This window comes from Sphaerisporangium rhizosphaerae, from assembly GCF_042665155.1.
Lineage (GTDB): Bacteria > Actinomycetota > Actinomycetes > Streptosporangiales > Streptosporangiaceae > Sphaerisporangium > Sphaerisporangium rhizosphaerae.
Genome location: NZ_JBHTCG010000008.1, coordinates 284,643 through 341,366, shown reverse-complemented (window position 1 = coordinate 341,366; position 56,724 = coordinate 284,643). Strand labels below are relative to the sequence as shown.

Sequence of the window (56,724 nt, the reverse complement as noted above, 5' to 3'; positions counted from 1 at the left end):
TGCTTGAGCGTCATGCGCTCGGCCAGGTCGATGAGGGTCTGGACCTTCAGCCCCGGCTGGACGCGGAACCCGCCGGCGGCCAGACGGCAATCTTCCCGGTCATATACCAAATAGCCCGGGCAACCATGTACAGGGTCGGTGTATTCGATGACACGTGGCATGTGCAACCCCCCCAGGGATCTCCAGATCGGGGCGAATCTGTGAGTGTTCGTGATGGTGCACATCGGCCATATCGATCGTCAACGAACGCGGTATTCACTTGTACGGGGGGGTGGGGTGCCGCGCTTTCCGGGTGGCCGCCCAACACTGGGGTCGGTTTCGGGGGCGGGTAGGGGGTGGCTCGCGCGCCGGAATGCGGGGGAGATGTCGCGTGGCCGGGATCACCTGCGCGGGCGCGTGGGCGCGCGGCCGTTCGCCGGGCCGGCGACGGCGCGCGGGACGGGCTTACGGACTGTCCCGTCCCGCTTTTCGTGCCGCCGGATATCGCTGATCATCGCAAGGGCGTACAACTGCTCAAAGGCCTCACTTGTCCGCGGAACCTCCAGAAGCGACTCTGAGCAATTTGCCGTATATGTACGACGGCATCCTTATCTCGGGGGTGGGAGGCGGTGCCGCCGAAGGCATTTTATCGGTAATGAGAAAAGTTTGGCAGGTGCGAATCAATCGCATTTACCGCCTGCCGCCGCCCGGCGGCGCGGGGTCAGGCCACCTCCTCCTCCCACGCGAAGGCCTGGAGCGCCGGGTCCACGGGGGCGCCCGTGAGCCGGTTGGCGTAGGTGGAGATGGTGTAGGCGCCGACGCCGAGGACGACCTCCAGGGCGTTGCGCGGCGTGTGCCCGGCGGAAAGGAAGGCGCGCGTCTCCTGCTCGGGGACGGCGCCGAGGTGGTCCATCACGGCGAGGGTGAAGCGCCGCAGCGCCTCCAGGCGGGCATCCGGCAGCGGCGCCCGCGTCCGCAGCGCCTCGACCAGCTCGGGCGCGGCCTCCAGCCGGGACAGCGCCGCGGTGTGCATCGCCACGCAGACGTGGCAGGCGTTGCGGGTGACGACGGTCATGACGACGACCTCCCGGTCGAGCGGGGCCAGGGTGGTCCGCTCGAACAGGGCGTTCGCCCCCAGGAACCCCTTGAGCGCCTCGGGAGAGGCGGCCATCCGCGCCACCGCGGCCGGGAGGTGGCCGAGCTTCTCGCGCGCGCCCTCCATGGCGGCGCGGGCGCCGGCGGGCGCGGACTCGGGAGTCAGATCGGGGAAGACGTCGGCGGACGTACCGGTAGATGAGCCGGTAGATGTGCCGGGGGACGTGCCGAGGGACGTGCTGGGGGACGTGCTGGGGGACATGGGGCCCTCTTTCCGTACGCGGCGGCGTCGCCGCAAAAGGTCAACCTGGTTGCCCATATAGTAAACATGGTTGTCCGATTGCCGCAACGAGGAGTCCGCTGTGGAGCCAGGAGGAGGGCCCGACCGGTCCCGGTGGGACGCGCCGGCGCCGGGCTCAGCCGCGGCGGCCGGTGGTGGCGATGCCCTGGACGAAGTAGCGCTGGCCGAGGAAGAAGACCACCACCAGCGGCAGCGTGGTGACCACGCTCGCCGCGAGGACGATCTCCCACTTCGGGTCGCCGCCCTGGTAGAACTGGTCGACGATGGCCTTCAGCCCGCGCGGCAGCGTGAACAGCGCGGGGTCCTGCAGGTAGATGAGCGGCCGCATCAGGTCGAACCAGCTCGCCTTCAGCTCGAAGACGAAGGCGATGATCAGCGCCGGCCGCGACAGCGGCAGCGCGATGCGCCAGAACAGGTCGAAGTACGACGCCCCGTCCACCCGGGCGGCCTCGAAGACGTAGCGCGGCACGCCCAGCAGGAACTGGCGCAGCAGGAAGATGTAGAAGGCCGAGCCGAACACGTTGCCCGCCCACAGCGGCACCTGGGTCCCGGTCAGCCCGAGGCCGTTCCAGATCAGGTACGTCGGCACCAGCGTGACCACCGCCGGCAGCATCATGGTCGCCAGCACGCCGCCGAACAGCAGGTTGCGGCCGGGAAAGCGGAAGTAGGCGAACCCGAAGGCGACGAACGCGCTGGACAGCGTGACGGTCGCCGCGGCGGCGACCCCGACGACCAGCGAGTTGACCAGCCAGCTCAGCACCGGCGCCGCGTCCCACGCCGCCAGGTAGTTCTGCGGCGCGAACGGCCGCGGCCACGGCAGGAACGGGTCGGCGAACGTGCGGTCGCGCGGCTTGAGCGAGGCGACGACCAGCCAGACGAACGGGTACAGGAACACCGCGGAGGAGGCGGCCAGGATCGTGAAGAAGAAGACCTTCCGCGTGCCGCGGCCGGCGGGGTCGGCGGCGGGCCCTCCCGTCTCGGCGGGCGCCGCCACCGCGGCGGCCCGGTGGTCGACGGCGGTCATCCCGCGTGCCCCTCGGGCGCCGCCACCGTGGTGGCGGGGTGGTGGGCGGCGGTCATCCGGCGTGCTCCTCGGCCTCGTAGTACACCAGCCTGCGGCCCACCCTCACCTGGACCAGAGTGATCACCGCGATGACCGCGAACAGCAGCCACGCCAGCGCGGAGGCGTAGCCCATGTGGAGGAACTGGAACCCCTGCTGGAACAGGTAGACGACGTAGAACAGGGCGGCGTCGCCGGAGGACTGCTGGGCGATCTGGTTGCCGAAGAACATCGTGTACACCTGGTCGAACATCTGCAGCGAGGTGATGGTGTTGATGATCACCACGAAGAACAGCGCCGAGCTGATCATCGGCAGCGTGACCGCGCGCAGCCGCTGCCAGGGTCCCGCGCCGTCGATCATCGCGGCCTCGGTGAGCTCCTTCGGCACGTTGCGCAGCGCCGCGAACAGGATGATCGTGGTGGACCCGAGGTTCCACAGGGACATCAGGACGATGCCCGGCAGCACCCAGTCGGGATCGGTGGTCCACTGCGGCCCCTGGACCCCGAACAGTCCGAGGAACTGGTTCACCATGCCGGCCTGGCCGTTGAGCAGGAACAGGAACAGCACGCCGACCGCCACGTACGGCGTCATGGACGGCAGGTAGAAGATCGTGCGGAAGACCCCGGCGGCGCGGCCGGTGACCCGGTTCAACACCAGGGCGAGGGCCAGGGCCAGCACGATGGCCAGCGGCACGTGCGACAGCGTGTACAGCACGGTGTTGCCGACCGCGCGGGCGACCTTCGGGTCCTGCGCCATCTTCGCGTAGTTGCCGAGGCCGGCGAAGCGCGGGCTGTCGATCAGGTCGTAGTCGGTGAACGACAGCACGAGGCTGGCCACCATGGGCCCGGCCTGGAAGACCACCAGGCCGATGAGCCACGGCAGCAGGAAGACGTACGCCCACCGTGTCTCGGCGCGCGGCCTTCTCACCTTCGCGGCCCGCGCTCGCCGGCCGCCGGAGGGTGCTCTCCGGTCACTCCCACCCGATCCTGGACCACAGGGCGACCATGCCGTCGTGCTCCATGGTGTCGCCCTCACGGGTCGCGGGGAACGCGGGGATCGCGGGAATGTGGTGCGTCATGTTCTCCACCTTCCTTTCGTGTGGTTCCTCGTCGCCGGCCGCGACCGCCCGGGCCGCGGCGCCGTCGTCAGTGGTTCACGTCGTCGAGGGCGCGTTGCGCCTCCTGCTGGGCCTGCTTCAGCGCCGGCCCGGCCTTCTGCCTGCCAAGGAGCACGCGGGTCGCCGCGTCCTGCCACGCCTTGGTGAACTCGGCGGCGGCTCCGGACTGCGGCACCACGAACCCTGCCCGCTGGACCGAGCGGATGGTCGTGACGGCCTGGTCGTAGGGGCGGTGCCCGCTCGGCTTCACGACCTGCGAGAAGATCACCTCGTCGGCCTTCATGTTGCCGGTGTAGGTGCCGATGTTGACCTTGCCCTCGTCGGCCCGCTTCTTCGCGCGCGCCTTGGCGGCGGCGATCCAGGTGTCGGCCGAGGTCATGGTCTTCATCCACGCGCAGGCGGCGTCGGGGTTCCCGGCGCCCTTGGGCACCACCCACGCGTTGCCGCCGACGTTGTTCACCGGGTCGCCCTGGCGGTCCTTGAACGGCAGTTGTAGAACTCGGGGATGCCGTACCACCTGCCCGCGTACCGCACCTGCTGCTGGGCGGCCGGGTAGTAGTCGCCCGTCGGGATCTTCTGGGTGGAGACGCAGGTGTCCAGCGGCTGGATGGCGCCGCGGGCGGCGTAGCCGCCGATGCGCTCGCGCGGCATGTACACGACGTCCGGCGGGTCGCCCGCCGCGACGGCGGACAGGAACGCCTGCTCGTCGAACTGGCCCTGGTTGATCTGCACGGTGGTGTCCGGATGGGCCTTCTTGAAGGCGTCGACGCGCACGGTGGCGATCTCGTCGGGCAGGCCGAACCCCATCATGGTCAGCGTCCCGGATCCGCCGCCGCGCCCGCCGCCCGCCGCTCCGCCCGTCTTGGCGCCCACCCCGCCGCACGCGGCGAGGGCTGCGGCCATGACGGCCACCGCGGCCGTGCGGCTCACGCGCGAACCGTCCAACGACGCACCCCTTTCGCCCGGCACCCGGGCGTCTCACACTGAGCTCCAGGTGAAGTGCGGTCTTCCCGCACAACGGCGCCTAAACGTGAACGCCGTTCTTCCAGGGGTCGAGTCCGTGGAGAGGGCACACGCGCCGGAGCCGGCGGCCGCGCGGAGGCGGTCGCCGGCCGGGGAGCGGCGCCGTCAGCGGAGGCGGGGGAGGACCTCCTTGGCGTAGAAGTCGAAGAACGCCTCCTGGTCGGGGCCGATCTGGCTGATGTAGATCTCGTCGAAGCCCGCGTCGATGTACTTCTTGATCGCCTCGACGTGCTCGTCGGGGTCCGGGCCGCAGGGGGTGGAGGCGGTCGCGTCCTGCTCGCTCACCATCTCGGCGAGCTGCTCGAAGTGGCGGGGCAGCGGCAGCAGCTGGGACGCCTCGCCCTGGATGCCCTGCGTGGGCCACAGGCGGTGGACGGTCTTGCGGGCCTGCGCGGCGTCCTCGGCGTGGCAGACCTTCAGCCCGCCCTGCACCGGCTTGCCCCTGCCGCCGGCGGCGTGGAACTTCTCCACCAGCTCGGCGGCCGGACCGGTGCAGATGTAGCCGTCGCCGATGCGCCCGGCCAGCTCGACCGACTTGTCGCCGAAACCGGAGATGTAGACCGGCGGCGGCTGGTCGGGCAGCGTGTAGAGGCGGGCCGTGTCGACCTTGTAGTGGGTCCCGCGGTGGGTGACCAGCTCGCCGGTCCACAGCCTGCGCATCACCTCGACGGCCTCTTCCAGCATCTCCAGCCGCTCGGCGGCCGGGGGCCACCGGGTGTCGAGGATGTGCTCGTTGAGCGCCTCGCCGGTGCCGATGCCGAGCCGGAACCGCCCCTGGCTGATCGCCGCGCTGGTGGCGGCCGCCTGGGCGATGACCGCCGGGTGGATGCGGACCAGCGGGCAGGTGACCGCGGTCGTGACGGGCAGGGAGGTGGCCTGGGCGATGGCGCCGATCACCGACCAGACGAACGGGCTCTGGCCCTGCTCGTCCAGCCACGGGTGGTAGTGGTCGGAGATCCACAGGTTCTCGAACCCGGTCCGTTCGGCCAGCTCGGCCTGGCGGACGAGCTCTCTCGGCCCGTGCTCCTCGCTGGACAGAAAGTATCCGAAGGTGGTCATCGTCGCCTCCTCATCGCTTCTCGGTCTCGAGCCCAGCCCTACCCAGGTGGCCCGGGTCAAACGGCCCGCCGGCGCCCATGCTCGCCCGCCCAGGTGCGAGCCCGGCTCACATGACAGGAAAAGTCAGGAATATTGCGGGTGGCCGTCGCCATGTCTCCGGATCGCCGCTAATGTGACACGAGTTGTCCATGAGGTTTCTGTGGCTTTGTCAGGGGCAAAGCGTGGTGATGGCCGCGCCGGCTGTCGGCGGTCGGGACGGTGATGGGAGCATTGATGGGCCAACACGGGCCGTATGACGGCCTGGGGGACGAACACCTCCCCGGGTCGAGAGGCGAGCACGTCCTCCAGGGGTTGTTCTCCACCCGAGAGCGGGCGCTTCGCTTCTACAACCGGCAGGTGTCGGACCATCTCACTGCCGAGATGCGGGAGTTCGTCGCCCGTCAGGAGATGGTCTTCGTCGGCACCTCCGACTCCCGGGGCAACTGCGACACCTCCTTCCGCGCGGGCCCTCCCGGGTTCGTCCGGGTGCTCGAGCCGTCCCGGCTGATCTACCCGGAGTTCCGCGGCAACGGCGTGTTCGCCAGCATGGGCAACATCATGGAGAACCCCCACATCAGCCTGCTGTTCGTGGACTTCTTCGAAGACCGCGTGGGGCTGCACGTCAACGGCTCGGCCAGCATCACGACGGCCTACGACGCGGCGCGCCGCCACGGGCTCGTCGACGAGGACCAGACGGCGCCCGGCCGCCGTGCCGACCGCTGGGTCGTGGTCGAGGTCGAGGAGGCCTACATCCACTGCTCCAAGCACATCCCCCTGCTGGCCAGGCAGGATCGCAGGACCCTGGACGGGCAGGCCCGCAGGCCCGCGGGCGACGACCACTTCGGCGTCTCCCGCATGCGGTCGCTGGGGAAGGAGCGAGAAGGAGCGGGCCGGTCGGCTGAGTGACGCCATGAACATCGACATCGGACTGATCCGCCAGAGCTGGGCTCTGGTCGAGCCGGTGGCCGACAAGGTCACCATGCACTTCTACGCCAAGCTGTTCGCCGACTATCCGAGCGTGCGCGAGATGTTCCCGCCCGCCATGGACGTCCAGCGTGACCGGCTCCTTCAGGCGCTCACCCGCGTCGTGCTGAACCTCGATGACGCGGACGGGGTGGTGGACTACCTCGGCCAGCTCGCCCGCGACCACCGCAAGTACGGGGTGCAGCCCGAGCACTATCCGGCCGTCGGCCGCTGCCTGGTCATCGCGATGCGGGCCAACGCGGGCGGCGCCTGGCGCTCGGTGTACGACACGGCGTGGATCGACGCCTACCAGTTCATCGCCGACGTGATGATCAAGGCGGCCGAGCAGGAGGCCGCCTACGTTCCCCCGGCGTGGAACGGCGTCGTGGTCGGGCACGAGATGCGCACGCGCGAGATCGCGGTGATCACCGTCGAGCCCACGCAGCCGTACGCGTTCAAGGCCGGCCAGTACGCGACCGTGCAGACGCCCCACTGGCCCAAGGTGTGGCGGCCGTACTCCATCGCCAACGCGCCGCGCCGCGACAACCGGCTGACCTTCCACGTGCGGGTGGTCTCGGGCGGCTGGGTCAGCACCGCGCTCGCCCACCACACCAGGGTCGGCGACACCGTGCTCCTCGGGCCGCCGCGCGGGTCGCTGCTGCTCGAACGGGCCAGCACCCCGCACCTCATCTTCATCGCGGGCGGCACGGGGCTCGCCCCGCTCAAGGCGCTCATCGAGGAGTCGATGTGGCTGCCCGAGCGGCCGAGCATCGACCTGTTCCACGGCGTCCGCCACCACGGGGACGCCTACGACCTGCGTGATCTGCGTGACCTGCGCACCCATCACCGGCGCCTGCGGGTGGTGCAGGCGGTCTCCGACGAGCCCGACGAGTGGCGGCGGGAGAACGCGGTGGACGCGCTGCTCAACCACCGCGTCTCGCTGGACGGCGACGTCTTCGTCTGCGGGTCGCCGGACATGGTGCAGGTGACGGCGGCCCGGCTGCTGCACATCGGCGTGCCCGCGCACTACATCCACACCGAGTTCACTCCCGGGGCGCCGACCCTGGTGTACTCCTGACCGGCGCCGTCAGGCCGTGACGGGCGGCAGGGCGGCGGTGGCGGTCTCGCGGTCGGTGCCGGTGGCCATCAGCAGGTCCACGGTGATCGAGCGGAGCTGCGCGGTGACCACCCGGGTGGAGAACCCGGCCGCCTCCTCGCCGGAGGCGCGCACGCCGTCGGCCACGGCCAGGGCCGCGCGCCGGGCCCGCACCGGCTCGACCCCCTCGGCCAGTTCGTCCCTCAGCAGCCGGACGACCTCCGCCAGGCTGTGCAGGCGCTCCGGGAGGGCGCCGGGCATGGGCTCGCGGTCGCGGAGGGCGGCCAGGGTGCGGCGCAGCATCACCCTGGTGTTGCGCAGCGCGAGGTCGATGGGGGCCGCCGCGGCCTGGTAGCGGGCGAGCCGGGAGCGCGAGCGCCAGCGCAGCGGGCTGAGCAGGGCGATCTCCCGGCCGGTCTGCAGGGCGGAGGCCAGTTGCTCCACGGCCCTGTGCGAGCCGCGGGCCTTCTCCAGCGAGTCGGCGGCCAGCGGCAGGTCGGCGGCGGCGATCGCCTCCGCGGCGCCCTCCAGTGCCTCGGCCAGCTCGTTCAGGACCACCCGCCCGTGCCGGTGGGCCAGCGCGAGCGGGTCGATGGGGAACAGGCCGACGGCGGCGATGCCCACGACGCCGCCGACGAGCGCGTCCAGCATGCGCGCGGTCCCGCCGGAGCCGCTGGGCGGCAGCAGGGTGGCGACCAGGACGGCCGACGAGCCGGCCTGCAGGGCGATGACCGGGCCGCTGTCGAGCAGCACGGCGCAGGCCATGGCGAGCGCCACCACCAGGGCGATCTGCCAGGGTCCCGAGCCGATCCAGGCGACCAGCAGGTCGCCGACGCCCACGCCGAGGCTGACCCCGACCACCATCTCGAGCATGCGGCGCACCCGGCGGCCCATGGAGACGCCGATGCAGACGACGACCGCGACGGGGGCGAAGAACGGCGCGGGATGGCCGAGCAGGTCCTTGGCGACGATCCACGCCACGGCGGCGGCGACCGAGCACTGCAGGATGGAGGGAGTTCGCGCGGCCAGCCGCCGCAGCCTGCGGCGCACGGTCGGTCCTACTGTCATGGTCCGCATCCTGAGTAGGTTACGGTCACCCGGCATCATATCGGTCAAATCCCTGGCTGGAGCTGCGGTGATCTGGCCCTTCGCAGATTTGAGCGCTCAACCGAACGGTAGGCTGGTGCGGTGGGCGACACGCGGTGGCTGGACGACGACGAGCAGCGGACCTGGCGCACCTACCTCTGGGCCTCCCGCTTGCTGTACGAGTCGCTCGACCGGCAGTTGCAGCGCGAGGCCGGCATGCCGCACACCTATTACATGATCCTGGCCATGCTGTCCGAGGCGCCCGAACGCACCATGACGATGACCGAGCTGGCCCAACTGGTGCGCTCGTCGCCGAGCAGGCTCTCGCACGCCGTGGCCAAGCTGGAGGACCAGGGCTGGGTGAGCCGGTGCAAGCGCCCCGGCGATGCCCGCACGACCCTGGCCACGCTCACCGGCGAGGGGTTCGCGGCCCTGGTGGAGGCGGCCCCCGGCCACGTCGAGCACGTGCGGCGGGTGCTGTTCGACCGCCTCACCCCCGAGCAGACGCGCCAGCTCCACGAGATCTCCGGCGCCCTGCTGGGCGGCCTCAACGCCCCGGCCGTCGCCGACCTCGGCATGCCCGGCGGCCGCTGACCATCCACGCCGCGCAGCGCCCGCTGACCATCCACGCCGCGCAGCGCCCGCTGACCATCCACGCCGCGCGGCGCCCGCCCGCGATCAGGGGAGCACCCGGCCGACCATGCGCGCGTACATGCGCCCCGGGCTCGGGACCGACGGCGGGGCCAGGAAGCCGGGCAGCATGGGCAGGTCGACCGCGAAGGGCTGCAGGCGGTCGTACAGCGCGACGGCGTCGGCCGGACGGTCCTCGGGCCTCTTCTCCAGCAGGCCGGCGATCAGCCGGTCGAGCTCCCCGGGCACGCCCGGCACGCCGGGCGGCCGCTCGTTCACCTGCTTCTCGAACACGGCGTACTCCGTGGGACCGACGAACAACTGCCGGCCGGTCAGCATCTCGTGCAGGACGCAGCCGAGGGAGTACAGGTCGCTGCGCGGGCTCGCCACCCCGCTCTGGATCTGCTCGGGCGACATGTACGCCGGGGTGCCGAGGATCTGGCCGATGCGGGTGAACTGCGCGACGTCGGCCTCGCGCAGCATCGCCAGGCCGAAGTCCAGCACCTTGACGCTCCCGTCCGGGCAGAGCATGAGGTTGGTCGGCTTGAGATCGCGGTGGCAGATGGACAGGGCGTGGGCGGCCGACAGCACGGCGCACGCCTGGGCGGCGATGGCGGCGGCCCAGGGCACCGGCAGCGGGCCGTGCTCGCTCACCAGGTCGGCCACGGTGACGCCCTCGATGAACTGCATGACCTGGAACAGGCGGTGCTCGAAGGTGCCGAAGTCGTAGAGGATCGGCGCGCCCGCGTGCTCCAGCCGGGCCAGGATGCGGGCCTCGCGCATGAACCGCTGCTCAAGCTCGTCGTCGTGCCCGCCGGGGAAGCGCAGGAGCTTGACGGCGACCTTGCGGTCCAGGCGCCGGTCGTGGCCGCCGTAGACCGCCCCCATGCCGCCCTGGCCGAGAGGCAGGTCGTCAAGCACGTACCGGTCGCCGATGACCATTCGCCCCTCCTGATGATCTATCGGGGAAAAATACACCCTCAGCCCTCGGGGCGCAGATGACCGCCGGCCAGCCCGTCAAAGCCTAGCCGGACGAGCCTCTCGCCAAGGGCGGCCGTCGCCCGCAGACGGTCCTCCAGGGCGAGCAGCTCGCGAAAGGCCCTGCCGTACGCGCGCTGCTCGGCCAGGGAGAGCAGCGGGACGCGCACCCGGCGCGCGTCGACCCTGCTCACGCCGGAGTAGGGCCGGGCGGCCGAGGCGCCGGCATGGCGCAGGTGCCCGGCCAGGAAGTCGGGGTCGAGCCGGTCGCGGTCGAGGCGGTAGAGGTGGAGCTGGGGCCCGAGCACGGCGCCCGGCTCGGCGACCACGCGGGCGGCGCCGTCCCCGGTCGCGACCGTCGCCACCACGTCCCCCGCCGCGAGGACGACGTGGCCGGCGCCGGCCGGGGCGCGCCCGGACGGCGGGCCGCCGGCGACCACGTCGGCGGCGGTGAGCACCGGCACCTCGCCGGCGTCGGTCGTCATCTTCGGCGGGCCCGGATGGATCGTGACGATGCCCGCCCTGACCAGCTCGCCGATGGTCGTCGTGGGCAGCTCCCGCGCCTGTCCCGGCGGCGCGACGCCCGGCAGCGCGCCGGTCAGCGAGGCCGCCGCGTCCGCGAAGCGCTCGCGCACCCGCCCGAACTCCGCCACCGCGTCCGGCTCGTCCGGCGGCCGGCGGTGGCGCGCCGGGCTGAGGTCCACCTCGTCGTCCAGCAGGTCGATGATGCGCACCGCGCGGCCGGGGGCCGGCGGCTCGCCCTCGGGGTCGGCGGCGAAGGCGCGCCAGGCGGCCTCCACGCCGGTCAGGCCGTCCGAGGCGTCCAGCATGAGCACCTGCGAGGGCGGACGCTCGCCGGGCTCGGGGCGGCGCAGCAGCCACAGGTCGGGGCCGCCGGCGGCGAGCGTCAGCACCGCGCGCAGCGCCCCGCCGCGCAGCAGGTTGCCCCGGATGCGCTTACCCGGACGGCGGCTCGCCGCGGCGGCCGGCATCAGGATGGCGACCAGGCCCCCGGGGCGGACGCGGGCCAGGCAGTGCTGCACCCAGGCGAGCTCGGACTCGCCGCGCGGCGGCAGGCCGTACTCCCAGCGGGGGTCGCCGGTGAGCTCCTCGTGACCCCAGGCGCGCTCGTTGAACGGCGGATCGCAGACCACGACGTCGGCGCGCAGGTCGGGGAAGCCGTCCTGCCGCAGGGAGTCGCCGGCGACCAGGTCGGCGCGCAGGCCGCGCAGCAGCAGCCGCACGGCCGCCAGCAGCGCCGCCGTCTCGCCGCTCTCCTGGCCGAGCACGCGCGCCCCGGTGAAGGGAAGCAGCAGGGCGCCCACTCCGCAGGCCGGGTCGAACACGGTCGCGGGGCCGCCGGCCGGGTCTCCCGCGACCTCGGCGGACCCTTCCGCGGGCTCGGCGGAGCCTTCCGCGGGCTCGGCGCGGGAGCGTGGGGACGGGTGGGCGCCGGCGAGCCGGGCCATCAGCTCGGCGTGGTCGGCCCGCGTGACCGACAGGCGGCGCGAGTGGGCCTCGACGTAACGCTCGCAGAGCAGTTCGAAGGCGTCCGCCGGCCCCTGTTCGGCGGCCAGGTCGGCGAGCAGGCGGTACAGCCGGATGTCGACCAGGCTCCAGTCGACCGGCACGGGCAGGTCGGCCGTGGCCGCGGCGGCGGCCTGGTGCAGCCGCTTGGCGGGCTCCTGGCTGCGGGTGACGGCCTTCCAGCCGCCCGGGTCGCGCCGCAGGTACAGCAGGAACGCGCCCGCGCAGGCCACCAGGTCGCCCAGGCGCAGGTCGTCACCGGCGGCTCGTAACCGCTGCCACGCGCGGTCGCCGAGCGACATCTCATACGATTTGCCGTTACGGCGCAGCCAGTCCTCGACTTCGGGAAGGGAGAAGAGCGGGCTCGCGGCCGTGCCGCCCACAGGCTGGGGGAAGTCGTCGTAGCGACGCCGCCAGTTGCTCACCGCCGCGCGGCCGACATCGGCGAGCCGGGCGATGTCGCCCGCGTTCAACGTGGCGTCGTGTCCCATAAGCGTCGCCCCTTCCTGCTCGCCTACCGGTACCTTGGCGGCTCAGGGTCAGATTAGTCCACCTTGCCGCTCCAATCCACAGAATATGTGCTTGTGAAGTGTTTCAACCAATGATTTACTGAGGACATGTCAAACAACGCGTCGTTCACGTTGCGCTACGCGGCCCGCACCGACGTCGGTCTGCGCCGGGAGCAGAACGAGGACTCGGTGTACGCCGGCCCCCGCCTGCTCGCCGTCGCCGACGGCATGGGCGGGCACAGTCATGGCGAGGTCGCCAGCGCCACCGTCATCGCCGCGCTGTCCGTCCTGGACGGCGATCCGCCGAGCGGCGACCTGCTCGGGGCGATGGAGTCCGCCATCACCGAGGCCGTCCGGCGCCTGAAGGACATGGCCGACCGCGACCCCAAGCTCACCGGCATGGGCACCACGCTCACCGCCATGCTCTGGGACGGCGGCCGCTTCGCCCTGGCCCACATCGGCGACTCCCGCGCGTACATGCTGCGCGAGGGCATGCTGTACCAGATCACGCGCGACCACACCCTCGTGCAGTCGCTCGTGGACGACGGTCAGATGACCCCCGAGCAGGCCGCCGCGCATCCGCGCAGGTCGCTGCTCATGCGGGCGCTCGGCGGCAGCGGCTCGGTCGAGCCCGACCTGTCCCTGCGCGAGGCGCGCCCGGGCGACCGCTACCTGCTGTGCTCGGACGGGCTGAGCGGCGTCGTGGGCCCGCAGGCGCTGCACGAGACGCTGACCTCCCTTGCGGACCTGGGCGAGGCGGCCGACCGGCTGATCGCCCTGGCCAGGGACGGCGGCGGTCCCGACAACATCAGTTGCGTGGTGTGCGAGATCGGCGGCGGCGCCTGAGCGAGGTGCGCGCCAGGCGATCGGACGGGCGACGGTAAAGGACCGCAACCGCGTCTATCTGCCGAAACAGGACGTACGCCGCTGATGTCGCCGCACCCCTGTTCAAAGCGGGATTATCGGGGTAGCACGCACTGCCGTGCCTCGAGCTGCCGTGATTATGAACCCGCTCCGGGTGGCCGACCCGGACCGCCACCGTGCCGACGTGACCGCCGAACTGGCGCGGCACGGCTGGGACGAGCCGTTGTGGTACGAGACCACCGCCGAGGACCCCGGCGCGGGCGTGACCGCCAAGGCCCTGGCCGAGGGCGTCGACGTGGTCTTCGCCTCCGGAGGGGACGGCACCGTCCGCGGATGCGCCGAGGGCCTGATGGGCACCGGCGTGCCGCTGGCCATCCTGCCCGCCGGCACGGGAAACCTGCTGGCCCGCAACCTCGGCATGCCCACCGCGCTGCCCGAGGCCGTCCGCGTAGGAGTCGCCGGGCGCACCAGGGCCATCGACCTCGGCGTCCTGGACGGGCGTCCCTTCGTCGTCATGGCCGGCATCGGGCTGGACGCCGCCATGGCCGACAGCACCAGCGAGGACGCCAAGAACCGCATCGGCTGGCTCGCCTACGTGAGCGGCGTGGTCAAGCACATCACCGACCGCCCCTTCCGCGTCACGCTGCGCCTGGACGGGCGCACCACCATCCGCCGGCGGGCGGTCATGGTGCTCGTCGGGAACGTCGGCCGCCTCCAGGGCGGGCTGGAGCTCCTGCCCGAGGCGCGCCCGGACGACGGGCTGCTCGACATCCTCATCCTGGCTCCCCGCACCCCGACGGACTGGCTCCACGTGGCCTGGCACGTGCTCACCCGCTCGCGGCGCCACGACCGGCGCGCCGAGCGGTACACCGCCTCCCGTGCCCTCATCACGGTGGACCCGCCCGTGCTGCACGAATGCGACGGCGACCCGATCGGCCACGCCACCACCATGTCCGTCGAGACACGCCCGAAGGCGCTGCTGCTACGCACGCCCCGCGGAACGGAGAGCTGACCCATGGGAACGGCGACCGCGGTACCGCAGACCAGGTCCATGAGCGGCGAGGAGCTCGGCGCCGACGACGCCTGGGCGACGCTGCGCCACTACGGCGGATGGCACCTGGTCCGCGACTCCTTCGTCCGGTTCCGCTACGCGGACGGCTTCAGTCACTCCCGCGCCCTGGCCTTCCAGATCTGCCTGGCGGTGATCCCCGGCGCCATCGCCGTCGTCGGGCTCAGCACCGTGCTGCACCAGGAGCGGATCGGCCAGGTCGTGCAGCTCGCCATCCGCCGGTTCGTCCCCGGCGACGGGGCCGAGGTGGTCAACGACGCTCTCGCGGTCAGCCGCCACCACGCCGGCGCCGGCGGCGCCATCGCGCTCTGGCTCGGCCTGGTCACCGCTCTGGTCGGCCTGACCACCGCCATGGCCCAGGTCGAACGGGGCGCCAACCGCATCTACGGCGTGGAGCGGGACAGCCCCTTCCGCCGCAAGTACACCAAGGCCGTGCTGATGGCGGTCAGCGCCGGCTCCTTCATGACCCTCGGCTTCGCGACCATGGTGGGCGGCCAGGCCATCGGCCGCTCGCTCGCCCAGGTGTACCACTGGAGCGACACGGCCCTCACGGCCTGGACGCTGCTGCGCTGGCCGGTCGGGTTCCTGCTGGCGCTGCTGTCGGCCTCGGTGCTGTTCCGCGCCGCGCCGCGCCGCAAGCAGCCCGGCCACACCTGGCTCGCCGCCGGAGGCGTCGTCGCGCTGACGCTGTGGCTGCTGTTCACCTGGGGGCTGACGTTCTACATCGAGCACACCGGTTCGTTCGGCACGACCTACGGCCCGCTGACCGCCGTGATGGCGCTGCTGCTGTGGTCGCTGCTCAGCTCCGTCGCGCTGTTCCTCGGACTGTCGTTCGCGGCGCAGCTCGAAGCGTGCCGGGGCGGGGTCGGGGACCCCATCGTCCCTGACCCCGGGCCGAGCGGGACCGGACACCGCACGGGAGGCGACAAGGTGGGAGAAAGACGGTCATGAGCATCTTCACAACCGGGCGCCGGCTCGGGCACGCGATCGCCGATCAGGCCCGGCCGAAGGGACGCCGGCACGGCTGGGCCCGCAGGCGGATGGACAAGGACGCAAGGCTCGGGCTCCGCCTGAGCCTGGTCTCGGGAGCGCTGTTCCTGGTCCTGGTCCCGTTCACGCTCCTGCTGGTGCTGGTGAAGACCTCCTTCGGCCCGCTCAACCGGCTGGACGAGGGCGCGGCCAACTCCCTGCACGCCTACGCCGTCGACCACCCCGCGTGGGTGAGCTTCCTGCGGCTGTGGACCGACGTCTTCGGCCCCGGGCCGTGGCGGATCGTGGTCGGGGCCGCCGCGGTCTGGCTGGTCTACAAGCGCGCCCCCCGCCTGGCCGCCTGGGCGGTCACCACGATCACCGTCGGCGGGCTGCTCGGGCTGGCGCTCAAGGTGGTCGTCGCCCGCGCCCGGCCCCACCTGCCCAACCCCGTGGACCTGGCGCCCGGCTCGTCCTTCCCCTCCGGGCACGCCGTCAACGCGACGCTCGGCGTCGGCATCGTCCTGCTGCTGGTGATGCCGCTGCTCTCCCGCCGGCAGCGAGTGGCCGCCTGGATCGCGGGCGCGATCATCGTGCTCGGCGTGGCCTACACGCGCGTCGCGCTCGGCGTCCACTGGGTGAGCGACGTGGTGGCGGGCGTCGTGTTCGGCGCCGCCGTCGTCGCGGCGACCGCCGCGGCCTTCGAGACCTGGCGCCGCGACATCGGGCGCCGACCGGCCGAACCACACCGCGAAGGCGTGGAGCCGGAGGCTATGCAGGACATCTCAACGAAGGGAACTGCGCATGGTCACCGACACTAGAGTGGTGGCGAACCGGGACACGGGCTGGTCACAGACCGCCGCGTGGACGCTCCGCCTCCTCCTCGCGCCTCTCGCGGTGCTGGCGGTGGTGACCCTCGGCGTCGGATGGCTCATCATCAAGCCGTTCCACAGCGAAGTCGCCGGCGAGATCGCGGTCAACCAGGGCTTCGCGGCCGACCGCACCCCGCTGTTCAACACGCTCACGCACTTCGGGTCGATGCTGTCGGACACCCCGGTGATCGTCGTGCTCACCGCGATCGCCGCCCTGACCTTCCGCTTCGCCTTCGGGCGCTGGCGCGAGTCGGTCTTCATCATCCTGGCCGTCTGGTCGCAGTCGATCGTCTTCCTGCTGGCCACGGTGTTCATCCAGCGTCCGAGGCCGACCGTCCAGCACCTGGACCCGGCGCCGCCCACCTCCAGCTTCCCCTCCGGGCACACCAGCGCCGCCGTCGGCTTCTACTGCGGGATGGCCCTGGTGCTCACCCTGCACGCTCATCGCCACACCGTGCTGAAGGTCCTGTTGTGGGCGGTCGGCCTGGCCGCCCCGCTGATCGTCGCGGTCTCCCGGCTCTACCGCGGCATGCACCATCTGACCGACGTGAGCTGGGGTCTGGTCCTCGGCTTCGTCTGCCTCGCCGTCGTCGCCCACGCCATCCTCGGCACCCCCCTGCTCCCCGGCAGGAAATCCACCACCCGCCCGATCCCGGCCCCGCACGGCGGCTGACCCGCACCGCCGCGTAGCGAAGAAGACCCCCTGCCGTGTCCGTGGACGCGGGAGGGGGTCTTCTTCGCGAGGCGACGAGAAAGGTTCAGGGGACGGGGACGAGGAGGTTCTCGCGTTCGACGGCTTCGAGGGAGAGGGTCTTGTAGCCGACCTCCTCGAACAGGACCGTGACGCGGTCGGGTTCGCGGCTCATGACGACGCCCGGGCCCCACTCGCTGTGCCGGACCTTGGCGTGCATCGCGAAGGGCGTCTCGCCGGCGTGCTCCTCGGGGATGTTCCCGGTGGCCGTGCCGGCGCGGCAGGTGTCGCAGTTCCCGCAGGCCCGCTCGTACGGCTCGCCGAAGTACTCCAGCAGCGTCCGCCGCCGGCATCCGGTGGTCTCGGCGTACGCGCGCATCATGTCGATGCGGGACTCGTCCACCCGGCGCCGGGTCGCGTCGAGCTCGGCCGCCCGCGCCGCCGCGTCCTCGGGCGAGGGACCGTCCTCCACGGCGCGCAGGTCGCCCCGCTCGGTCACCGTGACCGCGCCCGTCCGCTCCAGCAGGTTCACCACGCCGGTCAGCTTGGAGGAGCCGACGTCGAGCAGGTCGCGCAGCTCCCGTGCCGGGACCACCCCGCCGTGCTCGCCGACCAGCGTCGCCACCCGCACCAGCATCTCCTCGTCGACCCGGCCGCCGGCGAAGAACCTGCGCAGGCCGAGGTCCTCGGGCCGGTAGAACAGCACGGCCGAGGCCGGCTCCTGGTCGCGTCCCGCCCGGCCGATCTCCTGGTAGTAGGAGTCGAGCGAGTCCGGCGGGTCGGCGTGCAGGACGTACCTGACGTCCGGCTTGTCGATGCCCATGCCGAAGGCCGAGGTGGCGACCACCACGTCCAGATCGCCGTCACGGAACAGCTCGTGGACCCGGTGCCGGTCGGCGGCCTTCATCCCCGCGTGGTAGGACTCGGCCCGCCGCCCGGCCTCGCGCAGCGCGGTGGCGTACTCCTCGGCGGACCGGCGGGTCGCGACGTAGATCAGGCCGAGGCCCGGGCGGGCGGCGGCGTCCTCGATCAGGGCGCGGCGCTTGTCCTCCTTGCCGACGAACCTGCGCACCTGGAGGTCGATGTTCGGCCGGTCGAAGCCGCGCACGACCAGTTCGGCGTCCGGCAGGCCGAGAGAGGTGAGGATGTCGTCGCGCACCAGCGGCGCGGCGGTGGCGGTCAGCGCGACCACCGGCGGGTGGCCGAGCCGCTCGATCGCCTTGCCGAGCCGCAGGTAGTCGGGGCGGAAGTCGTGCCCCCACGCCGAGACGCAGTGCGCCTCGTCGATCGCGATCAGGGACGGCCGCGCCTCGCGCAGCCGGTCGATCACCTCGGGCTTGGCGAGCTGCTCGGGGGACAGGAACACGAACTCGGCGGTGCCCGCGTGCACCTGGTCGAGCGAGGCGTCGCTGGTGCCGCCGGACTGCGCCGAGTTCACCGCGACCGCGCCGCCCGCGTCGGCCTCGGCCAGCCCGGCGACCTGGTCGCGCTGCAGGGCGATCAGCGGGGAGACCACCACGGTCGGCCCGTCCAGCAGCAGGGCGGGGATCTGGTAGACGGCCGACTTGCCGCTGCCGGTCGGCATGACGACCAGGACGTCCCGCCCGGCGAGCAGGTGCTCCATCGCCTCGCGCTGGCCCGGCCGCAGGTCCTTCCACCCGTACGCCTCGCGGGCCACCGTCCGCAAGCGCCTGCCGTCACGGCCGGAGGCCCTGCGCAGCGCCGTCCGCAGCCGCTCGCTCACCGTGATCCGGGTCTTGCCGCTCCCCGCCTTCGGCTCCACTTTCTCGGAGGCCGCCGCGCGGGTGCGCCCGCCCTTCCCGCCGGACCCGCGGTCGCTACCGGGCTGTCTGCTCATGAAGGCTCGCTCCCCCCTCATCGTTCACCGGCCGCGACCCGGCGTTCACCGGGCGCGGCGGGCGCGGCGCCGTCGGCGGGCCGCACCCTTCAGTGCCCCCGAAGGGGCCTCTTAAGCCGGTGACCGGCGGGTTCCGCGGGGCGGACGGGGCGGGTGCCGCCCCTAGGGGCCGGCGGCTACCGCCGTGCCGGAGGGGACGCCGCCTCGGCGCCGCCCGGCGCGGTCGCGGCCTTCTGCAAGAACGGGGTCAGCAGACCGGGAATTCCCTGGTCGGCGAGGCGCAGGGCTTCACCGATCTCGACGTCCCACACGCCGTACCCCTGGCGGCCGGCCGCCGTGGTCGCGGTGAGGGTGGCCAGGCCGGCGCGCCGCTGGAAGAACGACCTGCGGATGTTCCAGCCGATGACGCCGTCCAGGTCCAGGGCCACACGGCGGCGCACCAGCGTGCCCCACCGGGTGACCAGGTGGCCCGGCGTCAGCGCGTGGCCGAGGGCGCGGTAGCGGTCGGCCGCGAGAGGCACGGTGGCGACCGTGCCGAGCAGGGCGAGCTGCCAGGCCCAGGCGGGCCACCCCTCCCACTCCCACAGCGCCGCGAGCGCCGCCGTCACCGGCAGGCACACGGCGAGCGCCCGCGTGAAGCGGCGGCGGAGCGCGGCCGGGCCGTGCGGGGTGAGCTCTACCGTCAGCGGACCCGCGGTGCCGATCACCCGGCCCGCCACCGCCACGGCCTCCGCGCGCGGGGCGGGGGGCAGCAACATGGAACCGCCGCGCTGCGCGCCGCGCCCGACCCGCAGGCCGGTGGCCACGGCGATCAGCCGCGCGCCGCCCGCCACGCGCAGCGGCAGCGGCTCGCTCACCTCGATGCCGCGCAGGCGGCGCTCCTCCAGGGTGGTCGCCCGTGTGGTGACCAGCCCGCGGGTGACGTGCAGCGTGCCGCCCGCCGTGCGGGTCAGGCGGAACCGCCAGAACGCCAGCACGTACCCGAGTGTGGAGGCCACCGCGACGAACACCGCGAGCACGGCCACCACGGCGGTGACCTGCGCCCACAGCGCCTCCTGGCCGAGCCGGTCGACGACCTGCCGCACCGGGCCCACCTGGAGCAGGTCCACGTTGCCCTCGCCGGCGATGCGGGAGAGGAAACCGGCGAGCACACCGGCGGTGATGAGCCCGGACATGGTGAACGGCCCGTAGCGGATCCACGCGGGGTGAAGAGCCGCCAGCTCGGTCTCCACCGCCACGCGCCGGAGCCGCGGGACCTCCCGCGTCCCGCCTTCACGGCCGCCGGTCCCGTCACGGCCGTCCGGCCCTCCGGCGGGGAGCGGCCCCTGGCTTCCCTCGGCGGACGCCGCGTCCGCGGGCGGGCGGTGCAGGAGCTCCTCGCGCAGCCGGGCGACCTCGTCGGCGCGCAGCGCGTCCAGGCGCAGGGCGCCGCCGCGCTTGGTGTCGGTGCGGCCGGTGCCGATCTCCACCCGGGCCAGCCCCAGGAGGCGGTGCAGCATGTGGGAGGTCGCGTCCACGGTCCTGATGCGGTCGCGCGGCGCGGTGAGCACCTGCCTGCGCAGCAGGCCCTTGCGCACCTGCACGTACTGCGGGGTGACGCGGTAGGTGGTGGTGAACCACCGGAGCGTGCCCAGTACCAGCGTGAGCGCCAGGCCGGCCAGACCCCACAGGCGCCCTCCCTGCTCGCCGTGACTGAACCCGGCGAGCAGCAGGCCGGCCAGGGCGGGGATGTTGCGGATGGTCTCCTGCACCGGGTGGACGAGCAGCATCCGCCTGCTCAGCCGGCGCCACGGCGCCTCGGCCCCGTTCACCGGGCGGGCCGTGCTCGCGTCCTTGTTCTCCGACGTGCTGACACCGTCGCCTTCCGAGGCGCTCACCTCGTCCCTTTCCGAGGTGCTCACGTCGCGTCACCCGTGGTCGCCTCGGTGCGCGCGGTGAGCTCGTCGACCAGGCGGCGCGCGGTGTCGCGGCCGAGGCCGTGGACGCGCAGCGGGCCCGCGGCCGAGGCGGTGGTGACGGTGACGTTGGCCAGCCCGAACAGCTGCTCGAGCGGGCCGCGCTCGCTGTCGACCGTCTGGATGCGGGAGATCGGCGCGATGCGCCACTCCTGCCGGAGCCAGCCCGACTGGGTGTAGACGGCGTCGGCCGTCGTCTCCCAGCGGTGGACCTTGTAGCGCCACCAGGGCATGACGGCCACGTGGGCCACGGCGAGCACGGCCGTGACGGCGAACGCCACGACGTGCGGGCCGCGGTCACCGTCGTCGAGCAGCAGCCAGGCCACCTGCACGGCGGTCAGCACGAGCCACCCGAGGACGGCCCGTACCGTCCAGAACCAGATCGCGGTGCGGCTGACGCGGTGCCGTGGCGGCCGGAGGGAGAGATCAGCGGATTCCACGTCTCTACTCTGGCAGCACCACGGCACTGCGTCGCAGTGGGCACCATCCGGAAATCAAGCAGACAAATGTCATATACCGCCGAACGTCATGCCAGGGCGCACTGGGTGTTGTTGAGCGTGAAGGCGGCGGGGGCGGTGTTGGTTCCGCTGTAGGAGGCGCCGAAGCCGAAGGAGGCGGAGCCGCCGGGGGAGATGGCGCCGTTCCATCCGCCGTCGGCCGCCGTCACCTGACGGCCGTTCTGGGTGACCCGGGCGTTCCAGGCGTTGGTGACGCGCTGGTCGCCGGCGAAGGAGAAGGCCAGAGTCCAGCCGTTGACCGCCGCGCCGGTGACACTGATCGTCACCTCGCCGTTGAACCCGTTCTGCCACTGGCTGGTCACCTTGTAGGCCACCTTGCACCCGAACCCGCCGCCGGAGGTGGGCGTGGGTGTCGGCGTCGGGCTGGGCGTGGGCGTCGGTGTCGGAGTCGGTGTCGGTGTCGGACTGGGCGTCGGTGTCGGAGTCGGTGTCGGAGTCGGTGTCGGAGTCGGTGTCGGGGTGGGCGTGGGTGTCGGCGTGGGCGTCGGCGTGGCGGTGGAGTACGTCAGGCCGTAGCCGTAGTCGAACAGGGCCGGCTTGCCGTCGCCCGCGTTGATGGGTTCCTGGGAGAACTGGCGCATCCACGTCATCGGCAGCTTGCCGCTGGGCGCGTAGTCGCCGAACAGCACGTCGGCGACGCCACCCCCTTCGGTGCCGGGCAGCCACGCGGCCACCAGCGCCCGCCAGCCGTCGATCTGCGCGGCGATGTCCATCGGCCGCCCGGAGACCAGGACCACGATCACCGGCACCCCGGAGGCCCGCAGCCGCGACAGCGTGGCGAGGTCGGTGCCGTCCAGGGACAGCGACGACGGCCGGTCGCCCTGGCCCTCGGCGTACGGGGTCTCGCCCACCACGGCGATGGCGGCCCGGTAGGAGGAGTCGATGCCGCTCCCGTCCCGGTTGTAGGTGACGGTCGTGCCGGACCCGGCCTTCTCGCGGATGCCCTGCAGGATCGTCGTCCCGGTGGTGGTCGCGCCGGAGGACCCCTGCCAGCTGATCGTCCAGCCGCCGCTCTGGTTGCCGATGTCGTCCGCGCTCTTGCCGGCCACGAAGATCTTCCCGCCGGACCTGGCGAGCGGCAGCACGTTGCCGTCGTTCTTGAGCAGCACCTGCGACTTGCGCACCGCCTCGCGGGCCAGCGCCCGGTGGGCGGCGTTGCCGACGGTCGAGGTGTAGGAGCGGTCGGTCAGCGGCTTCTCGAACAGGCCGAGCTCGAACTTCTTGCGCAGGATGCGCCGGTTGGCGTCGTCGACGCGCGCGGTGGAGACCCGGCCGGCCTGCACCTCGGCCTTGAGCAGCGAGATGAACTTCTTGTAGTCGTTGGGCACCATCACCATGTCGATGCCGGCGTTGACGGCCGTCCTGACCTCGTCGGCGGTGAACCCGGACTGACCGTCGAGCTGGTCGATGGCGGCCCAGTCGGTGACCACGAAGCCGGTGAACCCGAGCTCGCCCTTGAGCACATCGGTGATCAGGTAGCGGTTGCCGTGCATCTTCTGGCCGTTCCAGCTACTGAAGGACACCATGACCGATCCGACGCCGCGGTCGACGGCGGCCTTGAACGGCGGCAGGTGGATGGCGCGCAGGTCGGCCTCGCTGATCTGGGTGTCACCCTGGTCCTTGCCGCCGGTCGTGCCGCCGTCGCCGAGGTAGTGCTTGGCGGTGGCCAGCACGGAGGCGGACCCGTTGAGCGCGGAGCCCTGGAAGCCGTCGACGATCGTCGTCATCTGGCTCACCAGCTGCGGGTTCTCGCTGAAGGACTCGTAGGTGCGCCCCCAGCGGTCGTCGCGGGCGACGCACACGCAGGGCGCGAACGTCCAGTCCACCCCGGTGCCCGAGACCTCCTCGGCGGTGGCCCGGCCGACGCGCTGGGCGAGGTCGGGGTCGCGGGTGGCGCCGAGCCCGATGTTGTGCGGGAAGATCGTCGCGCCTCCCACGTTGTTGTCGCCGTGCACCGCGTCGACCCCGTAGATCATCGGGATGCCGAGCGGGGTGGACAGCGCCTGCCGCTGGAAGTTGTCGTACATGTCGGCCCAGCCGGTGGCCGAGTTGGGGGAGGGCGCGGACCCGCCGCCGGAGAGCACCGAGCCGATGCGGTAGGTCGCGAGGTCCGACACCGGGTTGAGCACGGCCCGTTCGGCCTGGGTCATCTGGCCGACCTTCTCGTCCAGGGTCATGCGGGACAGCAGGTCCTCCACCCGGGCGGAGACGCTCAGGCCGGGGTCCTTGTACGGCGGGTCGGCGAGCGCGGTGGCCGCGTGCGGCCGGTCGACGACGCCGAACGCGGCCAGGGCCAGCATCGCGACGAGGGTCGTCCTCAGGATCTTGCGCGGGTGGCGCGGCCGTGACACGGCGGTCATCGGTTCCTCCTCGATGTCGCCGTGACGGTAAGAAGCCGCCGCGCCGCGGGTCAACCGGGCGGCCCGTCCACCCCCGGTGACCTGCGGGAACGTCAGAAACTTTCAGGTGGGGCCGGCGTCGTCGCGGCCCGCGTCAGCCGTCGTAGCGGTAGTAGCCGGCCAGGTCGGGAAGCAGGCCGACCGGGTCGGTGCGGATCGTCGTGCCGGTGCGCAGGGCGTTGATCATGCGGCCGGCGCCGATGTAGATGCCGACGTGGTGCGTCTTCACGGTCCGCTTGCGGATCTTCCCGTAGAAGACCAGGTCGCCGGGGCGTGCGGCGGCGGCCGGGACCTTGCGCAGGCGGCGGACGTGGTCGTCGGTGGTGCCGCCGCCCAGCACGTCCTCCTTGTAGGCGAGCTGGTATACCCACCGGGTGAGTCCGGAGCAGTCGAGGCCCTTGGTGGTGGCGGCGGGGCACGGCCGGATGGAGCCGCGGTAGCCCTGGCAGGTGCCGAGCGAGGGGCCCGGCCGGGCGCCGTGGCCACCGCCCCAGACGTACGGCACCGGCCCGCCCGGCCAGCGCGTCTGCTTCTGGCCTTCCTGGATGGCCATGGCGATGGTCACCACCCGGTTCGGCTCGCCGCCGACCAGCAGGGGAGCCGACCCCGCGGCCAGGACGAGAACGCCCGCGATGACGGCCGCGCGGACAGCCCGTGCCACGTGAACCCCCCGTTCCGCCTGTTACACGTCCTCACCATTCTCATCAAGCCGGTGGTAGGTGTTGGCGGATGTCCGGAAATGTCACCTTAGAGACACCTTGTGCGTCGCACGGCGGACGTCATGAGGCCCGGCCGGGCCCGTTGCAGGGCCCGGCCGGGCTGTGGTCTCGCGCTCCCAGGGCATATCGAGACCACGTATGGGGAGGTCAGGCGGGCGTGCAGGTCACGGAGGAGGGGACTCCGCTGCCGCCGTTCGCCGTGAAGCCGAACGCCGTCGACCCGCCGGCCGCCAGGCCGCCGTTCCAGGAGAGGTTCTTCACCGAGACGCCCGACCCGGACTGGGTGTAGGTCCCGCTCCAGAGCTGCGTGATCGTCTGGCCGCTGCTGGGGAACGTCCAAGCCACGGTCCAGCCGGTGATCGCCGCGCTGCCGCTGTTGCGGACGGTCACGTCGGCCTGGAAGCCGCCGCCCCAGCTGCTGGTGACCTTGTAGGCCGCCGCGCACGCCTTACCGGCCGTCGGGGTGGGCGTCGGGGTCGGCGTGGGCGTGGGAGTGGGAGTTGGCGTCGGGGTCGGCGTGGGAGTGGGCGTCGGGGTCGGCGTGGGCGTGGGAGTGGGCGTCGGGGTCGGGGTGGGGTCGGGGCCCGAGCCGGGCGCGTTGCCGTAGATCTTGGTGCCGCCCGAGTACACCGGGATGTTGGTCACGGTGACCGGCGTGGCGCCGGGGGTGGTGGCGACGCCGGTGTAGGACCAGTCGTTGGTGGGGTCCCACGACCCGGAGGAGCTGGCGATGCGGAACTGGGCCTCCCGCCGCGACTCCGACTGCCCGGCGGGCGCGATGGTCGTGCCGGAGCAGTCGATCGTGACGTAGTAGACCTTGCCCGAGTACTGCGTCGGCCCGGTCGGCGCCTTGCACTGCGTGTAGGCCGAGGCCAGGGTGATCTGGCTCGGCGTGGTGTCGCCGTCCAGGGTGAAGTAGTAGCGGAACGACCCGTCGGTCAGCGCCCGCGCGGGCCAGGCCGAGTGGTTGACCAGCAACGCCTTGATCTCGGTGTAGGTGGAGCCGGTGGAGTTGAGCGACGCCTGCAGGTAGATCTCCGGCCCGTCCGGGGTCTCGGCGACCGGGAAGTTCGCGAGCGGCGTGCCGCCGTACTCCTTGTACAGCCGGGCGAGGGCGCCGGTGAAGGCGGCGTTGTAGTCGGTCGCCACCTCGTTCATCACGTAGTCGCTGCGGCTGTCGGCGTAGGCGTCGTCGTTGGACTTCGGCCCGCCGACCAGAGCGCCGTACAGGATGTGCCTGCTGTCGGCCGGCTCGTTGAGGCTGTTGGACCACGACCCGTGCGCGGTGCGGTGGTGGGGGTTCCTCGGCGGGTTCGCGCCGAAGCCCACCATGTAGGAGGACCTGCGCGGGTTGTCGCCAAGCGCGTAGTTGATCTGCCGGACCCCGAAGTCGTGGTAGCGGGTCTTGCGCGTGGCGTCGCTCAGCCAGTCGCTGTAGACCAGGGCGGCGAACGCGGTGTTGGCGGCGTAGCGCAGCGAGCCCCAGGTGTCCAGCACGGCCTCGCCGCCGGGGGAGTAGTTCACCTTGGCGCCGTTGACGCCGACGGTCCACCAGTCGAGCCAGCGGTTGGCGTCGTCGACGTACTTCTGCTTGCCGGTCAGCTTGGCGAGCAGCACGTACGCGCCGTAGGACTTGTCGTCCCAGGCGATCGTCCACTTGTAGGAGCGCGTCGTGCTCTGCGGCTCGGTGCCGAGGTTGTCGTAGTAGGTCTCCGCCTTGCTCAGGTAGGAGGCGTCGTTCGTGGCGCGGTACAGCCAGATCGCGCCCCAGACCAGCTCGTCGTTGTAGCCGCTCCACGACTTGTAGTAGCTCGCCGCGTCGGTGATGCAGTCGCTGTACACCTTCCTGACCGTGTCGGCGAAGGTGTAGAGCTGCTTGGCGTGCGTGAGCAGCGTGTCGGCATAAGTCGGGTTCGTCGGACGGAAGACCATGGAGGAGGCCGCCATCGCGGCCGCGGTCTCACCCGCGAGGTCGGAGCCGCCGCAGGAGGCGTCGATCTTGTAGGCCGGGCGCTCCATCGGCATCACCTCGGCCGGACCCCACCACGCGTGGTCGGTCCCGCCGTTGCCCACCTGGCCGTACAGCACGTTCGACGACGGATGGGCCTTGATGAAGTAGTCGTTGACCCACTTGAGGTTGTCCAGCAGGTACGTCAACTGGCCCGAGCTCTGGTAGGCGTCGCGGTACTCCACGGCGCCCCAGGCGAGCATCGTCGTGCTCGCCGCCATCGGGAGGCCGAACTTCACGTGGTCGCCGGCGTCGTACCAGCCCCCGGTGAGGTCCAGTCCGGCCGAGCGGCCGTCGTTCATCCCCGAGTCGCCGCGCCAGGTGACGCGGTTGCCGGCCGGCAGGTCGCCCGACCGCTGGGCCTCGTAGAAGAACAGCGACTTCTGCAGCGCCTCGCCGTAGTTGAAGGTGGCGGCGGCCGCCGGTGAGGAGAACACAGGGAAGAGCGTGGCCGACGCGGCGAGGATCGCCAGGCCGGTGAGCGCGCGTCTGAGGGACATCGATCGCCTCTCGAGCCGGGGAACTGGTGGAGCCGATATGGGTGCGCCGCGGGGGCGGTGGTGGTCGGCGGGGGTGCGACGGGGGTCAGGCCCGCCGCACCCCGCTGTACCGGGGGGCGGCCGCGGTCAAGGCGTGCCGCGCCCCTTCGGCCGGGGGTGCGACGGCGTGTCAGGCGCCGCCGCACCCGCGGGGGGGCCGGGGTGCGGTGGCGTGTCAGGCGCCACCACACCCGCGGGAGGCCGGATCAGGGGAACAGTCGGCCGTACTCGGCGAGGGCGACGGCGACGTCGACCTGCGCCCAGAAGCGGTGGTAGTTGAACGTCGGCGCCGGGCCGGTGCCGTCCAGGTAAGCCTGGACCTTCGGCCAGTCCGGGTCGTTCTTGTACCAGCTGCGGATGGAGATGAAGGTCGAGCTGGAGTTGATCGTGTCGCCGTTCGGCATCTTGCCGCTCCAGCCGGACGGGACGTAGATCGCGTCGTCGAGACGGTTGTAGTCCGACTTGGTCTCCGGCACCGACACGCCCTTGCTGTCCTGGTCGTTCGCCCAGATGCCGTCGAGCAGAGCCTTGGCCATGTTCTTCGCCGCGGTGTTGCCGGCCTTGGCGGCGTAGTACATCAGGACCTTGGCGTAGGAGCCGGCGACGCCCACGTCAGTGGTGTAGTCGGCGATCGACACGTGCAGGCTCGCGTTCGACCCGGGGCTGGAGGCGTTCCAGGTGTCGGGCTGGCCGGTCCACTTCAGCGTCGAGGGGATCTGGAAGGTCCCGTCGGAGTTGATCGTGGTGTTGGCCATGGCCCACGCGACCCACTTGTCGAGGATGGCCTTGGCGGTGGTGTTGCCGCTGGCGTAGTACAGCTCGGCCACGCGCTCCAGCGACCACGCCTGGAAGCCGAACCACTGGTTCGACGGCGGGTCGTGGTAGACCGGCTGCCAGTCGTAGGCCATGCCGTAGAAGGTCGGCGTGCCGGACGGCGGCGCCGCGTAGTGGCCCTCCCAGCTGTTGGTCGCGCCACCGGCGATCGCGCCCTCGGTCGACTGCAGCCAGCGGTAGAACTCCAGCTGACGGGTCAGGCTGGTGCTCCAGTCGGTGACGGCGGTCGCACCCTTGGGCTTGAGCGCGTCCACGTTGGACAGGGCCCAGGCCGCGAGCGGGTTCTGGTAGCCGGAGTGGTTGTGGCTGGAACCGATGCGCCACGCCCAGCCGGCCGAGGTGTCGGTCGCGCCGCCCCAGGCGTAGTACCAGGACAGCAGGTAGGCCGAGCTGTCCTTGCCGGTGCCCGCCGCGCAGGAGGTGCTGGTGCAGCCCTGCTTCTTGAAGTACTTGTCGTAGAACGAGTAGCGGAGGTAGTCACCCATCTTCGCGGCCTTGGCGACCGTGGCCGAGATCTGGGAGTCCTTGCCCTGCGCCTTGGCCCAGGTGTAGGCCCAGTACGCGGCCTGGACGGCGCGCGCGTCGGCGTCGGGGGCGTTGGTGTACTTCCACTGCTTGGCGTAGGACGCGTCACCGGTGAACAGGTCCAGGTAGCCGTTCGGGCCGCCGAACTTCATCGTGTCGCAGGACGGCTGGGGGATGGTCTCGAAGACCGACTCCTCCGGGCCGCGCTGGTAGGTGTTGATGTAGGCCGGCTTGGTGGTGCCGTCGCCGCAGCGGCCGAAGCCGTAGGTGTTGTCGACGTCCAGCAGCCAGTGCATGCCGTAGATGTCCTTGTTGCCGTACGCGCTCTGCAGTTCCGACGCGATCGGGTCCTTGCCGACCGAGACGCCGCTGTCGAGCTTGGACGGGTACTGCGAGATGTTGTTCCACTCACCGGCGTAGGTGGCCGGCTTGCTCGCGTCGTAGAACGAGTTGGTGGGCTGGTCCTGCTGCGAGGGGATGATGTACTTCTCCATCGTCGCCCAGGCGTTGTTGAAGTTGGTCCACGTGCCGGTGACCTGGCCGTACACCGCCTCCAGCCACAGGAAGTAGCTGAACGCCTCGGAGGTGGTCTCGTGACCGTGGTCCGGGGCCTCGACCATCAGGGTCTCCACCGAGTGGTAGGGGACGCCCTGCGGGGAGAAGTACCCGTTCGCCGAGTCGTGGATCTTGTTGTACATCGTGGTGAAGCGGGTGATGTACTCGTTGCCGCCGCTGGTGCCGTCGTTGTCGGCCTCGGTGGCGGCCACGGAGGCGGAGGTCCAGCCGCTCGCGGTCGAGGTGAACGTCGCGGTGCCGGCCGTGGTGTCGGAGTCCTCGGCGGCCGCGATGCGCACGGTCTGCGGGGTGTTCCAGTTGGAGGTGGTGAACGTCAGCGACGCGCCTGAGGAGATCGTGAGGTCGGCGTCACCGCCGCTCGCCTTGGCCGTCGTCACGGTCACGCTGCTGGAGGGCTGGCGGGACAGGCTCACCGTGTAGGTCGCGGAGCCGCCCTCGGGAACCAGGAGCGAGCTCGCGCTGGTCACGATGCTGGAGGTCTGCGTGCCCGACACCGTGATGCCCACCGGAGAGGAGGTGGTCGTCGCTCCGGAGTTGTCGGTCGCCTTCGCGGTCAGCGAGTAGCTGCCGGCCGCGACGTTGGTCCAGCTGTAGGTGTACGGCGAGCTGGTGTCGGTGCCGATCAGCGTGCTGCCCTGGTAGAAGTCGACCTTGCTGACCGTACCGTCGGAGTCGGCGGCGCTGGCGGCGAGGTTCACCGTGGCGGGCGCGGTGTAGGTCTGGCCCGCGGTGGGCGAGGTCAGGCTCACCGTCGGCGGCTGGTTGGTGGGGGTACCGCCACCGTTGCACGTCGTGCCGTTGATGGTGAACGACGTGGGCTTGGAGTTGGTGCCGGTGTGGGAGCCGTTGAACCCGATGCCGACCGACTGGCCACTGCCCACGTTGCCGTTGTAGCTCATGTTCGTGGCCGTGACGTTCGCGCCGCTCTGGGTCCAGTTGGCGCTCCAGCCCTGGGTCACGCGCTGGCCGTTGGCGAAGGTGAAGCCGAGCGACCAGTTCGACCAGGCGTCACCGTTGTTGGTGATCTTGACGTTCGCGGTGAAGCCGTTGTTCCAGTCGTTGGTGCTGTAGTCGACGGTGCAGGCGACGGCCGCGGATGCCGGTACGGAGGCCAGGACGGTGAACAGGCCCGCCACCAGGCTGGTCAGCGCCAGCCACACGGCACGTCTTTTCATCCGTGACCGTGGGAGCGCTCCCGCTCCTAAGGATGTTGTTGACATTCTGGAGGTACTCCAAAGTGATGAATGGCGATGGACGGTACAGAAGGTTGCACAACGTCAGGTCTCGCACCGGGTGGGGAAGAAGTGGACTTATGGGAGCGCTCCCACCATGGATTCTGCTGGGTACACCAAAGATGTCAATGACATGTCAGGCGGATTTCAGGCGACGGACGCCTCTGGCGTCGCCAGCCTGCCCGTTCTTAGCTTCGCCTTATGTCGGCGGGCGGAGCGCTGTTGAAAGTTTCAACTGGTCATGAAGCGCCGTGAACGGGTTTCCCGGCCGTCCGCCGGGCAGGCCGGGGAGTGGCGGCCGGAGCTTCCCCCGGGTGGGTGCGGGGCAGGTCGGACGGGTGCGGCGGCCCACGTCACGGCCGGAAATGATCGATTGGTCGTGACGCCGGCGTGGGAGCGTCCGCTCGGCTCGCCGCCCCGGCGCGGGACCCACGGAAATGATCACGGCTGGATGCCTGGTGTGAGATATCCCGCTTTGTCTGAAGGTGACGGTTTTGGGCCTTTGGGTACAGGGTGGAGTCATGAACAGAGTCGATCCGAGAAACCTGAGCGTGCGAGATCTGCGCGCCGAGCTCCAGGAGCTCGAGGAGTCATGGATGGAGACGCTGCTTCGCGGTTCCGAGGATGCCGTGGACGACTTCGCGTCACGCACGCGGGAGCTCGAGGAGGAGTTCGACCGCCGTCAGCGGGAGCGAGCCGGTGAGGCCGCCCCGACCAGCCAGGACGCCGCACTGAGCGGCCGGCACCCCGCCCCGATCAGCCAGGACCTCGCTCACACCAGCCAGGACCCCGCACTGAGCGGCCAGGGCCCCGCTCACACCAGCCAGGACCCCGCACTGAGCGGCCAGGGCCCCGCTCACACCAGCCAGGACCCCGCACTGAGTGGCCAGGACCCCGTTTCGGGCGGCGAGGACGCCGTGCCGGGCGGCCGGGAGAGCGATCTGCGGCCGGTCGCCGGGCGCGAGCCCGAGCGGACGGCCTCCCAGGCCATGGGCGGCGAGCCCCGCGGGGAGGCGCAGGACGGGCTGGGCTCAGACGTGGACGGCGAGTCCCGCCGGGAGGCGCAGGGCGAGCTTCGCCTGGACGTGGACGGCGCTCCGGCCGCTCCGCCGTTCCCCCACGAGGCCGTCTCCACTCCGGTCGCGTCACCGGCCGTCTCCGAGGCCGCCCCGTCGCCGGCCGCTCCACCGGTCGGCCCGGAAGCGGCCGTGTCGCCGGCCGGCCCGGAAGCCGCTGTGTCGCCGGCCGTCCCTGAGGCGGGCGTCCCTGAGGCGGGCGTCCCGTCGGACGGGTCGCCGGCCGTCCGTGAGGAGCCGGCGGGGGCCTATCGCGGGTGGGACGGCGCCGGTGTCGCCGGGGACGGCGGTCGCGGCCGGGCCGTCCGGCCGGGCAGACGCCGCAGAGACGGCGTCCCCGCCGTCCGGGAGCAGCGGTCGCCGGGCAAGGTGGCCTGACCCAGAGGTTCTCCCATAACGTTCGGGGCCCGTCCGAGAAATCGGACGGGCCCCGCGAGCGTTCAGGCGGTGTCGTCAGCAGATGTCGCGGAGGTCACCGAAGGTGTCGTCAGCCGGTGACACCCAGAGCCGGGCGCTGCCGCGCCTGGGCCTGAGCCTGGGAGCTTGCCTGCGAGCGGGCGTGAGCCTGGCCGTGGCCCTGGTGCCGGTGCCCACCGTGGGCCTGCCCGCCCTGATGGCCGCCCTGATGGCCGCGGTGACGGTCGCTTCGGGAATGGTGGCGGTGTCCGCCGCCCTCGCCGAGCACGCCGGTGATCGTGCGCACGTTGGCGAACTCCACGAGGCGGTCGTCGTTCCTGTTGTGGTGATGACGGATGTTGCGCGCCCTGTCGTCCACCTTTCTGTCGTCCGCGCGGACCTCATGCCTTCCCTTGGCGGCGCTGTCGTCCTCTTCCTTCTTCTCCACCTTCTCCACGCAGACCTCGGGGCAGGCGCCGCCGGGACCGAGGTCCTGGTGGATCGTCGCCGAGAGGCTCGAGTCGAACGACGCGCTGCCGGGGAACAGGGCGGTGATGGAGTGCGGTCCCTCCTCGAGGGCCGGGGGCACGAGAACCGCCTGCCCGGTGGCGTCCAGCGGGGCGGCGCCCCGGCTGATCCCGTCGGCGAGGAACACCACCTGGCCGGTCGGCGGGGTCGTGCCGTTGGTGCGCACCGTGGCGGTGAGGCTCAGCGGGCCCCGGTGCCCGGGGTCGGAGCAGGAGGTGGTCAGCGTGACCGTCGTCCTGCCCCCGCAGATCGGCCGCCTGATCCGGGCGTCGTTCAGCGCGACGCCGGCGCCGGTGCGCGCCAGCACGCGGCCGTTCACGATCGCCCTCGTGCCGATGTCGACCCCGGCGCCGGCCAGGACGGTGCCGTCGAGGACCGCGCCCGCGCCGATGATGGTCCTCCCGACGACCCGCCAGAAGACGTTGCACGCCCGCGCGCCGCCGGTGAGGGTCACCGTGCTCCCCGGCAGGGCGTTCAGCGAGCCGGGGCCGGAGGTGCGGAAGATGAAGACCGCGTTGGGGTCTCCGTGCGCGTCCAGCGTCAGGTTGCCGGTGATCGCGAAGGAACCGCCGGTGGAGTCGTACACCCCCGGCCCGCGGGTGGTCCCCCCGAGCTGCGGCGGCACGGTGGCGGTCGCGACGCGGCTCGCCGCGTCGCTGTAGGCGGTGGACAGCGCCGTCTGGGCGAGCGCGGCGATGGGGTCGCCCGCGTGGGTGACACCGATCACCCTGCCGGGCGGGAAGCCGGTGACGGCCGCCCCCGGGCTCACCCCGAGGTTCCCGGTGATGAGCGAGGGGCCGGTGTTGTGCACCGACGTTCCGGCCAGGAGTCCGAACGCGGCGGCCGGGCCCAGCGGCACCGGCGCCGTGGCGGCGCTCGCGGCGTGCGGTGTCGCGATGACGGCTCCCATCGCGACCAACGCGGGGAGGGCCGCCGCCAGCAAGGAACGAACGAAATGTCGTGCCCCCGCACGAGAACGACTGCCATTGTTCATGAAGCGGTCCTTTGCTTTCGGTATCGCTATGAGAAAACGCATTGCCGATGATGCGTCTGGAGATCCTCACGGTACTGATCGTTGGACCCGCTATCCTCGTGCGACATGCGGATGATTTAATTCCGACGCCATCTGCGGATAAAAAGGAAAAGTGTCCCGTTGCCGGTGGAAGGGGCGCGGTTTCCGGCAAGGCATTTAAGCGCGCCGCAGGGGGAAATGGGCGGGGGCCGCGTCGTCCGCTTCGGTGGGAGGACGGTGGCCGAATCCGCCGGGGACGCCCGTGGAAAAGACCGGATTCCGGACATGAGAAAAGCGGGCGGGCGCGTCGCGCGCCCGCCCGCCGTTCGGCCGGAGGACGGGTGTCCGTCCGGGGCCGATCTCATCGGGGAGGGTCTCCCCGGCTCACGGCCGCCGTCGTGCGGCGCCCGCGACCGGGGACGATCGTCGTCTCAGGAGCAGACGAAGGATGCCGGGGCCGGCGTCGAGGGGCCGTTGGCGGTGAAGCCGACGGAGACCGACTGCCCCGGAGCGATGCTGGGGGCGTAGCTCGGCGCCTTGGCGGTGAAGGTGGTCCCGCTCTGCGTGAGCGTGGCGTTCCAGCCGCTGACCAGGGTGACGCCGGAAGGCATCGTCCAGGTCACCGTCCAGTTGTTCCAGGCGGAGGTCCCGTTGTTCTTGACGGTGAGCTGGGCCTGGAACCCGCCCGACCAGGCGTTGGTGATCGTGTACGCCAACCCGCAGGCGCCGGCCGACGGGGTCGGGGTCGGCGTGGGAGTGGGTGTGGGCGTGGGCGTGGGCGTAGGAGTGGGTGTCCGGGTCGGCGTGGGGGTGGGTGTGGGCGTGGGGGTCCTGGTCGGCGTCGGGGTGGGGGTCCCGGTGCCGCCGCCGACCGGCGGGATCAGGTAGGGCTGCAGGATGCTCTGCTTGGCCTGGTCGACCGTGGCCCAGTCGTCCTTCAGGATGCCGCCGGTGTCGCCGGAGTTGGGGTTCCAGGACCAGTAGGTGAAGGACATGCCGTTCACCCCGGTGCCGGTGTACTTCATCAGCTCCTGCAGCCACACCTTGTCGGTGTTGCTGGCCAGCGTGGTGCCGAACTCGCCCATCATGATCGGGGCGATGTTCTCCTTGTAGAGGTAGCCGAAGAACTTGTCCCAGATGGCGGGCATGTTGGCCGGGTAGTTCGGGTCGTCGAACCACGTCTGGTGGAACACCGAGGTCGCGTACTCGTGGGGGGAGTAGACCAGCCGGTTGGCCACGTTGAGCCGCACGGGGTAGTCCCTGGCCTTGGAGAGGTTGCCGCCCCACCAGCCGCAGGGCTCGTCGGGGATGTTGTCCCAGGCGTTGGCGTTGCCGCCGCTCGGGCAGCTCACGCCCTCGACGAAGATGAGCCAGTTGGGCTGCACGGACAAGATCGCGTTGCCGGCCCGCTCCGCGGCGAGCCGCCAGTCGCGGGCGGTGTCGCCGCAACCCCAGCACGAGCCGGTGCTCTGGGGCTCGGTGCCGTCGGCGTGCGGCTCGTTGTGCAGGTCGGCGCCGATGACGGTGGTGTTGCCCGCGTAGTGCTGCGCCAGCGACTTCCAGTCACTGATCCAGGTGCTCTCGGGGACGGCGCTGGTGTACCAGAGGGCGGTCTGGCCGGCCGAGGTGGGCCGGTGCCGGTCCAGGATGATGCGCATCCCCTTGACGCCCGCGTAGTCGATCACCTTGTCCAGGATCTGGATCGGCGACAGGCCGACCAGGTCGGGGTTGGAGTAGGTGTTCACGCTGGTGGCGACCGCGCCGGGCTTGATGGCGTCGTCGGAGAACGGCACCCGGATGGTGTTGTAGCCCAGGCTCGCCATGAGGTCGAGCTGGCTCTTCCACGGGTTGTTCGCCCACAGGCCGTGGAAGGTCTTGTTGTCGGTCTCCATGCCGAACCAGTTGATGCCGGTCAGCCGGACGGTGGCGCCGGTGCTGTCGACGATCTTGTTGCCGTTGGTGTGCAGGTAGCCGGTGCCGGTGCCGCCCGCCGCCGCGGCGGGTGCGGAGCCGAAGGTGACGGCCAGCACGGTGGTGGCGGCGGCGGTCGCGACCGCGGTGACGGCCGCCTTCCACCTCGTGCCGATCGATCGAGATGTCATCAGGTTTCCTTCACGACTGAGGGGAGCGCGACGGCCGCTTACGGCACGGCCGTTCTGTACGGCCAGGTCGCGCACGTCATGCTTCGGCGCGGTTTTCCGGCCCGTCAACCGGGAGCGGAGAAGGCGCCTCGCTGACCTGCGTAGCCCGTTGTAACTTTCATCGTGGAAGGAGTGCCTCTGAGGGCGAATCGGGGCCCAAGAGGGCCCAGAGTCTTGGGAGCGCTCCCACTCCGCTCCCGCCGATGCCCCCTTCCAGCGGGCTTCCGGGCGCCGGCCCGGCCCCGTGTTTGTCAAGACATCCTTGTCAAGGTGGTGAACTCCGGCGGCGGGGCGGCGATATTGCACGCCTCACGGCGCGCCGCGCGCGGGCTTATCCGGAGAATATTGTTGTCCATAAAAGGCGGCTTTTATGGATTAGCCGGTCTGGTCGCCGAACGGCCGCCGGTGCGCGGGCCCGGCGGCCGTTCGGCGTACGGTGGACCACCGACGCCGTGGATCACTGGACGCGGGTGACCCGGACGACGCGGTGATCCGGAGCGCGGTGGTCCGGAGCGCGGTGGTCCGGCGGACGCGGTGGCTCAGGCGCTGCGCTGGAGGGCGGCGCCGATCAGCGTCAGCCCACGGTCCAGTTCCTTGCGCACGTCCGGCGTGAGACCCCCTTCGCGTTCCCGGTCGTCCAGCTTTTCGCGGACCTTCGTCAGCCCTCTGACCGGGTCGTCCGGCGACTTCAACAGGTTGTGCACCACCTGCCGCAGGTCGAGGGCGACGTCGGAGCGGATGGCCCCGAGGTACTCCCCGGCCTCCAGCGTGGCGTCGAAGCGTCCCACCGCCTGGGTGAGCGTCGGCGCGGCCGGCCGGGCGCTCGCCGGGACGCCCGTGCGCTGCCGCTCGGCCGCCGTCGAACGTGCCGGGACAGGCGGCGCCTTCGACGGTGCGGGCGGCTCGGAAGCGAGCCGGGTGAGGGTCGGGACCGGCGAGGCGCCCGCGCCACGCCCGTCACCGGGGATCGGCTCGTCGAGCGCGCCGGAGTGCCGGGAGGCGGACGCGCTCGCGGTCGGTGTCGCCGGCGCCGCGTCCGGCGGCCGGGTGGTGACCGACGCCGTTACGGGCGGTCGCCCGTTCGGCTGGATCCACAGCAGGGCCGCGGTCCAGGTGGCCAGCATGACGGCCGCGATGGAGGCCATCCGTGCCCGCCGCACCCAGGTCGCCGTCTCCCGTCCGGCGGTCAGGAACGCGCTCAGCGAGGCGGTGAGCGTCTCTGCCACGTAGTGGGCCGTCGGCCGGTCGCCGGGGTCCTGGGCGAGGCAGCTCGCGCAGAGGTCGGCCACCTCCTGCGGCAGGCCGGGCGCGCGCGGCACGGGCGGCGGACCGGTGCGGTGCGCCGCCTCCAGCGCCTCCCACGTCGTCTCCGGGTAGGGGTGCTCGCCGGTGAGCATCGCGTACATCAGCACACCGAGCGCGTACACGTCGACGGCGGGATGGACGCTGGAACTGGTGAGGCGTTCCGGCGCCACGTAAGGAGGCGTGCCGAAGTCGGCCAGCCTCTGGTCGACCTCCTCGCCGACGAACGCCGCGATGCCGAAGTCCAGGAGCTTGGCGCCCTCCGGAGTGAGCAGCACGTTCTCCGCGGTGACGTCCCGGTGGACGATGCCGCGCTGGTGGGCGGCCGCGAGCACCATCGCCACACGGGCTGCGATGACCGCCGCCTCCCGCCAGGGCAGGGGGCCCTCCTCGCAGATCCGCTCCGACAGCGGCCGTCCGTCGAGCAGGCGCATCACGACGTACGCGGCGAGCCTGCCCCGGGCGGTGACCGTCTCCCCGTAGTCGTACACCTCGATCGCGTCCGGGTGGATGAGGCGGGCGGTCGCCCGCGCCTCCCTCCGGATCAGGTCTCGCCCGCCGTGGTCCCCACCGACGCAGCCGTCGAGAACCTTGATCGCGACGGTACGGTGCAATGACTGGTCGAAGGCCCGCCAGATGGCGGACATCCCCCCGGAGGCGATCTGCTCGACGAGCCGATAGCGGCGCGTGAGCACATCGCCTTCCTGCATGCCCCCCGAATCAAGTTGATTCACGTACCACCAGCTCCGTGGGAAGTATGGGGTTGCCGTGCGGGACGTCATCCTCCGAAGTGATCGACATGAGCAGCATCCTCGCGGCGAGCACGGCCATCTCCTCGACCGGCTGCCGCACAGTGGTCAGCGTAGGCGAGGTGTGCCGGGCGAGGGGAGCGTCGTCGAACCCGACCACGGCCACGTCGTCCGGCACCCGCCGGCCCGCGCGCCGCAGTGCCTGCATGGCGCCGGCGGCCATCGGGTCGGAGGCGGCGAACACCGCGTCCAGGTGCGGCGACCGCTGTAGCAGCCACTGCATGGCGTGGGCCCCTGAGGCGTGGGTGAAGTCGCCGTAGGCGACCGGGACGTCGTTCATCCCCGCCGCGTGCAGCGTCCGCAGGAAACCGTCGAGGCGGTCGCGGGCGCCGGGCAGCGTGGGCGGCCCGGCGATCACGGTGATCGCCCTGCGGTTGGTGAGCAGCAGGTGTTCCGCCGCCTGGCGCGCCCCGTCCATGTTGTCCATGTCGACGAACGGCAGCTCGATGCCGTCCGGCGGCCGGCCGGCGCTGCGCACCGCGATGCCGGACGCGGCCAGGGTGACGGCCAGAGGATGTCGCTCGCGGGCGCCCGCGAGCAGGACGCCGTCGAAGGAGCCCGTCACCAGCGGTGGGGCGGCGATCGTCGAGGTGGCCGGGGTGGCGTTCATCACGACGAACGGCACTCCATAGCTGGTGAACACCTCGTCCGCCGCCGAGAGCAGCCGTGCGTAGAAGGGTTCGGAGAACATGCGCTGGGTGTGTTCGCAGATGACGGCCGCGACAAGCTGGTCGGACCGCCGGGCGGACGTTCCCCGCGGCGCACGATGCCGTACGTAACCAAGACGTGACATGGCGTCGTGGACCTGACGGCGAGTGGAGGTGCTCACGCGGACGGAGCCGGTGAGCACTCGTGAGGCCGTGGCGGGGGAGACCCCTGCTTCGGCTGCTACCTGGGCAAGCGTGGGCTGGTCAGCCATCCGGCTTCCTCCGCTTTCAAGGTATATCGCGAAGGCGTGGGAGCGCTCCCATTACAATAACAGTGTTTCTTGCGTGTCAACAGATGTTTCCGGTAAATGTTCCACGCCCGGTCTGGAGGCGATGTTACGGACATATTCCATGCGAAGAAAGGTCCCTGTCAGAGATTCCTGCTCGGCAGGGGTCGGACGGGCGGCCCGGCGGGGCGGCGGCGGGGAGCGCCGTAGGCCACAGACCTGCTCAGCCACCCTCGGACATGCCTGTGACCGCACGGGCGAGAGGCCCGCGCGGGCGCAAGTGTTACCGCAGCGTTACCTCAAGTCTCTAGCGGGTGGTTGTTCCGTTCCATCCAGCCTGAGACGTCTATCGGCGTTAGTCGCTCTATGGGTGATATGGGCGGTTGGTTGCTCTAAGAGGGCTTTAGTGGCTGATGTCCTTCATGCCGCAGGCATTGGCGATCAGCTCGAAGAGGTCTCGAACGGGTCGCCGGCGGGACGGGCGTTACCGAGGAGGCGCTCGGCCCGGCCGGGCCACCCAGAACCGGTGGTGGCCCACTCCACGGCCCCGCGGGCCGGCTCGGTGCTCCTGCTGCGTGCGTCACCCGGCGTGTCCCCCACTCCGACGGCGCCAGGTCCAGGATCGACACAGGGACGCTCGACCCGCCACGGGCGACACCAGGGTCAGATCACTCACAACCCCCACAACCCGCCGGCGATGCCCCCTATTCCGTCGAGGATGGGACGGGTCTCACGCCGATGAAACCACTCCGGCGGGTCTCACGCCGGCGGGCGGTCGTCGGCCGGGACGGTGACGAGCTCGGCGGTGCAGAAGGCGCAGCGGCGCGCCTCGACGGGGATGTCGCTCAGGCACTCGGGGCACTTCTTCTCGGTGCTCTTCTTGTCCCGGTCGAGGTAGGAGATCAGCCGGGTCATCGGCATCACCACGAGCCAGTAGATCACCGCGGCGATGATCAGGAAGGTGAGCAGGTGGTTGACGAAATCCCCGTACTTGAACTGCGCCCCGTTGAGGGTGAAGGAGTACTTGGAGAAGTCGGGGTTGCGCCCGCCGGTCACCGCGCCGATCAGCGGCGTGATCAGGTCGGCCACCAGCGCCTGCACCAGGCCGCTGAAAGTGGCTCCGACGACCACCGCCACGGCCAGCTCGACCAGGTTGCCGCGCATCAGGAACTTCTTGAATCCACCCATCTCAGGGTCCTCCGGGGGGAGTGTCACCGGCTCGGAGCCGGTCGGCTACCCGGCCACCGTCCCGCAAACCCTCGACGGGGTGCGGGCCGGGCCGGCTCGGGGGGAACGGCCGGAGCCGGCGACGGCGTCCGGAATTCGTCGTGATGACGATATCCTATTTCGTCGTGGTGACGATATCGAGCGGGTGCCATAAAGGCGGGGGCCGGACAATGGGCGCCGGTCCGGGAAAGCCGGAGGCGGGCTTGTGCCGGCCCGCCCCCGGCCTCGGTCCCAAACCGTCTCTTTGCTATTCGGAGAGACTCCGCAGGTCGAACTCGCCTTTCTTGGCGCCGTCGATGAAGGCCAGCCACTCGTCCTCGGTGTAGACGAGCACCGGACTGTCGGGATCCTTCGAGTCGCGGACAGCTATGTGACCGCCGGTGGCGGCGACCTCGACACAATGCTCGGCGTTGCACCGGCTGGCGGAGCGCCATCGCACGTCGTTATCATACGAGGATGATGAGAGCCTCATGAATTCCCCTGATGGTCGTCGAAGTGACAGGATCACCCAGGAGGGATGTCCATATCCGGCATTATGCCACCAGAAGATCATCGAGGCGTCCGTTCACCCCTCTTGATCAGGATCTGTATTTCTGCGAGACTTCCTCGATGAGCGCGCGGGAGGCGCCCTGCCCGAGACCCACGGCGCGCAGATGGCCGATGAGGTCGCGGTAGGCCTGCAGTTCCTTCTCTTTACGGAAGTACTCGATTCGCCCGCCGACTTCTTGATATATGACGTCGGGAATGGGGTCGGCCATCTCGAGCAGCGTGAAGGTCTCGTTCAGCCCTTTGTGGGAGCCCGCGCTGAACGGGATGACCTGCAACGACATGCGGTGGCGCCCCGAGAGCTCCAGCAGGTGCGACAATTGTTCGTACATTACCCTCTCGTCGCCGACCCGGCGGTGGAGGGCCGACTCGTCGACGATGATGTGCAGGCGCGGCGGGTCTTTCTTGTGCAGGATGTCCTGCCGGCGCATCCGCAACTCGACGCGCTTGGCCAGGGTTTCGGCGCTTATTCTGCCCGCCACTCCCTTGATGATGGCGCGGGCGTAGCCGGACGTCTGCACGATGCCGGGAAATATGCCGGTGTCGTAAGAGAAGATCGCGACGGCGTCCGCTTCGTGGCCGATGTAGGCGCGGAATTTCTCGTCGGGGTATTCCTCCCACCACTCCGACGCGCGCGCCTCGCGGGCCATCGCTATCAGGACGGCCGCCTCGGCCGGGTCGGCGCCGTAGATGGCGCACAGATCGCGCACGTCGCGCGGGATGACGCCGCGCGCGGCGGTCTCCAGGCGGCTGATCTTGGCCACCGAGCACTCGAGCCTCTGCGCCGCCTCTTTCATGGTGAGACCGGCGTCCATCCGCAGCGCGCGCAGCCGGGTGGCGACCTCATGGTGTCGGAGCGACGGATTGATCCCGGCCATGACCTGCTCACCTCGCCTCGGCGCGGTGATCGCCTTCTCGGGTGCGCGGTCACCGCTGATGCCGAGTCTCCTCCGTACTGTTAGGGCGCACACTACTCATGCCCTATGGGCAGCAAGGTGCTCGCCGGAGATACTTTCCTGTGGCAATTGCCAATGGCGGTTGCTCTTGGCATCAACCCGGGTAAACGTAAGGTTAGCCCCTACAGAGAGGACGTCACTCCCTAAGAGCCGCCTCCTCGCGGGGTGGCCGTCCCCTGCGGGAGGGGGAGGGCCGGGCCGCGAGGCGGGCGGCGGACGGGTGGCGTTCCCGGGGGCGCGTTGAGGCCGGGTCCGGTGGTGGGGGCATCGACCGGCTCCCGACCACCGCGAGAGGACCGATCCCTATGAATGTGAGCCCCGCCGGGATCGCCACCACCCTGTGGACCCACATACGCGAACACGCCCTCGCCCGTAACTGGGAGCTCAGCGACGCCTTCTTCGCTGAGATCGACGGCTTCGCGTGGGTGCAGGGATGGGCGATCGTCCGGCGCCGGACGCGCCACACCTACCGCGACCCCCGGTTCGACCGGGTGGTCGTGTGCTGCACCTGCGGGGGGAACGGCAGGGGGGAGAGCGGCCGTCCGTGCCGCACCTGCAAGGGGGAAGGGCTGCTCAACTTCTTCGAGCCGCCTCCGGCCGCCAGGAAGAGCGCCTGACCCGGTACGGCGCGACCGTGCCGGGGGCCTGACGCCGCTCCGGACCGCGCCGCCGGCCCGCCGGGTCGCCGTCCAGTCCGGCCGGATCGCCGCCCGCATGGCCTCGCGGCGGCCAACTCCAGGTGTTCCTGTGATCAGGGTTGTTTAATGTGCCGCGCCTGCGGCAGGTCCCCAGCCGTGACCGAGTCGTGTGACCGCCCTGTTACCGCCCGAGTGTCCCCGACGGCCTCGACCTGCGGGTCAAGTAGCCTGGCACGGACTGCGCGGATCGCACGGGTGACAGGGTCGGCGCGGCGTCGCGGACAGCAGGTCACATTCATACAGCGCACGATGTCCTCCTGCGAGAAGTGATCTGGCGCACTGAGCTGCGCTGGTCGGCATGGTCAGGAGAACATGGGGCAAATCCCTATCCGGGTGGTGACATGATCGAGATTTGGCCCGGCGACCCCTATCCGCTCGGGGCTACATACGACGGCGCGGGCACGAACTTCGCGCTCTACACCGAGGTGGGCGAGCGTGTGGAGCTCTGCCTCTTCGGCGAGGACAACAAGGAGGAGCGCGTACCCCTCACCGAGTGCGAGGGTTTCGTGTGGCACGGATACCTGCCCGGCATCGGTCCGGGCCAGCGCTACGGCTACCGCGTCCACGGGCCCTACGACCCGGCGCGCGGCCAGCGCTGCAATCCGAGCAAGCTGCTGCTCGACCCCTACGCCAAGGCGATCGAGGGGGGTGTGAAGTGGGACCAGGCCGTCTACGGCTACCGCTTCGGCGACCCCGACAGCCGCGAGGACACCGACTCGGCGCCGTTCGTGCCGAAGTCCATCGTGGTCAACCCGTTCTTCGGGTGGGGCCACGACCGGCCGCCCGCGACGCCGTACCACGACACGGTGATCTACGAGGCGCACGTCCGCGGCCTGACGATCCAGCATCCGCGCATCCCTGAGCGCATCAGGGGCACCTACGCCGCGCTCGGGCACCCGGAGATCATCGACCATCTGACGGGGCTCGGGGTGACCGCGGTCGAGCTGATGCCGGTGCACCAGTTCGTCACCGACGACACCCTCCAGCAGCGCGGGCTGACCAACTACTGGGGCTACAACACCATCGGCTTCTTCGCCCCGCACAACGCCTACTCCAGCTCCGGCGAGCGGGGCGGGCAGGTGCTGGAGTTCAAGGCCATGGTCAAGGCCCTGCACGAGGCGAACATCGAGGTCATCCTCGACGTCGTCTACAACCACACGGCCGAGGGCAACCACCTCGGGCCGACGCTCAGCATGCGCGGCATCGACAACGAGGCCTACTACCGGCTCGTCGACGACGACCAGCGCTACTACATGGACACCACCGGCACCGGCAACAGCCTGCTCATGCGCTCGCCGCACACGCTGCAGATGATCATGGACTCGCTGCGCTACTGGGTCATCGAGATGCACGTCGACGGCTTCCGCTTCGACCTCGCCTCGACGCTGGCCCGGGAGCTGCACGAGGTCGACCGGCTGTCGGCCTTCTTCGACCTGGTCCAGCAGGACCCGGTGCTCAGCCAGGTCAAGCTGATCGCCGAGCCGTGGGACGTCGGGCCGGGCGGTTACCAGGTGGGCAACTTCCCGCCCCGCTGGACCGAGTGGAACGGCCGCTACCGCGACACGATCCGCGACATGTGGCGCGGCGAGCCGGCCGCGCTGCCGGAGTTCGCCTCGCGGCTCACCGGCTCCAGCGACCTCTACCAGGACGACAGCCGGCGCCCCGCGGCGTCCATCAACTTCGTCACCTGCCACGACGGCTTCACGCTGCAGGACCTGGTGTCCTACAACCACAAGCACAACGAGGCCAACGGCGAGGGCAACCGCGACGGCACCGACGACAACCGGTCGTGGAACTGCGGCGAGGAGGGCGCCGCGGGCGTGGCCGTGGAGGCGCTGCGCGAGCAGCAGAAGCGCAACTTCCTCACCACGCTGTTCCTGTCGCAGGGCGTGCCGATGCTCTCCCACGGCGACGAGCTGGGCCGCAGCCAGCAGGGCAACAACAACGCCTACTGCCAGGACAACGAGATCAGCTGGGTCGACTGGTCCGACATCAAGGAGAACTGGCTGCTGCTGGAGTTCACCCAGCGGCTGGCACGGTTGCGGCGCGACCACCCGGTGTTCCGGCGCAGGCGCTTCTTCTTCGGCCGCGCGGTCCGCGGGTCGGGCGACGACCTGAGCGACATCGCCTGGCTCACCCCCGGCGGCGGCGAGATGGCCGACGCCGACTGGCACAACGGCTACGCCCGCTCGCTGTGCGTGTTCCTCAACGGGGAGGCCATCACCGAGCCCGACCGGCGCGGCCGGCGGGTCGTGGACGACTCCTTCCTGCTGATGTTCAACGCCCATCACGAGACCATCCAGTTCACGATCCCCAAGGACTTCGGTGACGCCTGGGTCCCGGAGATCGACACCGCGGTGCCGATCGCCATCGACACCAAGCTCTACCGCGCCAAGGAGGAGGTGCCGGTGGAAGGCCGATCGGTGCGGGTCCTGCGCCGCGCCTGACCACGCCGCGCCCGCTCCGGCATGCCCGACGAGACACCCGCGAAGGAACACGACGTGACCGAACCGGCGAAGCCCACGGCGACCTACCGGCTCCAGCTCACCCCCCGCTTCGGGTTCGGGGAGGCGAAGGCCCTGGTCGGCTACCTGACCGAGCTGGGCGTGAGCCACCTGTACCTCTCGCCGATCCTGCAGGCGGTGCCCTCGTCCGAGCACGGGTACGACGTGACCGACCACACGCGGGTCAGGGCGGAGTTCGGCGGGGTGGAGGGGTTGCAGAGCCTGGCGGCGGCGGGCCTGCCCCTGGTCGTGGACATCGTGCCGAACCACATGACGGTGCCCGTCCCCGAGTCGGGCAACGCCCGGCTCTGGGACGTGCTGGCGCACGGGCCGCAGGCCGGTTCGGCGCGGTGGTTCGACATCGACTGGCAGGGCGGCGGCGGCAAGGTCGCCATGCCCGTGCTGGGCGACGAGACCGACCTGGAGGCCGAGGTGGTGGCCGACGGCGACGTGCTGCGCTATTACGAGCACGAGTTCCCGGTACGGCCGGGCAGCGGCGGGCGCCTGGCCGACCAGCACTACCGGCTGGTGCCGTGGCGGCGGCCGCCCGGCTACCGGCGGTTCTTCGACGTGTCCTCGCTCATCGGCCTGCGGGTCGAGGACCCGGAGGTCTTCGAGGCGACGCACGAGGTGATCCTTTCGCTGGTCGCCGAGGGCGTGGTCAGCGGGCTGCGGGTGGACCATCCCGACGGGCTGGCCGACCCGCGCGGCTATCTCGCCCGGCTGCGCGAGCTGGCCCCGGTGTGGACGGTCGCCGAGAAGATCCTGATCGACGACGAGCGGCTGCCGGACGACTGGGCGTGCGACGGCACCACGGGGTACGACGCGCTCAACATGGTGACCCGGCTGTTCGTCGACCCGGCGGGCGCCGAGCCGCTGCTGGAGCTGTTCGTCCGGCACACCGCCTTCCCCCGCGACTACGAGACGGTGCGCTACGAGGCCAAGAAGCAGGTGCTGGCCCAGTTCTTCACCGGGGAGGTCGAGCGGCTCACCCGGGAGCACCCCGAGCTGCGCGAGGCGATGGTCGAGCTGCTGGCCGCCATGCCCGTGTACCGCGCCTACGCGGTGCCGGGCGAGCGGCCGCCCGCCGAGACCGTCCGGCTGCTGCGCGAGGCGGGGGCGCGTGCGGCCCGGCACGCCGACCCGGCCGCCGTCGAGCGCGCCGTCGAGCTGGTCCTGTCCGGCCCCGCCGAGACGGTGACCCGCTTCCAGCAGACCTGCGGCCCGGTCATGGCCAAGGGGGTGGAGGACACCGCCCTGTACCGCTGGTACCCGCTGGCCTGCCTCAACGAGGTCGGCGGCGAGCCCGACCGGTTCGGCGTGCCGGCCGAGGAGTTCCACGCCTACTGCGCCGGCATGGCGCCGTACACGATGACCACGCTGTCCACCCACGACACCAAGCGCTCGGAGGACGTCCGCGCGCGGCTCGCGGTGCTGTCGGAGCTGCACCAGGAGTGGGCCGAGGCGGTCGCCGGCTGGTCCGAGCGGGTGTCCTTCGACCCCAAGCTCGACTACTTCGCCTGGCAGAACCTCATGGCGGCCTGGCCGATCAGCGTGGAGCGCTTCAGCGACTACCTGTACAAGGCGGCCAGGGAGGCCAAGACCTCCATCTCGTGGATCAGCCCGGACGCCGCCTACGAGAAGGGCGTGCGCGACTTCGCGGCGCGGGCGATCGACGTCTGCGGGCCGTCGGTCGCCGCCTTCACCGAGCGGGTCGACCGGTACGCCAGGGTCAACTCGCTGGGCCAGAAGCTCGTGCAACTGATGATGCCGGGCATCCCCGACGTGTACCAGGGCAGCGAGACCACCGACTTCTCGCTGGTCGACCCGGACAACCGGCGGCCGGTGGACTTCGCCTACCGGCGATCGCTGCCGGCGGCACCGGACGCCGGTGGCTGGGACGCCGCCAAGTTCCTGGTGACCACCTCGGCGCTGCGCCTGCGCAAGCGGCTCGACGTGGCGGCCCCCTACGTCCCGATCTCCACCGGGGAGTCCGGCCCGGGACGCGATCACGCGATCGCCTTCGCCCGTGGTGACCGAGCCGTGGCGGTGGCCACCCGGCTGCCCGCCGGCCTTTCGCGCCGCGGTGGCTGGGGCGGCGCCACCCTCACGCTGCCGCCGGGGCGCTGGCGCGACCTGCTCACCGGCGCCCGGCACACCGGCCGCATCCCATTCGCGCACCTTCTGGGGCGTTATCCCGTGGCGCTGCTGGAAAAGGAATAGCAGGCGAGCCCCGCCGATGCGGCGGGGCCGCGCCGAATCCACGGGGAGGAACATGTTCGAGGTCTGGGCGCCCACGGCCGGTCGCGTCGAGGTGGAGATCGACAGGTCCGAACGGCATCCGATGGTCCGCGGCGAGGGCGGATGGTGGTCGGCGGAGGTGCCGGGCGCGGGCCACGGCACCGACTACGCCTTCAGCGTCGACGGCGGCGAGGCGTTCCCCGATCCGCGCACCCGGCGCCAGCCGTACGGCGTCTTCGGGCCGAGCCGCGTCTACGAGCACGACCGGTACGCCTGGGGCGACCGGGCGTGGCGGGGGCGCCAGCTTCCCGGTTCGGTGATCTACGAGCTGCACGTCGGCACCTTCACCCGCGAGGGCACCTTCGACGCGGCGATCGGCAGGCTGGACCACCTGGTGGCGCTCGGCGTCGACTTCGTCGAACTGCTGCCCGTCCCGCCCGTTCCCGGGCGCCACAACTGGGGCTACGACGGGGTGGACCTGTACGCCGTGCACGAGGAGTACGGCGGGCCGGACGGTCTCAAGCGCCTGGTGGACGCCTGTCACCAGGCGGGCATCGGCGTGCTGCTGGACGTGGTCTACAACCATCTCGGCCCCTCGGGCAACTTCCTCGCCCAGTTCGGCCCCTACCTCCACGAGTCGGCCTCCTCCTTCTGGGGGCAGGCGGTGAACCTGGACGGCGCGTGGTCGGACGAGGTGCGCCGGTACTTCATCGGCAACGCGGTGCAGTGGCTGCGCGACTACCACATGGACGGCCTGCGCCTGGACGCCGTGCACGCCTTCCACGACAAGCGGGCCGTGCACTTCCTGGAGGAGCTCGCGACCGAGGTGGACGCGCTGTCGGCCGCGCTCGGACGGCCGTTGACGCTGATCGCCGAATCCGACATGAACGACCCCCGCCTGGTCACCCCGCGCGAGGCGGGCGGGTACGGCCTGGCCGCGGTCTGGGACGACGACGTGCACCACGCCCTGCACTCCGCGCTGACCGGCGAGCGCCACGGGTACTACTGCGACTTCGGGCCCATGGACGTGCTGGCCAAGGTGCTCACCTCGGCCTACCTGCACGACGGCACCTACTCCACCTTCCGCGGGCGCACCCACGGCCGGTCCGTGGACCGCCTGCGCGTCTCTGGGCACCGGTTCGTGTGCGGCCTGCAGAACCACGACCAGATCGGCAACCGGGCCATGGGCGACCGGATGCCGTCCGAGGCGCTCAAGGTCGGCGCGGGCCTGCTGCTGACCTCGCCGTTCACCCCGATGCTGTTCATGGGCGAGGAGTGGGGCGCGAGCACGCCGTTCCTGTTCTTCACCGACCACATCGAGCCGCACCTGGCGCAGGGTGAGAGCGAGCGCAGAGAGCGGGAGTTCCTCGGGCACGGCTACGACGACTGGGGGTCCAAGGCGCCCGACCCGCAGGACGAGGCCACCTTCCACCGCTCCAAGCTCGACTGGGACGAGCCGTCGTCGCCGGCGCACGCCGAGTTGCTGGCCTGGTACCGCGACCTGATCGCCTTGCGCAGGTCGTGTCCCGACCTGGCCGATCCCCGGCTGGACCGGGTGGCGGTGGAGGTGAGCGAGGAGGGCCGCTGGATCGTGGTCCACCGGGGCGCGCACCGCGTGGCGGCCAACCTGGGGGAGGCCCCGGTCACGGTCCCCGTCGCGAGCGGCGCCGTCCTGCTGGCCTCCGACCCCAAGGTGGGCTTCGCCGACGAGGGCCTGTCTCTGCCGCCGCACACCGTCGCCGTCGTCCGTCCCGCCTGACCGGGCGGGACGTGCCGCCCCGGCCGGGCGTGGGGAGCCCGCCCGGCGCCGGGCGGCTCGTCAGGGGGTGGCCGGCGGTTCAGGCGGCGGCCGAGGACAGGATCGTCGACAGGCGGCGCAGGCCGCGCGCCGTGCGGGCCTTGACGGTGCCGAGGGGCACGGCGAGCCGGTCGGCGATCTCGCGCTGGGTGAGGTCGGCGTAGTAGGCCAGCTCGATCGCCTCGCGCTGCGGGCCGGGCAGCACGGCGAGCGCCCTGCGCACCTGGTCGCGGCGGCCCAGCGTGTCGGCCATGTCCCGGCCGTCCCCGCCGGATGGTTCGATCACGCTCTCCAGGGGGACGGTCGTGAGCGTGCGGACCCGCAGGTGGTCGATGGCGCGGTTACGGGCGATGCCGAGCAGCCACGCCTCCAGGCTGCGGCCGGGGTCGTACCGGTGGCGCGAGCGCCAGACCTCGGAGAAGACCACCTGCCGGACGTCCTCGACGTCCTGCGGGGGGACGAACTTGCGCAGGTAGGAGGCGACCAGCCCGGCATGGGCGCGGTAGCACTCCGCCAGCGCGGCCTCTTCGCCTCGCGCCAGCCGTACGCCGAGCGTGCCCGCCATGACAACCCACCTTACGGTCGAAAACCTATTCATAACTTATTCAATGTGCCCGTCGTCGCCCGCACAACCAAGAGCGGGCATGTGCGTTCCACGACTGGGCAAAGCCGGAGCCGGTGCGGTGGAGAGGTGTCGCGGTCAGGGGCCGAGGGCGGCGCGGTCAGGGACCGAGGATGGCGGAGGTCAGGGGCCGAGGACGGCGCGGATCCGCGCCTGCGCCTCGCGGAGCGAGGCGACGCGGGTGACGCCCGGCGGCAGCCCGCCGTCCCACCAGCCGGGGCCGCCGACGAAGATCCGGCTGGCCGGGCGCAGCGCCGGCAGAGAACGCAGCGGCGCGGGGTCGCCCGTCGTGCCGACCTGCGACCAGACGAACACCGCCAGCGGCCCGACGCGCCGCATCGCCTCGGCCAGCGCGGCGTAGGGAGTGCGGGCGCCGAGGACGCGCGTCTCCAGGCGGTAGGCGGTGGTCAGCGCGGCGGCGAGCGCGTGCACCGGCAGAGTGTGCTGCTCCTCCTCCGCGCAGGCCAGCAGGACGGGACGGGGGTGGACCGGCCGCTCTGGCCGCGCGGACCGCCGGATCAGCGCGCTCAGCAGCCGCTCGGAGAACAGGTGCTCGATCTCGATGCCGGCCCCCGATCTCTCCTGACGCCGGGTGATCGCCGCGAACACCGGCTGGACCAGCCGCTCCCAGGTCCAGACGACCCCCTGCCGATCCAGCGCGGCGTGCAGGCACGCGGTGACCGCGTGGTCGTCAAGGTTCAGCACGGCGCGGGACAGAGCGGTCACACCCGGGACCGCCGTGTCCCGCGGCGGCGTCTGCGCGGCCCGTTCCTGGGCCGGTACGACCGAGCCGGGGTGCCCCGGCGCCTGCGCGGCCCGCTCCTCGGGGGGTGCGGCCGTGCCAGGGTGCCGCAGCGCCGACCGTGCGGCCTCGGCGGGGGGGACGCCCGCCTTGACCAGCCGGCTCATCTCCTCAAGGCGCACCAGGTCGGCGGCGTCGTAGCGGCGGTGCCCGCCGGGGCTGCGGTGGCTCGGGCCGATGCCGTAGCGCAGGTTCCAGGTGCGCAGGGTGGGCGCCGGCACGCCCAGACGCCGGGCGACCGCGCCGATGCCGAAGCCCGGTGACGCCTCTTCCGGCGGCTCGCTCTCGGTGCCCCGCCGGCCGCTCTCGTCGTCCATCCGTCCGCCCGCCTCGCCGCCCGCCGCGGGCGGGGCAGCGGGGCGCCCTCCTCGCCTGGTACTTCGCAACGACCGGCGCCGCTGGACGCAACCGGCCGCGGTGATCGCGCGAAGGCACAGGTGTGGAGACCGTCATCGTGCTGCTCACCAGAGATCTTCGTGTGCACGACCACCCGGCGCTGGCCGAGGCCTGCGCGCGGGCCCGGTCGGTGGTGCCGCTGTTCGTGCAGGATCCGGCGATACGGGCGCGCGGCCGCCAGAGGTTCCTGAACGAGGCGCTGCAGGACCTGCGGGCGTCGCTGCGCGAGCGCGGTGGCGACCTGGTGGTGCGCCGGGGCGACCCGGTGGAGGAGACGATGCGGCTGGCCGCAGAGCTGGGGGCGGAGGCCGTGTTCACCTCCGCCGACGTCAGCGCCTACGCCCGCCGGCGCGAGCGCCGCCTGGCCGAGGCGTGCGCCGCCCACCGGCTGCTCCTGCGCCTGTTCCCGGGCGTCACCGTGGTGCCGCCCGGCGCGCTCCAGCCCACCGGCGGAGACCACTATCGCGTGTTCACGCCGTACTGGCGGGCCTGGTCGGGCGCCGCCCGCAGGCCCGTCCTGCCGGCGCCGGACGCGGTGAGCCTGGCCCCGGGCGTGGAGCCGGGGGAGCTGCCGCCTCCCGGCCCGCCGCACGGCATGCTGCCGGGCGGCGAGACGGCCGGGCGCGGGCGGCTGGAGCACTGGCTGGCGCACGGCCTGGCCGGGTACGCCGAGGGCCACGACGACCTGCCGCGCGAGCGGACCTCCATGCTGAGCCCCTACCTGCGCTTCGGGTGCGTGTCGCCGTCGGAGGTCGCCGCGCGCGCGGAGGGCCGGCACGGCGGCGACGCCTTCGTGCGGCAGATCTGCTGGCGCGACTTCTACTACCAGGTCGCGCTCGCCTTCCCCGACCTGCCACGGCGCGACTACCGCGAGCGCCAGGTCGACTGGAACGACGACGGGGAGGCCGCGCAGGCGTGGCGCGAGGGCAGGACCGGGCTGCCGATCGTGGACGCCGGAATGCGCCAGCTCGCGGCCGAGGGATGGATGCACAACCGCGCCCGGCTCATCACCGGCTCCTATCTGACCCGGCGGCTGAAGGTCCACTGGCGCATCGGCGGCGAGCACTTCGCGGACCTGCTCCTGGACGCCGACATCCCCGACAACTGGGGCAACTGGCAGTGGGTGGCCGGCACGGGGAACGACACCCGGCCGAACCGGGTTCTCAACCCCGTCCGGCAGGCCAAGAAGTTCGACCCCGACGGCGAGTACGTCCGGCGGTACGTCCCCGAGCTGGCCGGCCTGCCGGTGGAGGCGGTCCACGAGCCGTGGAAGCTGGCCAGGCCGCTACCCGGCTACCCGGCGCCGCTGGTCGCCCTCGACAATGGATAGATGATCGTAGCCTTCTCGGTGACCCCCCTCGGCGTGGGCGAGGGCGTCGCCGAACCGGTGGCGCGGGCCGTCCGCGTCGTCCGCGAGAGCGGCCTGCCCAACAGCACCGACGCGATGTTCACCACCGTCGAGGGCGAGTGGGAAGAGGTGATGGACGTCGTCAGGCGCGCCGTCGAGGCCGTCGCCGAGGTCGCGCCGAGGGTGAGCCTGGTGCTCAAGGCGGACGTGCGCCAGGGGGTGAGCGACGCCATGACCTCCAAGGTCGCCTCCCTGGAGCGCCACCTGGAGCAGGGCACGGCCTGACGCGGCCGGGGGCGGCCGGGGGCGGCCGGGCAGGGGTCAGTCCTGGGCCGCCGCCTCGCGCAGAGCCGCCGCCTCCCGGGTGGCCTCCGCCTCGCGCATGGTCTCCGCCTCGCGCGCCGCCTCGCGCATGGCCCCGGCCGTCGCGCGGTCGGACTCCGAGCCGTCGAGCAGGCCGGCGACCACGCCCTCGACGTCGTCCCGGCCGCGGTTCTGGTTGAGCTTCCACTTGGCCTCGACGCGGGTGATGACGACCTCGACCCCGACGATGGCCCGCAGTTGCCCCTGGATGTAGGCGTCGGGGGCGTCGTCCACCGACCACGGCGCCGGGCGCCGCGACTCGTGCTCGTCGGTCAGGCGCCTGACCAGCGCCCCGGTCCAGGCCGGGTCGTCGTGGGCGACCAGCCGGCCGTAGACGTGGGCCGTCACGTAGTTCCAGGTGGGCACCACCCGGCCGTGCTCGCGCTTGGCGGCGTACCACGACGGGGACACGTAGGCGTCGGGCCCCCGGACGATCACCAGCGCCTCGGTGCCGCCGCCGGCGTGCCGCCACTGCTCGTTGTTGCGGGCCAGGTGCCCGAGCAGGGCCCCGTGCTCCCCGGCGGAGGGGTCGAACACGAACGGCACGAGGGTGGCGACCATGCCGCCGGGGGTCATGGTGATCAGGTCCGAGGCTCCGGCGCGCCCGAGCAGTTCGGCGACGGCGGCGGGGCCGGGGGCGGCGAAATGCCGGGGGATGTACATGGTCACTCCGGGCGTCGCGGGTGGTCGGGCGGAGCCGGCGGCCAGGGTGCCGGTGGGGGTGGACGGCGCCGATCGCTCTGGCCGCGATCAGAATAGTTTGAGGCGTCCGGTGCGCCGGGCGGTGGCCTCGCCAAGGCGCAGCGCCACGACGGCGGCCAGCACCAGCAGCGCCGAGAGCGCGCCCAGCGCCAGCAGGTCGGGCGCCAGGCCGGCCAGAGTGCGCCCGTCGAGCAGGGCGCCTCGCACGACGACCAGGCTGCCGGTGAGCGGGAGCACCGAGCCGGCCGCCCGCACCCATCCCGGCAGCGCGAACAGCGGCAGGCGTACCCCGGCGGCGAACCACATCGGGTCGTCCAGCAGCGTGTAGAGGAACGCCGAGTCCCGGGAGAAGATGAGCAGGGAGTTCAGGAAGGCGCCCCAGGCGACGGCCGGCACCAGCAGGGCGAGGAAGACCACGGCGTACATGGCCGGGTGGGCGACGTGGACCACGTCCAGCACGGTGAACATCGCCACCATGAAACAGGTGAACAGCCAGACGTTCTGCACCAGCGCGCCGAAGCCGTTGGCGACGACGATGGCCAGGCGGTTGGCGGGGGACAGGAACAGCAGCTCCAGCGTGCCGGTCACCCGTTCGAAGGAGAAGTGCCAGGCCGACTGCACCAGGGAGAAGAAGAAGGCGAACCCGAGCGTGCCGGTGGCCAGGAACGCCAGCAGCCGTCCGGGGTCGGCGGCGAGCGGCCAGCGCTCGGCGATCCCGGGCGTCGCCGCGAGCGGGCGCACCGTGTAGTAGGTGGCCGCGAGCTGCATCAGCGGCCAGATCAGCATCGAGAACACCACGAGCTTGCCGCCGAAGACGCGGCGGTGCTGCTTGAGCGCCTCGGCGGCGAACACCCTGCCCATGTGCCGCGCCGCCGCCACGGCGGAGATCCTCTCCGAATGGACGGCCTGCCCGTCGGCCGTGGTGCTCCTGGAGGGGGTGGCGTGCCCGTCTGAGGGGGTCTTCGCCGAGGGGCTCGTGGGCTCGTGCGCCGTGATCCTCTTCTGCCGGCGGCGGGGCGCCCGGATCACGGGGTGGCCTCTCTCGTGCGCGGGTCCGGGGTCGCCGGGCGGGCGCAGCCCGTACAGCAGGGCCTCGTGCGGGCGCAGGGCGGAGTGCGGCAGCGCCTCGCGTGGTCCGCGGTGCTCCTCGCGTGGTCCGCGGTGCTCCTCGCGTGGTCCGCGGTGCTCCTCGCGTGGTCCGCGGTGCTCCTCGCGCGGTTCGCGCCGGTTCTCGCGCGGTTCGCGGTCGTTCATGCGGTGACCAGCCCGGCCTCGTCGTTGAGGGTGAGGATGGCGTCCTCCAGGGAGGGCTCGGCCACCTCCAGCCCGGCCAGGGTGCCGCCCGCGTCCACGATCGCCATGGTCAGCGGGCCGGCGATCTCGTCGGGATGGCTGAGCGAGACGGTCATGTCGCCGTTCTCGGCGACCTCGACGTCGGCGCGGGCGCCGAGCCGCCCGGCGAAGGCGGCCACGGCCGACTCCACCCGCGCGGAGTGCCCGGCGACGGTGACCCGCACCCGGCGGTGGCAGCCGGTCCGCGCGGTCAGCTCGGCGGGGCTGCCCTCCGTCAGGTGCCTGCCGTCCCCGATGACGTACACGTGCCGGCACAGCTCCTCGACCTCGGCCAGATAGTGCGAGGTGAGCAGCACGCCCTTGCCCTCCCGGGCGAGCCGGGCGACCACGCGGCGCAGGTCGCGGGCGATGGGCGCGTCCAGGCCGAGGGTCGGCTCGTCCAGCAGCAGGTAGGCGGGGTCGTTGATCAGTCCGCGGGCGATGGACAGCCGCTGGGCCATGCCGCGCGAATAGCGTTCGACCACGGTGTCGGCGGCGGCGTCCAGCCCGACCAGGGCGAGCAGCTCGTCGATGCGGGGACGCAGCACGCCGCGCGGCACGTCGTAGAGCTGGCCGAAGTACCACAGGTTCTCCCGGCCGGTCATCCGGGCGTAGACCATGCGCTCGCCGCCCGCGATGAGGTTGATCCGGCGGCGCACCGCGTTCGGGTCCCTGAGCGGGTCCAGGCCGTCCACCCGCACGGTGCCGGAGGTCTGCCGCAACAGCGTGGCGATGATCTTGATGGTGGTGGTCTTGCCCGCGCCGTTCAGCCCGAGCAGGCCGGTCACCCGGCCCGGCGGGATCGCCAGGGTCAGCCCGTCCACCGCGGTGGTGACGGCGCGGCCGGAGCGGCGGCGCACGATGCCGGCGCGGCCGGCGCGGAACTCCTTGCGCAGGTCCTCGGTCTCGATCATGGATCAGTAGCTCCTCTCCATCGCGCGCCGTTCGGCGCGCGGCAGCCACAGCAGTCCGGCGACGCCGTAGGCGCAGCCGAGGGCGAGGGCGACGGCGAGCCGGCCGGGCGGCGCGCCCGTTCCGGTGGTGAAGACGCCGCGCACGACGTCCATGGCCGCGGTGGTGGGCACCGGCTCGCCGAGCCACTGGAGTGCCGCCGGCAGGTCCTGGCGGGGGAAGGTGAAGCCGGAAAGCAGGGCGATGGCGAAGAACACGGTGTTCTGCGTGATGTGCGCCTCGCCCGCGGCGATCATCGCGGCGCTCAGCACCATGGACATGCCGAACACCGCCACGGCCAGGGTGAGCAGCGCGGTCAGGGCGCCCGCGGCGCCGCTCGCCGACGGGCGCACGCCGAGCGCCAGCGCGCAGGCGAGCAGGACGGCCACCTCCAGGACGATGGCGGTGAAGGCGAACGCGGCGAAGCCGAGCAGGTAGGGCAGGCGGGCCGCGGGCGCGACCAGCAGCGCTCCCATCGTCCCTTCGCGCTGCTCCTGGATGAGGGCCTTGGCCACCCACAGGACGCCGTGCGTGGTGAACATGAACGCCGCGGCGCCGACGGTGATGTATCCGAGGTAGTCGGCCGAGCCGGTCGTGGCCGCGAAGTCGCCGGCCACCCGGCCGCCGCCGATGGCCGTGAGGCCGAGGTGGGCGAGGCCGACGGTGAACACGCCGAGCATGAGCGTGCCGATGAAGTACGACCACGGATAGGCGTGCCTGGTGATCGTCCAGGTGCGGAGAAAGGTCGCCCAGAGGACGCGTGCCGGGGGGCTGAGCATATAAGTCTCCTTTAGAAACTGATTAGTTTCTATCAGAGACCCGCTGAGGGCGTAAAGTGGCCGCATGGCACGGGAACCTCGCGGGCACGATCTCCAGTGCGCGATCGCGCAGGCCGCCGCGGTGATCGGCGACTGGTGGAGCCTGCTGATCGTCCGCGAGGTGACGCGGGGCCACCACCGCTTCGAGGAGCTGCTCGCCGAGCTCGGCATCTCGCGCAAGGTGCTGACCGAACGGCTCCGGCACCTCGTCGAGCACCAGGTGCTCGACCGGCGCCCCTACCAGAGCGGCCCGGCGCGGCATGAGTACGTCCTGACCGGCACCGGTCGGGCGCTCGCGCCGGTGCTCATCTCGATGCAGGACTGGGCCGACCGCTGGCTGCTCGCCGACGGGGCCCTCACCGGCACCGCCGACCCCGACAGCGCCGAGGCCGGCCGCGTCCACGGCCTGCTCGGCTCCCGCGTCCCCCACCCGCTCGCTCTCCCTGCCACCCTCCCGCCGCCGGTGAGCGAGTCCGGGAAGCCGGGCGGCCAGGCCTCGGAAGGGACGGCGAAAGGGCCCGGCGCGCAGGCGTCCCCTGCGCCGCTCGACGTGGTGGCGGACGCCGCGGCCACGGTGCTGTTCGCCTATCCGGCGACCGGCGTTCCCGCGCCGCTGCCGCCCTACTGGGGCTCGCTGCCGGGCGCGGTCGGCTGCACGCTGGAGAACCGGCTGTTCCGCGACGTCCAGCCGGCCTTCGCCGCCGAGGGCGTCGCCGTCCACGGCGTCAGCACCCAGCGCCCCGACGAGCAGGAGGCCTTCGCGCGGGCCGAGGGGCTGACCTTCCCGCTGCTGTCGGACATGGACGCGCAGTTCGCCGCGGCCCTGCGGCTGCCGACCTTCCGCGCCGGGCAGACCCTCCGCCTCAAGCGCCTGATCCTGGTCGTGGACCGCGCCCGGACGGTGCACCATGTGATCTATCCCGTGCTCGACATCCCCGCCGCCGTCGAGGAGGCCGGCCACGCGGCCATGAAGATCGTCTCGGCGGCGCGGGCGGGTGATGGGGCGCCGGGCGGCGCTTGAGTACCATCGGCCGCGAGGCGCCATCCATGAGCGGCGATTCCCGGATGAACGGGATCTCTCGCGGGTAGTGCCCCCCTGACCGTAGAGCGGTGAGACGAGGAGTTCTCATG

General features: G+C 71.7%; 47 protein-coding genes (2 of these 47 running past the window's edge). 17 read left to right on the top strand and 30 right to left on the bottom strand.

The annotated features are described in order from the left end of the window. The 7 genes from ACFQSB_RS15360 to ACFQSB_RS15330 all read right to left on the bottom strand — a co-directional run. Positions 1–110 carry the 5' portion of a Glu/Leu/Phe/Val dehydrogenase dimerization domain-containing protein gene (locus tag ACFQSB_RS15360; RefSeq protein ID WP_354841568.1) on the bottom strand. 1,075 nt of this gene lie to the left of the window's left edge, so 110 of the gene's 1,185 nt are visible here — the first part of the coding sequence; it begins with the start codon at positions 108–110; its stop codon lies beyond the left edge, outside the window. Positions 111–700: 590 nt separating this feature from the next. Further along, positions 701–1,336, bottom strand: coding sequence for a carboxymuconolactone decarboxylase family protein (locus tag ACFQSB_RS15355; protein ID WP_380827103.1), 636 nt, complete (start codon positions 1,334–1,336; stop codon positions 701–703). Between the two features lie 154 nt (positions 1,337–1,490). After that, on the bottom strand, positions 1,491–2,399 hold the full coding sequence (locus ACFQSB_RS15350) for a carbohydrate ABC transporter permease (protein WP_380827100.1): 909 nt from the start codon (positions 2,397–2,399) through the stop codon (positions 1,491–1,493). A 52-nt stretch (positions 2,400–2,451) separates the two neighbouring features. Then, positions 2,452–3,363, bottom strand: coding sequence for a carbohydrate ABC transporter permease (locus tag ACFQSB_RS15345; RefSeq protein ID WP_380827099.1), 912 nt, complete (start codon positions 3,361–3,363; stop codon positions 2,452–2,454). A 218-nt stretch (positions 3,364–3,581) separates the two neighbouring features. Beyond that, positions 3,582–4,013 (bottom strand): type 2 periplasmic-binding domain-containing protein, encoded by a 432-nt coding sequence (locus ACFQSB_RS15340; protein WP_380827097.1) that lies wholly within the window; start codon positions 4,011–4,013, stop codon positions 3,582–3,584. After that, the gene (locus ACFQSB_RS15335) at positions 4,010–4,483 is read right to left on the bottom strand and encodes an ABC transporter substrate-binding protein (RefSeq protein ID WP_380827096.1); all 474 of its coding nucleotides are present in this window, start codon (positions 4,481–4,483) and stop codon (positions 4,010–4,012) included. Before ACFQSB_RS15335 ends, ACFQSB_RS15340 begins: the two co-directional genes overlap by 4 nt. Before the next feature lie 198 nt (positions 4,484–4,681). Then, positions 4,682–5,635: a TIGR03557 family F420-dependent LLM class oxidoreductase gene (locus ACFQSB_RS15330; RefSeq protein WP_380827093.1), complete on the bottom strand. Its 954-nt coding sequence runs from the start codon at positions 5,633–5,635 to the stop codon at positions 4,682–4,684. Positions 5,636–5,908: 273 nt separating this feature from the next. On the opposite strand from ACFQSB_RS15330, the gene ACFQSB_RS15325 reads away from it, so the two are divergent. Together ACFQSB_RS15325 and ACFQSB_RS15320 are read left to right on the top strand one after the other, a co-directional pair. Continuing rightward, positions 5,909–6,580 (top strand): pyridoxamine 5'-phosphate oxidase family protein, encoded by a 672-nt coding sequence (locus ACFQSB_RS15325; RefSeq protein WP_354841586.1) that lies wholly within the window; start codon positions 5,909–5,911, stop codon positions 6,578–6,580. Positions 6,581–6,584: 4 nt separating this feature from the next. Next, positions 6,585–7,715, top strand: coding sequence for a globin domain-containing protein (locus tag ACFQSB_RS15320; RefSeq protein WP_380827091.1), 1,131 nt, complete (start codon positions 6,585–6,587; stop codon positions 7,713–7,715). A gap of 9 nt (positions 7,716–7,724) precedes the next feature. On the opposite strand, the gene ACFQSB_RS15315 is transcribed toward ACFQSB_RS15320, so the two are convergent. After that, positions 7,725–8,801 carry an FUSC family protein gene (locus ACFQSB_RS15315; RefSeq protein ID WP_380827090.1) on the bottom strand — a complete coding sequence of 359 codons (1,077 nt, stop codon included), beginning with the start codon at positions 8,799–8,801 and terminating at the stop codon, positions 7,725–7,727. A gap of 120 nt (positions 8,802–8,921) precedes the next feature. Between ACFQSB_RS15315 and ACFQSB_RS15310 the strand changes: the two genes are divergently transcribed. Continuing rightward, positions 8,922–9,413, top strand: coding sequence for a MarR family winged helix-turn-helix transcriptional regulator (locus ACFQSB_RS15310; protein ID WP_380827089.1), 492 nt, complete (start codon positions 8,922–8,924; stop codon positions 9,411–9,413). Between the two features lie 84 nt (positions 9,414–9,497). Here ACFQSB_RS15310 and ACFQSB_RS15305 read toward each other — a convergent pair whose 3' ends face one another. Both ACFQSB_RS15305 and ACFQSB_RS15300 read right to left on the bottom strand, forming a co-directional pair. Further along, positions 9,498–10,391 (bottom strand): serine/threonine-protein kinase, encoded by an 894-nt coding sequence (locus ACFQSB_RS15305; protein ID WP_354841595.1) that lies wholly within the window; start codon positions 10,389–10,391, stop codon positions 9,498–9,500. A gap of 38 nt (positions 10,392–10,429) precedes the next feature. Continuing rightward, entirely contained in the window at positions 10,430–12,445 is a 2,016-nt protein-coding gene (locus tag ACFQSB_RS15300; RefSeq protein ID WP_380827088.1) for an N-6 DNA methylase, read from the bottom strand. A 126-nt stretch (positions 12,446–12,571) separates the two neighbouring features. Between ACFQSB_RS15300 and ACFQSB_RS15295 the strand changes: the two genes are divergently transcribed. The 5 genes from ACFQSB_RS15295 (at position 12,572) to ACFQSB_RS15275 (ending at position 16,910) form a co-directional block, all read left to right on the top strand. After that, on the top strand, positions 12,572–13,309 hold the full coding sequence (locus tag ACFQSB_RS15295; RefSeq protein WP_380827087.1) for a PP2C family protein-serine/threonine phosphatase: 738 nt from the start codon (positions 12,572–12,574) through the stop codon (positions 13,307–13,309). Between the two features lie 157 nt (positions 13,310–13,466). Further along, positions 13,467–14,339, top strand: coding sequence for a diacylglycerol/lipid kinase family protein (locus tag ACFQSB_RS15290; RefSeq protein ID WP_380827084.1), 873 nt, complete (start codon positions 13,467–13,469; stop codon positions 14,337–14,339). 3 nt (positions 14,340–14,342) lie between these two features. Continuing rightward, positions 14,343–15,347, top strand: coding sequence for a YihY/virulence factor BrkB family protein (locus ACFQSB_RS15285; protein ID WP_380827082.1), 1,005 nt, complete (start codon positions 14,343–14,345; stop codon positions 15,345–15,347). Continuing rightward, positions 15,344–16,186: a phosphatase PAP2 family protein gene (locus ACFQSB_RS15280; protein ID WP_380827081.1), complete on the top strand. Its 843-nt coding sequence runs from the start codon at positions 15,344–15,346 to the stop codon at positions 16,184–16,186. Before ACFQSB_RS15285 ends, ACFQSB_RS15280 begins: the two co-directional genes overlap by 4 nt. Continuing rightward, the gene (locus tag ACFQSB_RS15275) at positions 16,170–16,910 is read left to right on the top strand and encodes a phosphatase PAP2 family protein (RefSeq protein WP_380827079.1); all 741 of its coding nucleotides are present in this window, start codon (positions 16,170–16,172) and stop codon (positions 16,908–16,910) included. The genes ACFQSB_RS15280 and ACFQSB_RS15275 overlap by 17 nt, the downstream gene beginning before the upstream one ends. Before the next feature lie 85 nt (positions 16,911–16,995). Here ACFQSB_RS15275 and ACFQSB_RS15270 read toward each other — a convergent pair whose 3' ends face one another. The 7 genes from ACFQSB_RS15270 to ACFQSB_RS15240 form a co-directional block, all read right to left on the bottom strand. Further along, a complete protein-coding gene (locus tag ACFQSB_RS15270; RefSeq protein WP_380827078.1) occupies positions 16,996–18,786 on the bottom strand; it encodes a RecQ family ATP-dependent DNA helicase in 1,791 nt (596 codons plus the stop codon). A 176-nt stretch (positions 18,787–18,962) separates the two neighbouring features. Beyond that, on the bottom strand, positions 18,963–20,687 hold the full coding sequence (locus tag ACFQSB_RS15265; RefSeq protein WP_380827077.1) for a PH domain-containing protein: 1,725 nt from the start codon (positions 20,685–20,687) through the stop codon (positions 18,963–18,965). After that, positions 20,684–21,181 (bottom strand): PH domain-containing protein, encoded by a 498-nt coding sequence (locus ACFQSB_RS15260; RefSeq protein WP_380827076.1) that lies wholly within the window; start codon positions 21,179–21,181, stop codon positions 20,684–20,686. Before ACFQSB_RS15260 ends, ACFQSB_RS15265 begins: the two co-directional genes overlap by 4 nt. 86 nt (positions 21,182–21,267) lie before the next feature. Then, on the bottom strand, positions 21,268–23,619 hold the full coding sequence (locus ACFQSB_RS15255) for a glycoside hydrolase family 3 N-terminal domain-containing protein (RefSeq protein WP_380827075.1): 2,352 nt from the start codon (positions 23,617–23,619) through the stop codon (positions 21,268–21,270). A 133-nt stretch (positions 23,620–23,752) separates the two neighbouring features. Then, on the bottom strand, positions 23,753–24,319 hold the full coding sequence (locus tag ACFQSB_RS15250) for a C40 family peptidase (protein ID WP_354841626.1): 567 nt from the start codon (positions 24,317–24,319) through the stop codon (positions 23,753–23,755). Positions 24,320–24,524: 205 nt separating this feature from the next. Beyond that, positions 24,525–26,885 carry a glycoside hydrolase family 9 protein gene (locus ACFQSB_RS15245; protein WP_380827073.1) on the bottom strand — a complete coding sequence of 787 codons (2,361 nt, stop codon included), beginning with the start codon at positions 26,883–26,885 and terminating at the stop codon, positions 24,525–24,527. Positions 26,886–27,130: 245 nt separating this feature from the next. Further along, positions 27,131–30,034 carry a glycoside hydrolase family 48 protein gene (locus ACFQSB_RS15240; protein WP_380827071.1) on the bottom strand — a complete coding sequence of 968 codons (2,904 nt, stop codon included), beginning with the start codon at positions 30,032–30,034 and terminating at the stop codon, positions 27,131–27,133. A 578-nt stretch (positions 30,035–30,612) separates the two neighbouring features. On the opposite strand from ACFQSB_RS15240, the gene ACFQSB_RS15235 reads away from it, so the two are divergent. Next, a complete protein-coding gene (locus tag ACFQSB_RS15235; RefSeq protein ID WP_380827070.1) occupies positions 30,613–31,545 on the top strand; it encodes a DUF6158 family protein in 933 nt (310 codons plus the stop codon). 109 nt (positions 31,546–31,654) lie between these two features. On the opposite strand, the gene ACFQSB_RS15230 is transcribed toward ACFQSB_RS15235, so the two are convergent. The 7 genes from ACFQSB_RS15230 to ACFQSB_RS15200 all read right to left on the bottom strand — a co-directional run bounded on the left by ACFQSB_RS15230 (position 31,655) and on the right by ACFQSB_RS15200 (position 40,940). Continuing rightward, positions 31,655–33,034, bottom strand: a complete 1,380-nt coding sequence (locus tag ACFQSB_RS15230) for an ice-binding family protein (RefSeq protein WP_380827068.1) — start codon at positions 33,032–33,034, stop codon at positions 31,655–31,657. Positions 33,035–33,534: 500 nt separating this feature from the next. Continuing rightward, positions 33,535–35,205: a cellulase family glycosylhydrolase gene (locus ACFQSB_RS15225; protein ID WP_380827066.1), complete on the bottom strand. Its 1,671-nt coding sequence runs from the start codon at positions 35,203–35,205 to the stop codon at positions 33,535–33,537. 578 nt (positions 35,206–35,783) lie between these two features. Further along, positions 35,784–37,256 (bottom strand): serine/threonine-protein kinase, encoded by a 1,473-nt coding sequence (locus ACFQSB_RS15220; RefSeq protein WP_380827064.1) that lies wholly within the window; start codon positions 37,254–37,256, stop codon positions 35,784–35,786. A 10-nt stretch (positions 37,257–37,266) separates the two neighbouring features. Then, positions 37,267–38,274: a LacI family DNA-binding transcriptional regulator gene (locus ACFQSB_RS15215; RefSeq protein ID WP_354841646.1), complete on the bottom strand. Its 1,008-nt coding sequence runs from the start codon at positions 38,272–38,274 to the stop codon at positions 37,267–37,269. A gap of 774 nt (positions 38,275–39,048) precedes the next feature. Beyond that, positions 39,049–39,477, bottom strand: a complete 429-nt coding sequence (gene mscL, locus ACFQSB_RS15210) for a large conductance mechanosensitive channel protein MscL (RefSeq protein ID WP_380827062.1) — start codon at positions 39,475–39,477, stop codon at positions 39,049–39,051. 286 nt (positions 39,478–39,763) lie between these two features. Continuing rightward, positions 39,764–39,955 (bottom strand): DUF397 domain-containing protein, encoded by a 192-nt coding sequence (locus ACFQSB_RS15205; protein ID WP_354916342.1) that lies wholly within the window; start codon positions 39,953–39,955, stop codon positions 39,764–39,766. A 139-nt stretch (positions 39,956–40,094) separates the two neighbouring features. Further along, positions 40,095–40,940: a helix-turn-helix domain-containing protein gene (locus ACFQSB_RS15200; protein WP_354916344.1), complete on the bottom strand. Its 846-nt coding sequence runs from the start codon at positions 40,938–40,940 to the stop codon at positions 40,095–40,097. 383 nt (positions 40,941–41,323) lie between these two features. On the opposite strand from ACFQSB_RS15200, the gene ACFQSB_RS15195 reads away from it, so the two are divergent. The 4 genes from ACFQSB_RS15195 to treZ all read left to right on the top strand — a co-directional run bounded on the left by ACFQSB_RS15195 (position 41,324) and on the right by treZ (position 48,220). Further along, the gene (locus ACFQSB_RS15195) at positions 41,324–41,635 is read left to right on the top strand and encodes a hypothetical protein (protein WP_354916347.1); all 312 of its coding nucleotides are present in this window, start codon (positions 41,324–41,326) and stop codon (positions 41,633–41,635) included. 422 nt (positions 41,636–42,057) lie between these two features. Next, on the top strand, positions 42,058–44,163 hold the full coding sequence (glgX, locus tag ACFQSB_RS15190) for a glycogen debranching protein GlgX (RefSeq protein WP_380827061.1): 2,106 nt from the start codon (positions 42,058–42,060) through the stop codon (positions 44,161–44,163). A 54-nt stretch (positions 44,164–44,217) separates the two neighbouring features. Further along, positions 44,218–46,443, top strand: a complete 2,226-nt coding sequence (gene treY / locus ACFQSB_RS15185) for a malto-oligosyltrehalose synthase (RefSeq protein ID WP_380827059.1) — start codon at positions 44,218–44,220, stop codon at positions 46,441–46,443. Positions 46,444–46,495: 52 nt separating this feature from the next. Continuing rightward, positions 46,496–48,220, top strand: a complete 1,725-nt coding sequence (gene treZ, locus ACFQSB_RS15180; RefSeq protein ID WP_380827057.1) for a malto-oligosyltrehalose trehalohydrolase — start codon at positions 46,496–46,498, stop codon at positions 48,218–48,220. 79 nt (positions 48,221–48,299) lie between these two features. Here treZ and ACFQSB_RS15175 read toward each other — a convergent pair whose 3' ends face one another. Both ACFQSB_RS15175 and ACFQSB_RS15170 read right to left on the bottom strand, forming a co-directional pair. Next, positions 48,300–48,824 carry an RNA polymerase sigma factor gene (locus ACFQSB_RS15175; RefSeq protein ID WP_380827055.1) on the bottom strand — a complete coding sequence of 175 codons (525 nt, stop codon included), beginning with the start codon at positions 48,822–48,824 and terminating at the stop codon, positions 48,300–48,302. 180 nt (positions 48,825–49,004) lie between these two features. Next, on the bottom strand, positions 49,005–50,000 hold the full coding sequence (locus tag ACFQSB_RS15170) for a MerR family transcriptional regulator (protein ID WP_380827053.1): 996 nt from the start codon (positions 49,998–50,000) through the stop codon (positions 49,005–49,007). 122 nt (positions 50,001–50,122) lie between these two features. On the opposite strand from ACFQSB_RS15170, the gene ACFQSB_RS15165 reads away from it, so the two are divergent. Continuing rightward, positions 50,123–51,409, top strand: coding sequence for a cryptochrome/photolyase family protein (locus tag ACFQSB_RS15165; RefSeq protein ID WP_380827052.1), 1,287 nt, complete (start codon positions 50,123–50,125; stop codon positions 51,407–51,409). Continuing rightward, entirely contained in the window at positions 51,410–51,712 is a 303-nt protein-coding gene (locus ACFQSB_RS15160; RefSeq protein WP_354841681.1) for an MTH1187 family thiamine-binding protein, read from the top strand. It abuts the gene before it with no gap. Between the two features lie 36 nt (positions 51,713–51,748). On the opposite strand, the gene ACFQSB_RS15155 is transcribed toward ACFQSB_RS15160, so the two are convergent. The 4 genes from ACFQSB_RS15155 to ACFQSB_RS15140 form a co-directional block, all read right to left on the bottom strand. Next, positions 51,749–52,453: an FMN-binding negative transcriptional regulator gene (locus tag ACFQSB_RS15155; protein ID WP_380827050.1), complete on the bottom strand. Its 705-nt coding sequence runs from the start codon at positions 52,451–52,453 to the stop codon at positions 51,749–51,751. Positions 52,454–52,540: 87 nt separating this feature from the next. Continuing rightward, on the bottom strand, positions 52,541–53,746 hold the full coding sequence (locus tag ACFQSB_RS40480; RefSeq protein ID WP_459117333.1) for an ABC transporter permease: 1,206 nt from the start codon (positions 53,744–53,746) through the stop codon (positions 52,541–52,543). Then, complete coding sequence (locus ACFQSB_RS15145) at positions 53,743–54,738, bottom strand: ABC transporter ATP-binding protein (RefSeq protein WP_354841689.1); 996 nt, start codon at positions 54,736–54,738, stop codon at positions 53,743–53,745. Before ACFQSB_RS15145 ends, ACFQSB_RS40480 begins: the two co-directional genes overlap by 4 nt. Positions 54,739–54,741: 3 nt before the next feature. Continuing rightward, a complete protein-coding gene (locus tag ACFQSB_RS15140; protein WP_380827048.1) occupies positions 54,742–55,554 on the bottom strand; it encodes an ABC transporter permease in 813 nt (270 codons plus the stop codon). A 64-nt stretch (positions 55,555–55,618) separates the two neighbouring features. Here ACFQSB_RS15140 and ACFQSB_RS15135 point away from each other — a divergent pair, with 64 nt between their 5' ends. Both ACFQSB_RS15135 and pgm read left to right on the top strand, forming a co-directional pair. Further along, entirely contained in the window at positions 55,619–56,614 is a 996-nt protein-coding gene (locus tag ACFQSB_RS15135) for a winged helix-turn-helix transcriptional regulator (protein ID WP_380827046.1), read from the top strand. Positions 56,615–56,721: 107 nt separating this feature from the next. Then, on the top strand, positions 56,722–56,724 hold the beginning of the coding sequence (gene pgm / locus ACFQSB_RS15130) for a phosphoglucomutase (alpha-D-glucose-1,6-bisphosphate-dependent) (RefSeq protein WP_380827045.1). 1,647 nt of this gene lie beyond the right edge of the window; the window shows 3 of its 1,650 coding nt (coding positions 1–3); it begins with the start codon at positions 56,722–56,724; the stop codon falls past the right edge of the window.

What these genes read in the sequence shown, in the direction of transcription:
- ACFQSB_RS15355 (WP_380827103.1), bottom strand. Translation starts at nt 1,336, where the DNA reads ATGTCCCCCAGCACGTCCCCCAGCACGTCCCTCGGCACGTCCCCCGGC.
- ACFQSB_RS15350 (WP_380827100.1), bottom strand. Translation starts at nt 2,399, where the DNA reads ATGACCGCCGTCGACCACCGGGCCGCCGCGGTGGCGGCGCCCGCCGAG.
- ACFQSB_RS15330 (WP_380827093.1), bottom strand. Translation starts at nt 5,635, where the DNA reads ATGACCACCTTCGGATACTTTCTGTCCAGCGAGGAGCACGGGCCGAGA.
- ACFQSB_RS15325 (WP_354841586.1), top strand. Translation starts at nt 5,909, where the DNA reads ATGGGCCAACACGGGCCGTATGACGGCCTGGGGGACGAACACCTCCCC.
- ACFQSB_RS15320 (WP_380827091.1), top strand. Translation starts at nt 6,585, where the DNA reads ATGAACATCGACATCGGACTGATCCGCCAGAGCTGGGCTCTGGTCGAG.
- ACFQSB_RS15315 (WP_380827090.1), bottom strand. Translation starts at nt 8,801, where the DNA reads ATGACAGTAGGACCGACCGTGCGCCGCAGGCTGCGGCGGCTGGCCGCG.
- ACFQSB_RS15305 (WP_354841595.1), bottom strand. Translation starts at nt 10,391, where the DNA reads ATGGTCATCGGCGACCGGTACGTGCTTGACGACCTGCCTCTCGGCCAG.
- ACFQSB_RS15300 (WP_380827088.1), bottom strand. Translation starts at nt 12,445, where the DNA reads ATGGGACACGACGCCACGTTGAACGCGGGCGACATCGCCCGGCTCGCC.
- ACFQSB_RS15295 (WP_380827087.1), top strand. Translation starts at nt 12,572, where the DNA reads ATGTCAAACAACGCGTCGTTCACGTTGCGCTACGCGGCCCGCACCGAC.
- ACFQSB_RS15290 (WP_380827084.1), top strand. Translation starts at nt 13,467, where the DNA reads ATGAACCCGCTCCGGGTGGCCGACCCGGACCGCCACCGTGCCGACGTG.
- ACFQSB_RS15285 (WP_380827082.1), top strand. Translation starts at nt 14,343, where the DNA reads ATGGGAACGGCGACCGCGGTACCGCAGACCAGGTCCATGAGCGGCGAG.
- ACFQSB_RS15280 (WP_380827081.1), top strand. Translation starts at nt 15,344, where the DNA reads ATGAGCATCTTCACAACCGGGCGCCGGCTCGGGCACGCGATCGCCGAT.
- ACFQSB_RS15275 (WP_380827079.1), top strand. Translation starts at nt 16,170, where the DNA reads ATGGTCACCGACACTAGAGTGGTGGCGAACCGGGACACGGGCTGGTCA.
- ACFQSB_RS15270 (WP_380827078.1), bottom strand. Translation starts at nt 18,786, where the DNA reads ATGAGCAGACAGCCCGGTAGCGACCGCGGGTCCGGCGGGAAGGGCGGG.
- ACFQSB_RS15255 (WP_380827075.1), bottom strand. Translation starts at nt 23,619, where the DNA reads ATGACCGCCGTGTCACGGCCGCGCCACCCGCGCAAGATCCTGAGGACG.
- ACFQSB_RS15245 (WP_380827073.1), bottom strand. Translation starts at nt 26,885, where the DNA reads ATGTCCCTCAGACGCGCGCTCACCGGCCTGGCGATCCTCGCCGCGTCG.
- ACFQSB_RS15240 (WP_380827071.1), bottom strand. Translation starts at nt 30,034, where the DNA reads ATGAAAAGACGTGCCGTGTGGCTGGCGCTGACCAGCCTGGTGGCGGGC.
- ACFQSB_RS15235 (WP_380827070.1), top strand. Translation starts at nt 30,613, where the DNA reads ATGAACAGAGTCGATCCGAGAAACCTGAGCGTGCGAGATCTGCGCGCC.
- ACFQSB_RS15225 (WP_380827066.1), bottom strand. Translation starts at nt 35,205, where the DNA reads ATGACATCTCGATCGATCGGCACGAGGTGGAAGGCGGCCGTCACCGCG.
- ACFQSB_RS15220 (WP_380827064.1), bottom strand. Translation starts at nt 37,256, where the DNA reads ATGCAGGAAGGCGATGTGCTCACGCGCCGCTATCGGCTCGTCGAGCAG.
- ACFQSB_RS15215 (WP_354841646.1), bottom strand. Translation starts at nt 38,274, where the DNA reads ATGGCTGACCAGCCCACGCTTGCCCAGGTAGCAGCCGAAGCAGGGGTC.
- mscL (WP_380827062.1), bottom strand. Translation starts at nt 39,477, where the DNA reads ATGGGTGGATTCAAGAAGTTCCTGATGCGCGGCAACCTGGTCGAGCTG.
- ACFQSB_RS15200 (WP_354916344.1), bottom strand. Translation starts at nt 40,940, where the DNA reads ATGGCCGGGATCAATCCGTCGCTCCGACACCATGAGGTCGCCACCCGG.
- ACFQSB_RS15195 (WP_354916347.1), top strand. Translation starts at nt 41,324, where the DNA reads ATGAATGTGAGCCCCGCCGGGATCGCCACCACCCTGTGGACCCACATA.
- glgX (WP_380827061.1), top strand. Translation starts at nt 42,058, where the DNA reads ATGATCGAGATTTGGCCCGGCGACCCCTATCCGCTCGGGGCTACATAC.
- treZ (WP_380827057.1), top strand. Translation starts at nt 46,496, where the DNA reads ATGTTCGAGGTCTGGGCGCCCACGGCCGGTCGCGTCGAGGTGGAGATC.
- ACFQSB_RS15175 (WP_380827055.1), bottom strand. Translation starts at nt 48,824, where the DNA reads ATGGCGGGCACGCTCGGCGTACGGCTGGCGCGAGGCGAAGAGGCCGCG.
- ACFQSB_RS15170 (WP_380827053.1), bottom strand. Translation starts at nt 50,000, where the DNA reads ATGGACGACGAGAGCGGCCGGCGGGGCACCGAGAGCGAGCCGCCGGAA.
- ACFQSB_RS15160 (WP_354841681.1), top strand. Translation starts at nt 51,410, where the DNA reads ATGATCGTAGCCTTCTCGGTGACCCCCCTCGGCGTGGGCGAGGGCGTC.
- ACFQSB_RS15155 (WP_380827050.1), bottom strand. Translation starts at nt 52,453, where the DNA reads ATGTACATCCCCCGGCATTTCGCCGCCCCCGGCCCCGCCGCCGTCGCC.
- ACFQSB_RS40480 (WP_459117333.1), bottom strand. Translation starts at nt 53,746, where the DNA reads ATGAACGACCGCGAACCGCGCGAGAACCGGCGCGAACCGCGCGAGGAG.
- ACFQSB_RS15145 (WP_354841689.1), bottom strand. Translation starts at nt 54,738, where the DNA reads ATGATCGAGACCGAGGACCTGCGCAAGGAGTTCCGCGCCGGCCGCGCC.
- ACFQSB_RS15140 (WP_380827048.1), bottom strand. Translation starts at nt 55,554, where the DNA reads ATGCTCAGCCCCCCGGCACGCGTCCTCTGGGCGACCTTTCTCCGCACC.
- ACFQSB_RS15135 (WP_380827046.1), top strand. Translation starts at nt 55,619, where the DNA reads ATGGCACGGGAACCTCGCGGGCACGATCTCCAGTGCGCGATCGCGCAG.